At 67.0% G+C, this 57671-nt stretch carries 48 protein-coding genes (1 of these 48 running past the window's edge); 32 read left to right on the plus strand and 16 right to left on the minus strand.

Going from position 1 to position 57671, the window contains the following annotated elements:
* Positions 1–385 precede the first annotated feature (385 nt).
* The 3 genes from HNP51_RS13685 to HNP51_RS13695 are packed head-to-tail and all read right to left on the minus strand — an operon-like array spanning position 386 to position 2705.
* On the minus strand, positions 386–1717 hold the full coding sequence (locus HNP51_RS13685) for a sensor histidine kinase (RefSeq protein ID WP_184272332.1): 1332 nt from the start codon (positions 1715–1717) through the stop codon (positions 386–388).
* Positions 1717–2382 carry a response regulator transcription factor gene (locus HNP51_RS13690; RefSeq protein WP_184272408.1) on the minus strand — a complete coding sequence of 222 codons (666 nt, stop codon included), beginning with the start codon at positions 2380–2382 and terminating at the stop codon, positions 1717–1719. The genes HNP51_RS13685 and HNP51_RS13690 overlap by 1 nt, the downstream gene beginning before the upstream one ends.
* Positions 2379–2705 (minus strand): PepSY domain-containing protein, encoded by a 327-nt coding sequence (locus HNP51_RS13695; RefSeq protein ID WP_184272329.1) that lies wholly within the window; start codon positions 2703–2705, stop codon positions 2379–2381. The genes HNP51_RS13690 and HNP51_RS13695 overlap by 4 nt, the downstream gene beginning before the upstream one ends.
* A gap of 108 nt (positions 2706–2813) precedes the next feature.
* Here HNP51_RS13695 and HNP51_RS13700 point away from each other — a divergent pair, with 108 nt between their 5' ends.
* A complete protein-coding gene (locus HNP51_RS13700; protein ID WP_184272326.1) occupies positions 2814–4874 on the plus strand; it encodes a TonB-dependent siderophore receptor in 2061 nt (686 codons plus the stop codon).
* Here HNP51_RS13700 and HNP51_RS13705 read toward each other — a convergent pair.
* From HNP51_RS13705 to HNP51_RS13745, 9 genes are all read right to left on the minus strand, one after another.
* Positions 4840–6315, minus strand: coding sequence for an alkaline phosphatase (locus HNP51_RS13705; protein ID WP_184272323.1), 1476 nt, complete (start codon positions 6313–6315; stop codon positions 4840–4842). The genes HNP51_RS13700 and HNP51_RS13705 overlap by 35 nt on opposite strands.
* Before the next feature lie 3 nt (positions 6316–6318).
* Positions 6319–7122 carry an inositol monophosphatase family protein gene (locus HNP51_RS13710; protein WP_184272320.1) on the minus strand — a complete coding sequence of 268 codons (804 nt, stop codon included), beginning with the start codon at positions 7120–7122 and terminating at the stop codon, positions 6319–6321.
* Positions 7123–7131: 9 nt separating this feature from the next.
* Positions 7132–8478, minus strand: a complete 1347-nt coding sequence (locus HNP51_RS13715) for an MFS transporter (RefSeq protein ID WP_184272318.1) — start codon at positions 8476–8478, stop codon at positions 7132–7134.
* A gap of 199 nt (positions 8479–8677) precedes the next feature.
* Positions 8678–10183 carry a CoA-acylating methylmalonate-semialdehyde dehydrogenase gene (locus HNP51_RS13720; RefSeq protein WP_184272316.1) on the minus strand — a complete coding sequence of 502 codons (1506 nt, stop codon included), beginning with the start codon at positions 10181–10183 and terminating at the stop codon, positions 8678–8680.
* Between the two features lie 4 nt (positions 10184–10187).
* The gene (iolB, locus tag HNP51_RS13725; protein WP_184272406.1) at positions 10188–11018 is read right to left on the minus strand and encodes a 5-deoxy-glucuronate isomerase; all 831 of its coding nucleotides are present in this window, start codon (positions 11016–11018) and stop codon (positions 10188–10190) included.
* Complete coding sequence (iolE, locus tag HNP51_RS13730; protein WP_184272303.1) at positions 11015–11905, minus strand: myo-inosose-2 dehydratase; 891 nt, start codon at positions 11903–11905, stop codon at positions 11015–11017. Before iolE ends, iolB begins: the two co-directional genes overlap by 4 nt.
* Positions 11902–13740 carry a 3D-(3,5/4)-trihydroxycyclohexane-1,2-dione acylhydrolase (decyclizing) gene (gene iolD / locus HNP51_RS13735; RefSeq protein ID WP_184272300.1) on the minus strand — a complete coding sequence of 613 codons (1839 nt, stop codon included), beginning with the start codon at positions 13738–13740 and terminating at the stop codon, positions 11902–11904. The genes iolE and iolD overlap by 4 nt, the downstream gene beginning before the upstream one ends.
* A gap of 2 nt (positions 13741–13742) precedes the next feature.
* Entirely contained in the window at positions 13743–15689 is a 1947-nt protein-coding gene (gene iolC / locus HNP51_RS13740) for a bifunctional 5-dehydro-2-deoxygluconokinase/5-dehydro-2-deoxyphosphogluconate aldolase (RefSeq protein ID WP_184272296.1), read from the minus strand.
* A 92-nt stretch (positions 15690–15781) separates the two neighbouring features.
* On the minus strand, positions 15782–16675 hold the full coding sequence (locus tag HNP51_RS13745) for a MurR/RpiR family transcriptional regulator (protein WP_184272293.1): 894 nt from the start codon (positions 16673–16675) through the stop codon (positions 15782–15784).
* A 151-nt stretch (positions 16676–16826) separates the two neighbouring features.
* On the opposite strand from HNP51_RS13745, the gene iolG (HNP51_RS13750) reads away from it, so the two are divergent.
* Together iolG (HNP51_RS13750) and iolG (HNP51_RS13755) are read left to right on the plus strand one after the other, a co-directional pair.
* Positions 16827–17828 carry an inositol 2-dehydrogenase gene (gene iolG, locus HNP51_RS13750; protein WP_221415940.1) on the plus strand — a complete coding sequence of 334 codons (1002 nt, stop codon included), beginning with the start codon at positions 16827–16829 and terminating at the stop codon, positions 17826–17828.
* Between the two features lie 13 nt (positions 17829–17841).
* Positions 17842–18822 carry an inositol 2-dehydrogenase gene (gene iolG, locus HNP51_RS13755; RefSeq protein ID WP_184272290.1) on the plus strand — a complete coding sequence of 327 codons (981 nt, stop codon included), beginning with the start codon at positions 17842–17844 and terminating at the stop codon, positions 18820–18822.
* Between the two features lie 131 nt (positions 18823–18953).
* Here iolG (HNP51_RS13755) and HNP51_RS13760 read toward each other — a convergent pair whose 3' ends face one another.
* On the minus strand, positions 18954–21491 hold the full coding sequence (locus HNP51_RS13760) for a TonB-dependent receptor (protein WP_184272287.1): 2538 nt from the start codon (positions 21489–21491) through the stop codon (positions 18954–18956).
* A 199-nt stretch (positions 21492–21690) separates the two neighbouring features.
* Between HNP51_RS13760 and HNP51_RS13765 the strand changes: the two genes are divergently transcribed.
* From HNP51_RS13765 to HNP51_RS13805, 9 genes are all read left to right on the plus strand, one after another.
* Positions 21691–23757, plus strand: a complete 2067-nt coding sequence (locus tag HNP51_RS13765) for a phytase (protein WP_184272284.1) — start codon at positions 21691–21693, stop codon at positions 23755–23757.
* 432 nt (positions 23758–24189) lie between these two features.
* The gene (locus tag HNP51_RS13770; RefSeq protein WP_184272281.1) at positions 24190–26574 is read left to right on the plus strand and encodes a TonB-dependent receptor; all 2385 of its coding nucleotides are present in this window, start codon (positions 24190–24192) and stop codon (positions 26572–26574) included.
* A gap of 47 nt (positions 26575–26621) precedes the next feature.
* Positions 26622–28385: a hypothetical protein gene (locus tag HNP51_RS13775; RefSeq protein ID WP_184272278.1), complete on the plus strand. Its 1764-nt coding sequence runs from the start codon at positions 26622–26624 to the stop codon at positions 28383–28385.
* A 10-nt stretch (positions 28386–28395) separates the two neighbouring features.
* A complete protein-coding gene (locus HNP51_RS13780) occupies positions 28396–29316 on the plus strand; it encodes a hypothetical protein (protein ID WP_184272275.1) in 921 nt (306 codons plus the stop codon).
* A gap of 13 nt (positions 29317–29329) precedes the next feature.
* The gene (locus tag HNP51_RS13785) at positions 29330–30013 is read left to right on the plus strand and encodes a fumarylacetoacetate hydrolase family protein (protein WP_184272272.1); all 684 of its coding nucleotides are present in this window, start codon (positions 29330–29332) and stop codon (positions 30011–30013) included.
* A gap of 107 nt (positions 30014–30120) precedes the next feature.
* A complete protein-coding gene (locus HNP51_RS13790) occupies positions 30121–31749 on the plus strand; it encodes a thiamine pyrophosphate-binding protein (RefSeq protein WP_184272268.1) in 1629 nt (542 codons plus the stop codon).
* The gene (locus tag HNP51_RS13795) at positions 31746–33212 is read left to right on the plus strand and encodes an aldehyde dehydrogenase family protein (protein WP_221415939.1); all 1467 of its coding nucleotides are present in this window, start codon (positions 31746–31748) and stop codon (positions 33210–33212) included. Before HNP51_RS13790 ends, HNP51_RS13795 begins: the two co-directional genes overlap by 4 nt.
* A 1-nt stretch (position 33213) precedes the next feature.
* Positions 33214–34473 (plus strand): kynureninase, encoded by a 1260-nt coding sequence (kynU, locus tag HNP51_RS13800; protein ID WP_311769959.1) that lies wholly within the window; start codon positions 33214–33216, stop codon positions 34471–34473.
* A complete protein-coding gene (locus HNP51_RS13805) occupies positions 34470–35882 on the plus strand; it encodes an amino acid permease (RefSeq protein WP_221415938.1) in 1413 nt (470 codons plus the stop codon). The genes kynU and HNP51_RS13805 overlap by 4 nt, the downstream gene beginning before the upstream one ends.
* Here HNP51_RS13805 and HNP51_RS13810 read toward each other — a convergent pair.
* Positions 35872–36825 (minus strand): LysR family transcriptional regulator, encoded by a 954-nt coding sequence (locus HNP51_RS13810; RefSeq protein WP_184272259.1) that lies wholly within the window; start codon positions 36823–36825, stop codon positions 35872–35874. The genes HNP51_RS13805 and HNP51_RS13810 overlap by 11 nt on opposite strands.
* 187 nt (positions 36826–37012) lie before the next feature.
* Here HNP51_RS13810 and HNP51_RS13815 point away from each other — a divergent pair, with 187 nt between their 5' ends.
* Entirely contained in the window at positions 37013–38005 is a 993-nt protein-coding gene (locus tag HNP51_RS13815; RefSeq protein WP_184272256.1) for an amidohydrolase family protein, read from the plus strand.
* An 80-nt stretch (positions 38006–38085) separates the two neighbouring features.
* Here the strand turns inward: HNP51_RS13815 and HNP51_RS13820 are convergent, their stop codons facing one another.
* Positions 38086–38532 carry a VOC family protein gene (locus tag HNP51_RS13820; RefSeq protein WP_184272253.1) on the minus strand — a complete coding sequence of 149 codons (447 nt, stop codon included), beginning with the start codon at positions 38530–38532 and terminating at the stop codon, positions 38086–38088.
* A gap of 59 nt (positions 38533–38591) precedes the next feature.
* Positions 38592–39395 carry an aspartate dehydrogenase gene (locus tag HNP51_RS13825; RefSeq protein WP_184272250.1) on the minus strand — a complete coding sequence of 268 codons (804 nt, stop codon included), beginning with the start codon at positions 39393–39395 and terminating at the stop codon, positions 38592–38594.
* 188 nt (positions 39396–39583) lie between these two features.
* Here HNP51_RS13825 and HNP51_RS13830 point away from each other — a divergent pair, with 188 nt between their 5' ends.
* The 19 genes from HNP51_RS13830 to HNP51_RS13920 all read left to right on the plus strand — a co-directional run.
* Entirely contained in the window at positions 39584–40411 is an 828-nt protein-coding gene (locus HNP51_RS13830; protein ID WP_221415937.1) for a sulfite exporter TauE/SafE family protein, read from the plus strand.
* A 4-nt stretch (positions 40412–40415) separates the two neighbouring features.
* Positions 40416–41459, plus strand: coding sequence for a fumarylacetoacetate hydrolase family protein (locus HNP51_RS13835; RefSeq protein ID WP_221415936.1), 1044 nt, complete (start codon positions 40416–40418; stop codon positions 41457–41459).
* On the plus strand, positions 41459–42499 hold the full coding sequence (locus HNP51_RS13840) for an ABC transporter substrate-binding protein (protein WP_184272247.1): 1041 nt from the start codon (positions 41459–41461) through the stop codon (positions 42497–42499). Before HNP51_RS13835 ends, HNP51_RS13840 begins: the two co-directional genes overlap by 1 nt.
* Positions 42496–43053 carry a VOC family protein gene (locus tag HNP51_RS13845; RefSeq protein ID WP_184272244.1) on the plus strand — a complete coding sequence of 186 codons (558 nt, stop codon included), beginning with the start codon at positions 42496–42498 and terminating at the stop codon, positions 43051–43053. The genes HNP51_RS13840 and HNP51_RS13845 overlap by 4 nt, the downstream gene beginning before the upstream one ends.
* A complete protein-coding gene (locus tag HNP51_RS13850; protein WP_184272241.1) occupies positions 43050–43805 on the plus strand; it encodes an ABC transporter permease in 756 nt (251 codons plus the stop codon). The genes HNP51_RS13845 and HNP51_RS13850 overlap by 4 nt, the downstream gene beginning before the upstream one ends.
* Complete coding sequence (locus HNP51_RS13855; RefSeq protein ID WP_184272238.1) at positions 43802–44551, plus strand: ABC transporter ATP-binding protein; 750 nt, start codon at positions 43802–43804, stop codon at positions 44549–44551. The genes HNP51_RS13850 and HNP51_RS13855 overlap by 4 nt, the downstream gene beginning before the upstream one ends.
* Positions 44551–45378 carry an alpha/beta fold hydrolase gene (locus tag HNP51_RS13860; protein WP_184272235.1) on the plus strand — a complete coding sequence of 276 codons (828 nt, stop codon included), beginning with the start codon at positions 44551–44553 and terminating at the stop codon, positions 45376–45378. The genes HNP51_RS13855 and HNP51_RS13860 overlap by 1 nt, the downstream gene beginning before the upstream one ends.
* Complete coding sequence (locus tag HNP51_RS13865; RefSeq protein WP_184272232.1) at positions 45375–46853, plus strand: 2-hydroxymuconic semialdehyde dehydrogenase; 1479 nt, start codon at positions 45375–45377, stop codon at positions 46851–46853. The genes HNP51_RS13860 and HNP51_RS13865 overlap by 4 nt, the downstream gene beginning before the upstream one ends.
* Before the next feature lie 11 nt (positions 46854–46864).
* Positions 46865–47644: a 2-keto-4-pentenoate hydratase gene (locus HNP51_RS13870; RefSeq protein WP_184272229.1), complete on the plus strand. Its 780-nt coding sequence runs from the start codon at positions 46865–46867 to the stop codon at positions 47642–47644.
* On the plus strand, positions 47641–48081 hold the full coding sequence (locus HNP51_RS13875; protein ID WP_184272225.1) for a RidA family protein: 441 nt from the start codon (positions 47641–47643) through the stop codon (positions 48079–48081). Before HNP51_RS13870 ends, HNP51_RS13875 begins: the two co-directional genes overlap by 4 nt.
* 16 nt (positions 48082–48097) lie before the next feature.
* On the plus strand, positions 48098–48631 hold the full coding sequence (locus HNP51_RS13880) for a 3-hydroxyanthranilate 3,4-dioxygenase (protein WP_184272222.1): 534 nt from the start codon (positions 48098–48100) through the stop codon (positions 48629–48631).
* A complete protein-coding gene (locus HNP51_RS13885; RefSeq protein WP_184272220.1) occupies positions 48631–49413 on the plus strand; it encodes a 2-keto-4-pentenoate hydratase in 783 nt (260 codons plus the stop codon). Before HNP51_RS13880 ends, HNP51_RS13885 begins: the two co-directional genes overlap by 1 nt.
* Positions 49414–49417: 4 nt before the next feature.
* Positions 49418–50356, plus strand: a complete 939-nt coding sequence (locus HNP51_RS13890; RefSeq protein WP_184272209.1) for an acetaldehyde dehydrogenase (acetylating) — start codon at positions 49418–49420, stop codon at positions 50354–50356.
* Positions 50353–51399 carry a 4-hydroxy-2-oxovalerate aldolase gene (dmpG, locus tag HNP51_RS13895; protein ID WP_184272207.1) on the plus strand — a complete coding sequence of 349 codons (1047 nt, stop codon included), beginning with the start codon at positions 50353–50355 and terminating at the stop codon, positions 51397–51399. The genes HNP51_RS13890 and dmpG overlap by 4 nt, the downstream gene beginning before the upstream one ends.
* A 1-nt stretch (position 51400) precedes the next feature.
* On the plus strand, positions 51401–51940 hold the full coding sequence (locus tag HNP51_RS13900; RefSeq protein ID WP_184272204.1) for an NADPH-dependent FMN reductase: 540 nt from the start codon (positions 51401–51403) through the stop codon (positions 51938–51940).
* A 373-nt stretch (positions 51941–52313) separates the two neighbouring features.
* Entirely contained in the window at positions 52314–52829 is a 516-nt protein-coding gene (locus HNP51_RS13905; RefSeq protein WP_184272201.1) for an RNA polymerase sigma factor, read from the plus strand.
* Positions 52813–53778, plus strand: coding sequence for a FecR family protein (locus HNP51_RS13910; protein ID WP_184272198.1), 966 nt, complete (start codon positions 52813–52815; stop codon positions 53776–53778). The genes HNP51_RS13905 and HNP51_RS13910 overlap by 17 nt, the downstream gene beginning before the upstream one ends.
* Positions 53779–53874: 96 nt before the next feature.
* Positions 53875–57027 carry a TonB-dependent receptor gene (locus HNP51_RS13915; RefSeq protein WP_184272195.1) on the plus strand — a complete coding sequence of 1051 codons (3153 nt, stop codon included), beginning with the start codon at positions 53875–53877 and terminating at the stop codon, positions 57025–57027.
* A 14-nt stretch (positions 57028–57041) separates the two neighbouring features.
* On the plus strand, positions 57042–57671 hold the beginning of the coding sequence (locus tag HNP51_RS13920) for a metallophosphoesterase family protein (RefSeq protein ID WP_260398523.1). The gene runs 720 nt beyond the window's last position; only the first 630 of its 1350 coding nucleotides appear in the window; the start codon lies at positions 57042–57044; the stop codon falls past the right edge of the window.

The following is a 57671-nucleotide window of genomic DNA, read 5'->3' on the forward strand; positions in this document are numbered from 1 at the left end:
ATGGAGCAGCCCGGTAGCTCGTCAGGCTCATAACCTGAAGGTCGCAGGTTCAAATCCTGCTCCCGCACCCAAGCATTCAAGAAAACCCCGCAGCTCCAGGCTGCGGGGTTTTCTGCTTTCCGAAGCGAGATCGACCCTCGCCACTGGCGACGGCGCCCTGGCTCGCCGGGCGCCGCAGCCGCACGCATCGATCGGCCGCCACGCTATCTGGCGGAAGCCTTGGCGGGGATAGTTCGCGCGGCGTCGCCCTCATGATGTCTGGCGCTGGGCTAAGCGATCTCGGAGCGTCCGCTGCTGGGGAGGTCGCAGCCTTAGGCGCAGATGCCAGAGTTGACTCCTCTCTGCAGTTGGCAAGGTCCGCAGCAGGTGCCAGGTCTTTTTGGCTTCAGCGTAGCCAGCATATATCGACGCGAAGGCCGCCAAGGACTGAGCGGGTCAGCTCCAGCTTGCCGCCGGCGTTTTCGGTGTAGTTGCGGGCGATACACAGGCCCAGGCCCTGACCAGCGACCTGTTCGTCCAACCGGACGCCACGGCGAGATGCGGCGTCGGCGCGCTCGATTGGGATGCCAGGGCCGTCGTCCTCGACGGTGATGACGAGGCGGGCGTCGTCCTGTTGGGCGCTGACGGCGACCCGGCGGCGGGCGAAACGGACGGCGTTCTCCATCAGCGGCCCGAGAAGATCGGTCAGGTCGTCGCGGTTCAGGGGTGCGGTCAGGGTTTCGGGAATGTCCACGGAGAAGGCTAGGGCTTCGCCCGCTTCCGTCTGTTCCAGCACCTGAACCAGTTGTTCGACCACATCGAGAACGGGCGCCGAGCCTCCGCGCGACTGGCCCGCCAGGCGACTGCGGGTCAGTTCGGCCTCGACCGTGGCGCGCATGGCGTCGATGGCGCGGTCCAGTCGGTCGGCGGCCTCTGCGGCGCCGGTTTCGCGCAGGCGGTGGCTCTGGGTCTTGAGAGCGGACAGGGGGGTCTTCAGGCCGTGGGCCAGATCGGAGGCTCGTCCCCGCGCCTGGGTCAGGTCCTGTTCGCGGGCGGCGACCAGATCATTGAGCGCCTCGGTCAGCGGACGCAGCTCGTTGATCCTGGCCGAAGGCAGGCGGTGGCTGGGGCTGGCGCGCAGGTCCGCCAGATCGCGACGGATGTCGGCCAAAGGGCGCAGGCCCAACTGCACCTGAATCCAGGCGGCGGCCAGCAGGACCAGCCAGAGACCGGCGAGGAAGATGGCCAGCTCCAGATTGAACTCGCCTTGAGCGGAGACGATCTCATCCTGATCCTGAGCGATCTGGATCAGAACCGGCGTCTGTTGCTCGCCGACGCGGATTTCACGCTCCAGAACGGCGACAGGTTCGCCGAAGGGGCCGTCGGCGCGGCGCAGTCTCCATGTGGACGACGGCGCATCATTGGGGCGGGGCAGGGCGGCGTCCCACAGCGAGCGCGAGCGCACGGTCTGGGCTTCGGTCGAGACCTGCCAGTAGAAACCGCCGGCGGGCGTATCAAAGCGCGGATCAGCGGGGGGCGTGGGCACGCTCAACCGTCCGGTCGGGTCCAGTTCGGCGGCGGCGGCGATGCGGGTGGCGTCGCGGGTCAGCTCCAGCGTCAGTCGCCGTTCCAGATGTCGCGCGAACAGCAGGCTCATAAACAGCCAAGCGACGATCAGGGCGACCAGGATCGCCGCTCCGCCGCCGAGCAGCAGCCGCCAGCGCAATGAGCGCAGCATCAATCGGCGCCCTGCAACAGATAGCCGAAGCCACGCCGGGTGCTGATGACTTCGCCGCCGAACTTGCGCCGCAGCCGGGCGACGATGGCCTCGATGGCGTTGGTGTCGGAGGTTTCCGCCACGCCGTAGAGGTGCTCGGCCAGCTCGCCGGCCGAAACCGCACGACCGGGCTGATGGCCCAGATAGTCGAGCAGGCGGAACTCTAGCGGCGACAGGCGGGCCGGGGCGCCGTCGAACGAGGCGCTCATCCGGGCCGTGTCGAGCCGCAATCGGCCGATGTCGATGACGCTGGAGGTGCGCCCGGCCTGACGCCGGACCAGACCGCGCAGGCGGGCGATCAACTCGCCCATCTCGAACGGCTTGGCCAGATAGTCATCGGCCCCGGCCTCTATGCCCTCGACCTTTTCGGTCCAGGCCCCGCGCGCGGAGACGATCAGAACGGGGAAGGCGCGGCCCGCGGCCCGCCAGCGGCGCAGGGTCGACAGGCCGTCCAGACGCGGCAGGCCCAGGTCCAGCACGGCGATGGCGTAGTCCTCGACGTCGCCGGCATACCAGGCGGCCTCGCCGTCAGACACGACATCGACGATGAAGCCCGCCGCCTCGATGGCGCGCTTCAGGTCGGCTTGAATATCGGGATCGTCCTCGACGACGAGACAGCGCATCAGTCGTCCTTGACCTCCAGCACGGCGCCGGTGCGGGCGTCGATCCGCAGTTTGCGGACCCGTCCGCCGGGCGTCAGCACCTTTACCTTGTAGCGCCAACCTTCACGGTGTCGATCCAGTTCGACCTCGATGACGTCGCCGGGCTCGGCGCGCTGGGCCACCGCCAGAATGCGAGTCAGAGGCAGGATCTCGCCGCGGCGCAGGGCCTCACGGGCGGCGACGTGATCGTCGTCCTCGGCCATGGCGGTCGTGGCGGGCGCCAGGGCCATCAGACCGGCGAGCAGGGCGAGGGGCGCATGGCGCCGGGAAAGGCCGTTGGGTTTCATGGCGACCACCCTGCCGCAGCCAAGCTGACAACAGGCTGACGGTTTGCCCCGCCCGGCTGTCAGGAAGGCGGGCCTAAGGCTGTGGCTCTGACGTTGAGAGGGGCCGCCATGCGATCGAACATCCAGACCCAAGCCTTGCTGATGAGCGGCGTCGCCGCAGCGGTCTTGCTGTTCGGCGCGGCCTCGGCTTCGGGGCAGACGGCGCCTGATGGAGCGACCGGCGTCACGGCCTATCCCGCCAGCGTCTTTGCCACTTCGGCCCCGGCCAGTGCGCGCGAGATGCTGGACCGGACGCCGGGCTTTTCCCTGGTCGAGCCGGACGCTGATGTGCGCGGCTATTCCGGGGCCCAGGGCAATGTGCTGATCGACGGGGTGCGGCCCGCCAGCAAGCGCGAGGACGTGTCGGACCTGTTGCGTCGTATCTCGGCGGGAACGGTCGAGCGGATTGAACTAATCCGCGGCGGGGCGGGCGGCGTCGATATGGCGGGTTATGCTGTCCTGGCCAATGTGGTGCGCAAACACGTCGTCGACGCCGAGGGCCTGGTCGAGGTCGGCGCCCTGTCCTCGACCGACGGCTGGGTCTCGCCCAGCGGACAGGCGCAGTATGCGCGGCGCTGGGGCGCGCGGTCGCTGGAGCTGTCGGCCAAGCTGGAGCCCGACTTCGACGACGACAGCGGCGACGGCCCCGTCTGGACCGAGACGCCGGATGGAACCGTGGTCGAGCGTTTCAATGAAGACACGCGCAAGGTCCAGCACGCCGCCGAGGTCGCCGCCAACTGGGCGCAGCCTCTGGCGGGCGGCCGCTTCAACGCCACCGCCGCCGTGCGCGGCGATCAGGCGCGAGCCGATACGGTGATCCAGTCGCTGGACGACGCCGACGACCGCGAAGACGTGGCGGCGCGCGAGGACTTCGTCGAGGGCGAACTGGGCGCGCGCTATCAACGGGCGTTCGGTGCGACCACGACGCTGGAGGCCCTGGCCAGCCAGCGCCTGGGCCGCCTGACCGCCGACGAGACGTCGCAGCAGGGCCACGACAGCGAGAGTTTCAATGAGGCCACGCGGACCGGCGAGAGCATCGCGCGGATCGACCTGACGCATCGCCGCTCGGACAAGCTGTCGCTGTCGGCCGGGCTGGAGGGGGCGTTCAACTTCCTCGAAAGCGAGGCGCGGCTGCAAGAGAACGGCGCGCCGGTCTTCCTGCCCGGCTCGGATGTGCGGATTGAGGAGCGGCGGATCGAGGGTTCGCTCGGCGCGACCTGGACCCCGATCGAGGCGGTCATCGTCGAGGCGGGGCTGCGGATCGAAGGCTCGACCATCACCCAGACCGGCGACAGCCCGCTGGAACGCGACTTCACCTACGCCAAGCCGCGCCTGGCCCTGACCTGGGACATGGATGAGCAGAACCAACTGCGGCTGGCTGTGTCGCGCGAGGTGGGGCAGCTGGATTTCGGTGAGTTCGTCGCCTCGGCCTCGCTGTCCACCGGCGTCGTCGCGGTCGGCAATGCGGCGCTGGAGCCCGACAAGAGCTGGCGCTTTTCGGCGGCTTGGGAGCGCAGCTTCTGGGATGACGCCTCCCTGACCCTGACCTGGACCCATGACGAGATCAGCGACGTGGTCGACCGGGTGCTGATCGTCACCGACGACGACGTGTTCGATGCGCCGGGCAATATCGGCGACGGCCGGCGCGACACCTTGGCGGTCGATCTGAACACGCCGTTGGACCGACTGGGGATCAAGGGCGGGCAGCTTCGCGCGACGATGTTGTGGCGCACCAGCCGCGTGACCGATCCGGTCACCGGCGAGGAGCGCGGCATCTCGGAAGAGAAGCCAGTCGAGGGCGAGGTGGCCTTTACTCAGGCCCTGTCGCATTGGCGCATGAACTGGGGCCTGACGGTCGAGCACATCTCGGAGCGCAAGACGCGCTATCGCTTTGACGACGTGCGCCGTCGCTCCGAAAGTCTGGGCTGGACCGTCTTCGCCGAGCGGCGTCTGGGCGACCGCTGGCGGCTGCGGGCCGAGGCGACCGACCTGTTCGGCCGCGACTTCCACGAGACACGCGACAAGTACGACGGCCCGCGCTCGACCGGTGCACTGGAAGAGATCGAGCGACGCGAACGCCGCTCGCCGGGCTACGTCAGCCTGACTTTGCGTCGTAGTATGGGCGGCTAGGCCAGCCATCGGGGGCGTCGAAGCCGTAGTAGCCGCCCCCGGCCTTGAACCGCTCCAGACGACGAAGTTCTTCAGGATCAGCCTTCTGGTCCCAGGTCTTTACGCCGTTGGTCAGATCAGCCGGCGTCAGCACCAGTTCGTCCCAGACGGCCTCGCCCTGAACGTCGTGCAGGGTATAGGTCAGGGTCGGCGTCGGGCCGGTCAGGTCGAAGCGCATCAGGCCGACGTTGACGCTGCGGGTCCAGGTGTCGCGGATGCGGACCTCGGGCGCCTGACGCGTATTCTTGTTGGCCGGCATCTGGGCCAGGGGCGACGAACACATGTCATAGATGTCGTAGCCGCCGACCTCGGAGCGGGGGATGCAGTTCAGCTCGCCCATGTGACTGTCGCCCGAGATGCAGACCACGCCGCCGATATGCTCATCGCGGATGAAGTCGAAGATCTCGTTGCGTTCGGTCAGATAGACGCCCCAGCTGTCGCCGCCCTTTTCGTTTTCGGCGGACGAGAAGCCGCCGCCGGAGACCAGCACTTTGAACGGGGCGCGCGAGGCTTTCAGTTCGCGCTTCAGCCAGGCCTTCTGGCGGGCGCCGAGGACGGTCTTGGCCGCGTCGTCGGTCTGGGCGGTCGGGTCGCGGTGGTAGCGGCCGTCGAGGAAGAAGAAGTCCACCCCGCCGTAGGCCTGCTTGAAATAGACGCCGGGATTGTCGGCCTCGCCATAGGCGGGATTGGCCCAGACCTTCTTGAATACGTTCAGCGAGGCGGCCTTGAACGGGCTGCGGCCGTCGGAGTCGTTGTAGCCGAAGTCGTGGTCGTCCCAGATCGCCAGCTGCGGCGTCGAGCGCAGCAGGGGCAGCAGCCGCTCGACCACCCGGCCGCGGCCATAGAGGTCCATCAGGGCAGCGGGCTGATCGCTGTCGCCATAGATGTTGTCGCCCAGCCAGAAGAAGAGGTCGGGGTCCAGGCCGCGCACGGCGTTCCAGATCGGTTGGTCGGCGTCGTACTGGATACGGCAGCACGAGCCGAAGGCGACGCGGAAGGCGGCGGGGCCGTCGGGCGCCGTGCGGGTGCGGTTCGGCGCGAACTGGAAGCGGTCCTGCTGGCCGTCGTACTTCAGCCGGTACCAATAGTCGGTGTCGGGCTTCAGCCCCTCGACGCGGAAGGTCAGGCAGCAGTCGTCCTCGGCGCGCGCAGTCAGGGTCGGGCCTTGCAGCACCTGACGGAAGTCACGGTCGGTCGCGTATTCCAGCGTCACCGGAAAGGCGCCGGAGGCCCGCACCCAGACGGTGAAATGGCCCGGTCCCGGTGCGCCGACCATCGGGCCTTGCAGCGCACGGGGATAGCCGAGGGCCTCGGCCAGAGCGCGTGGGGCCGAGCCAAGCAGGGCGGCCATGGCCACGCCGCCCAGGAAGCCGCGACGACCGGCGGTCAGGATACGGGTCATGGCTTACTCCTCGAGGGCGGCGTTCAGGCGTTCGATCAGGGCGTCATGGACGCCTCCGTTGGAGACGCAGACGTGGCCGGCATGCAGGTCCAGCGGCCCGCCGTCGACGCCGGTGGCGCGACCGCCTGCCTCCTCGACCAGGATGATACCCGGCCCCATGTCCCATGCGTTGAGGCAGCGTTCCCAGTAGGCGTCCCAGCGCCCGGCGGCGACCCAGGCCATGTCCACCGCGCAGGCGCCGGTGCGGCGGATGCCCGCCACGTCGGCGGACAGCAGGGCCATCTCGCGTGCGAACACTGGATGGTCCGGTTTGCCTGAAAAGGGGATGCCGCAGGCCAGGACGGATTCGACCAGGGCGGTGCGGTTCGACACCCGCATCCGCTCGCCGTTCAGCCAGCAGCCCTTGCCGGTTTCGGCGACGTACAACTCATTCAGGACGGGGATGTAGGTGACGCCCGCCACCACCTTGCCCTCACGCGCCAGGGCGACGTTGACGCCCCACAGGGGGCTGCCGAACAGGAAGTTGGTAGTGCCGTCCAGGGGGTCGACGATCCACTGCTGGCTCTGGTCGTCGCCGCCGCCGATGCCGCCTTCTTCGCCCAGGAAGGCGTAGGAGGGCCGGGAGCGGGCCAGGACGCCGCGCGCCGTGGCCTCGGCTTCTTCGTCGGCGATGGAGACCATGTCGGCCGGGCCGGTCTTGGAGCGGACGGTCAGATGGGCCAACTGGGCGAAGTGGCGCTCCAGCCCGGCGCCGGCGGTCTTGGCGGCCTCGATCATGGCCTTGAGGTCTTCGGAGGGATCAATCATGGCGCGAACTCAGTCTCTCAGGCGGGTGCGCCACAGGCTGGCCGCCAGCAGCATGGAAATGACGGAAGAGCCGATCCAGAACCAGATGACCGGACCGAAATCATAGGTGCGGACCCCGTCCACCACGGTCATGCCACGCTCGATCATGAAGCCGGAAATCTGTTCCTGCAGCGCGGCGCCGATGTAGCTGAAGATGCCGATGACCCCCATTGCCGCCCCGGCCACGCGCTTGGGCGCGATGTCCACGGCGAACAGGCCGCCCAGCGACGTGACCAGACCCGTCAGACCCATGCCGAACAGCAGCATGGAGAAGACCATGACCGGCATGGTGTTGGGGCCCCAGAAGAACAGGGCCAGGCCGGCGATCTCCATCAGCGCGAAGATAAGGTTCACCGGCGGGCGGCGGGCGGCGAAATACTTGTCGGAGATGAAGCCGAAGCCGATGGCCCCGGCGATGCCCGCCAGGGTGCTGATCATCAGCAGGGTCCCGGCGGCGGGCAGGGAGAAACCGCGCGCCTCTTGCAGATAAAGCACGCCCCAGGAGTTGATGGCGTAGCGGGTGACATAGGTGGTGGCCGAAGCCAGGCACAGAATCCAGATGGCGGGCAGTTTCAGGATCGACAGCTGCAATCCCAGGACGGATTTGATGCCGGGCTTGGGCGCTTCGTTGTAGTTGTCCTTCTTCCAGTCGTTGACGGCGGGCAGGCCCATGGTGCGCGGCCGATCCTGGATCAGCAGGTAGCAGCCGACGGCCGTCGCCGCGCCCAGCACGCCCGGACCCCAGAAGCCCCAGCGCCAGCCGGCGGCCGCCACCAGCGAACCGACGACCAGGAAGGTCAGGCCCTCGCCGATAGAGTGGGCCGTGCTCCAGACGCCGTAGGCTCGGCCGCGTTCCTGATTGGAGAACCAACTGGTCATGGCGACCACGCCGCCCGGCGCGCCGAAGCTCTGGAACCAGCCGTTCAGCCCCCACAGCAGCGCCGCCGCCCAGACGGTGGTGGTGAAGCCCATCAGCAGGTTGCAGATCGCCGTGGCCAGGAAGGCGAAGGCCAGGAACCGCTTCATATTGGCGTGGTCGGCCAGGAAGCCGTTGGTCAGCTTGCCGATCGCATAGGTGTAAAACAGCGCCGATCCGATCAGGCCCAGTTCGGTCGGGGTGAAGACCCCGGCGTCGATCAACGGCTTCTTCACCATCCCAAGCGCCAACCGGCAGGTGTAGATCAGGCCGTAGCCCAGGGTGATGGCCAGCATCACGCGGAAGCGATGGCGATGGAACAGGGTGGAGACCGTGGCGGCGTCGCCGATCTCGGGCTTGTCCGCCCCGGTCGCAAAGAAGCGCAGCAGTCCTCGGGCCATTTGGCCGCCTCCCATGATGAGCGGACCAGCGTCAATGCGACGGTCTCGTTGAAAGCCAGACTAGGGGAGGGTGATGCGTATTGGAAGAATAATTCTATAATCCACTTCGATGAAATTTCGTGGTCGGTGTCGCGCGCCAGGCGCAGAAACGCCCCGACGGCGCTGGGCCGTCGGGGCGTTGTAATGCTGGGCGTGCGCCTCAGCGCATGGTCGGGATGACGAAGCTCTGATCCGTCACCGTGCCGCCGACCGATTGGGGCCAGCGCTGGGTCACGGTCTTGGTGCGGGTGTAGAAGCGCACGCCGTCGAGGCCATACTGGTTCAGGTCGCCAAAGCCCGAGCGTTTCCAGCCGCCGAAGCTGTGATAGGCGACCGGCACCGGGATCGGCACATTGATGCCGACCATGCCGACCTCGACCTGATCCGCGAACTCGCGCGCGGCGTCGCCGTTGCGGGTGAAGATGGAGACGCCGTTGCCGTACTGGTGATTGCTGGGGAGGGCCAGCGCCTCCTCGAAACTGGCGGCGCGGACGATCTGCAAGACGGGGCCGAAGATCTCCTCCTGATAGGTCTTCATGTCGGCCGTGACGCGGTCAAACAGGGTGGGGGCCAGGAAGAAGCCGGCCTCGTGGCCTTGCAGGGCGAAGCCGCGACCATCGACCACCAGTTCGGCGCCTTCGTCGGCGCCCATCTGGATATAGGATTCGATCCTGGCCTTGTGCGCCGCCGAGACGACCGGGCCGTAGTGGGCCTCGGCATCGGTCGAGACGCCGACGCGCAGACCCGCGATGGCGGGCAGCAGCTTGGCGCGCAGGCGTTCCGCCGTCTCCTCGCCCACCGGCACGACGACGGGCAGGGCCATGCAGCGTTCGCCGGCCGAGCCGTAGGCGGCGCCGATCAGGTCGGCCACCGTCTGATCCAGATCGGCGTCAGGCAGGACGACGCCGTGGTTCTTGGCCCCGCCCATGGCCTGGACTCGCTTGCCGTGTGCGGCGCCCAGGGCGAAGACCGACTGGGCGATGTCGGACGAGCCGACGAAGCTGACGGCCTTGATGGTCGGGTGCTTCAGGATGGCCTCGACCACATCCTTGTCGCCTTGGACCACGTTCAGGATGCCGGCGGGGGCGCCCGCCTCCATCATCAGTTCGGCCAGACGGACCGGCACCGACGGATCGCGTTCCGAGGGCTTGAGGATGAAGGCGTTGCCGCAGGCTATGGCCGGGCCGAACATCCACATCGGGATCATGGCGGGGAAGTTGAACGGGGTGATCCCGGCGACCACGCCCAGGGCCTGACGCGCCGAGAAGACGTCGATGCCCGGCCCGGCGCCTTGCGTGTATTCGCCCTTCAGCAGGTGGGGGATGCCGCATGAAAACTCGATCACCTCCAGTCCGCGCTGGATGTCGCCCTTGGAGTCGGCGATGACCTTGCCATGCTCGGATGACAGCAGGTGAGCCAGTTCGTCCATGTGCAGTTCGAGCAGGCGTTTGAACTCGAACATCACCCGCGCGCGGCGCTGCGGATTGACCTTGGCCCAGTCCTTCTGGGCGGCGGCGGCGTTCTCGACGGCGCGGTCCAGTTCGGACAGGGTGGCCAGCTGGACGCGGGCCTGAACCTGGCCGGTATTGGGATCGAAGACGTCGCCGAAGCGGCCGGAAGCGCCGACGACCGTCTGGCCGCCGATGAAATGTTCGATAGGGCGCATGGTTCTAGTCCTTGGGAGGGGGCGGTGCGGCCGCCTTGGCAATCCAGTCGTGAGCCGGGTCGTTGCGGAAGATCCAGTGGCGTTTCGGACCCGCCATGACGTTCAGATAATAGAGGTCATAGCCGTGCGGCGCGCCGACCGGGTGATAGCCTCGCGGCACCATGACCACGTCGCCGTCCTCGACCGAGACGGTCTCGTCCAGGCTGCGGTCGTCGGTATAGACGCGCTGGATGGCGAAGCCCTGGGGCGGGTTGAGCCGGTGGTAGTAGGTCTCCTCCAGCGCCGTTTCCTCGAAGGGAGAAGCCGTGTCGTGCTTGTGCGGTGGATAACTGGACCAGTGGCCGCCGGGGGTAATGACCTCGACCACCAGCAGGCCCTCGGCGGGCTGGGTCTCAGGCAGGATGTTGCGGACATGGCGGGTGTTGGTCCCGGCGCCGCGAACCTCGCGCGGCATGTCTGTCTCAGCGATCAGGCGGGGAGCGCCAAGGCCGATGCCGGGCGCGGTGCAGACGGCCAGTTCGACCGGGCCGCGCGCGGTGACGGCGTAGGCCGTTCCGGCGGGGACATAGACGGCGCCCGGCGCGCGATCCTCGAACGGCGTGGCGCGACCGCCGACGGCGTCGAAGGCGGCGTCGCCCGCTGTGATGTCGGCGGTTCCGGCGACGACGACCAGACAGGCTTCCCGCCCGGCCTCGCCGCCCGAATGCGTCTGGCCGTCGCTCAGGCGCACGACCTTGAAGCCGACATGGTCCCAGCCCGCGCTTTGCGGCGTGACCTCCAGCACCGAGCCGTCGGCGGCGGGGGCGTGGGGCCGGACGCGCAAGCCCGACATCAGACCAGCTCCGCCTCGGCGGCGCGGGCCTTCAGCGTCTTCAGTCCCAGGTCGGCATAGGTGCGGGGTTCGGCCACCGACGGGTCCTGTTCGGCCTCGATGACGATCCAGCCGGAATAGTCCATGCGCTTCAGCGCCTGCATGATCTCGGCGTAGTCGATGCCGCCGTCGCCGGGGACGGTGAACATCCCGGCCAGCACGCCGTCGAGGAAGCTGGAGCCGCGCGACTTCTGCTTGGTGAAGGTCTCCCACCGCACGTCCTTGCAGTGGACGTGGGCGACGCGGCCGGGGTGGTCGCAGATGATAGCCAGAGAGTTGACCCCGCCCAGAGCGGCGTGGCCGGTGTCGAGCGTCAGCCCAACCGAGGGGCCGGTCGCGGCGATGAAGGCGTTCACGTCGCCGGCGGTTTCGACCACGGTGCCGAGGTGGTGGTGATAGGCGAACTTCAGCCCTTCCGACTTCACATAGTCGGCCACGTCGGTCATGCGGGCGCCGAAGGTCTTCCAGTCGCGGGCGGCCAGACGCGGGGCGCCGGTCAGGGGCACGGCGCGGTCGCCATGGACGGCGTTCGAGGTCTCGGCGAAGACGAAGACCGACGAGCCCATGGCCTTGAGCAGGTGCAGATGGTCCTGCAGGGCGTCGATCTCGGCATCGGCGTTCTGAACCAGCAGGGAGCCGGAATACCAGCCGCCGATCAGGTCCAGACCATAGCTATCCAGCAGAGGCTTCAGCGTCGCCGCATCTCGCGGGAACTTGCCGCCCAGCTCGACGCCCTCGAAACCGACGTCTCGGATATCGGCCAGGATGCTGTCCAGCGGCGTGTCGCCGCCCAGTTCGGGCATGTCGTCATTGGCCCAGGCGATCGGGCTGACGCCCCAGCGTATCGTCATGACAGGTCTCTCTTCATACGGACGCCGGCGTCGTAATCGGCGCGCGCGGCGTTGACTTGCGGGCGGTCGGACACCTCGGGGACGGCGACGTCCCACCACCAGCCGCCGGCCTCGGTGGTCTTCAGCGGGTCGGTGTCGATGACCACGACATAGGAGCGGTCGGCGGCGCGGGCGCGCGCCATGGCGGCCTCGAACCCGGCCAGATCGGCTACATGCTCGGCCTCTGCGCCCAGACTGCGGGCGTGGGCGGCGAAGTCGATCTGGGGCAGGGTTTCGTGGGCGCTGTCGGCCAGAAGGTTATTGAAGCCGGGGCTGCCGGTGGCCTGCTGCAGGCGGTTGATGCACCCAAAGCCCCGGTTGTCGAGCAGGGTCACGATCAGTTTCTGGCCCATCATCACCGAGGTCGCGAGTTCGGAGTTCATCATCAGATAGCTGCCGTCGCCGACCATGACGATCACCTCGCGCTCCGGCTCGGCCATCTTGACCCCCAGCCCGCCCGCGATCTCGTAACCCATGCACGAGAAGCCGTATTCCAGGTGGTAGCCGCCTGGCCGGGTCGTGCGCCACAGCTTGTGCAACTCGCCGGGCAGGCCGCCGGCGGCGCAGACCATGATCGCGTCCTCGCCCATGGCGCGCTGCACGGCGCCGATGACTTGCGCATCAGAGGGCAGGGTCTGGCCGGGGGCGAACGTCGTGGCGGCTTCGACCGCGACGTTCCAGTCAGCCACTGCCGCCTGATGACGGTCGGCATTGGGCGCGCGCCAGCCGGCCAGGGCGTCGATCAGGGTCTCGACCACCACGCGGGCGTCGCCCACGACCGGTTCGGCGCCATGCTTGTGCGCGTCGAACGGCTGGAGGTTGATCTGGAACAGGCGGCGGTCAGGGAACAGGCTGCGCGAGCCGGTGGTGAAGTCGGCCAGGCGAGTGCCGACGCCGATGATGAGGTCCGATTCCGAGGCCGCCGCGTTGGCCGAACTCGATCCGGTCACGCCCACAGATCCCAGCGCGTTCGGGTGAGTCCAGGCGAGTGAACCCTTACCCGCCTGGGTTTCGGCAACGGGGAGGCCGACGGCCTCGGAAAGCTGCGCCAGCGCCGTTTCGGCGCGGCTGTAGAGGACGCCGCCGCCCGCCACGATCAACGGGCGCTTGGCCGCCTTGATGGCGACTATCAGCGCCTCGATCTCGCCCGCGTCGGCGGGTTGACGGCGTTCGCGCCAGACGCGGCGGTCAAAGAAGGCGGCGGGATAGTCGAAGGCCTCGGCCTGGACATCCTGGCAGAAGGCCACGGTGGCCGGGCCGCAGGCGGCGGGGTCCAGCAGGGTCGCCAGCGCCTTGGGCAGGGCGTCCATGATCTGTTCGGGCCGGGTGATCCGGTCGAAGTAACGCGACACCGGCCGGAAGCAGTCGTTGGCCGTGACCGTGCCGTCGCCGAAGGCTTCGACCTGTTGCAGCACCGGATCGGGGCGGCGGCTGGCGTAAACGTCGCCGGGCAGGAACAGCACCGGCAGCCGGTTCACATGGGCCAGGGCGGCGGCGGTGACCATGTTGGTCGCGCCGGGACCGATGGAGGTGGTGCAGATCATCGCCCGCTGGCGCCGCATCTGCTTGGCGTAGGCGACAGCGGCGTGGGCCATCCCCTGTTCGTTGTGGGCGCGCCAGGTCGGCAGGACGTCGCGATGCGCGTGCAGGGCCTCGCCCAGACCGGCGACGTTGCCGTGGCCGAAGATGGCCCAGCAGCCGGCGAAATAGGGGACTTCGGCGCCATCGACGACGACGTGTTGCGCGGCCAGCCAGCGAACGGCGGCCTGGGCGGCGGTCAGGCGAATCGTGGTCACGGTCAGACGGCTTCCTGCAAGGCGGCGGCGGGGCGGACGAGACGTTGACGCGCCGCGCGCCAGGCGTCGACCAGAACCGCAAACCGGCCCGACAGATCGGCGATGGCGGCCTCGTCGTCCATGCGGCCGGTCAGCCATTGCTCGGCGGCCTCGGCGAAGATGGTGCGGCCGACGGCGAAGCCCTTGATGATCGGGGCGGCGGCCGCCGCCTCGAACGAGGCGATCAGCGCGTCCTGCGGCGCCGACAGGCCCAGCAGCAGCACGCCCCGGCAGTGGGGATCATTGGCGCGGATGGTGGTCTCGACATGGACCCAGGCGGCGCGGTCGTCGGTCGGTTCCAGCTTCCACCAGTCGGGCTTCATGCCCAGGTCGTAGAGGCGCTGGATGGCGCGGGCGATGGTGTGGGAATCGACCGTCCCGATGCCCGAGGCGATGATCTCGACCAGCAGTTCGTGGCCGGTCTTGCGGCAGGCGTCTTGCAGCCGCAGCAACTGGCGCTCTTGCCGCTCGCGCATCTCGGCGGTGTCGTCGGGGTGATAGAAGGCCAGGCATTTGACCACATGGTTGTGCGGCCAGGTCGCCAGTTCCGTGGCTACGTCGGCCGAACTTTCAAACTCCAGCGGACGCGAGCCGGGCAGTTCGATGGGGCGGCCGATCCAGTAGGGATGGTCCGCCGCCGCCTCTAGCCCTCGTATCCCGAAGCGGCCGTCCAGCAGGACGCCGAAGCGCGGGTCGCCCTGCGCCAGCCGATCGACTGCCTTGAGCGCCAAGGCCTTGAAGGCCGGGATGCGGGCGGGATCGGCGCCGACCTTGCGGCACAGATCTTCGAACTGGCTGCGGTGGTCCATGGCCAGGACCGTCAGTTCGTCGGGAACAGCGGCGCGGGTGGTGACCCAGTGGATATGCTCCAGCTCGGCGTCCTCGCGCAGGCGGAACGGACGGTCCGCGCCGTTGAGGAACAGTTGCAGCTCTTCCCAAGTCGGCATGGCCGGGGCGCAGCCGTGGCGCGAAACGACGATGGCGCCGCAGGCGTTGCCGTATTCGCAGCAGGTCTCCAGCGGCGCGTCGCGCAGCCAGCCGCGCAGGAAGCCGGCCATGAAGGCGTCGCCGGCGCCCAGCACATTATAGACCTCGACGCGGAAGCCGCGCCCGACCACGCCGTCGTCCAGGCTGGCGGGAATGGCGGCGGGGAAGGCCGAGCAACCGTCGGGGCCGCGCTTGCACACCAGCAGGGCCGGGCTGCGCTCGCGGATGGCGCGTAGGGCGGTCAGGGTGTCGGTCGAACCGCCGAGGATGTGGATTTCTTCTTCCGTGCCGACGATCAGGTCGCACAGGGGCAGGACCTGTTGCAGGCGGGCGGTGACGGCGGCGTCGGCGACGAAGCGGTTCTCGCCCATGTCCTTGCCGGTCAGGCCCCACAGGACAGGCCGGTAGTCGATATCGAACACCACCCGGCCGCCCGCCGCCTTGACCAGTTCGCAGGCGCGGATCGAGGCATCGAATACGGCCGGCTGCGACAGGTGGGTGCCGTTGATCAGCACGGCGCCGGCCGACTGGATGAAGGCCGCGTCCACGTCGTCGCCATCCAGCGCCATGTCGGCGCAGTTCTCGCGGTAGAAGATCAGAGGGAAGGTGTCGGGATCGCGGATGCCGAGGAAGACCAGGGCCGTCAGCCGCGTCTTGTCCTCGATCACGCCGTCGACGGCGACGCCTTCGCGGGCCAGTTGTTCGCGGATGAAACGACCGAAATGATCGGCGCCGACGCGGGTCAGAAGGCCGGTGTTCAGGCCCAGTCGCGATCCGCCGACGGCCGTGTTGGTGGGGCTGCCGCCGATGTATTTGGCGAAGGAGGTCATGTCCTCCAGCCGCCCGCCGATCTGCTGGCCGTACAGGTCCACGCAGGACCGGCCCACTGTGATCAGATCAAGCCGAGGAGAGGCAACCGCCATTCGGGATCGTCTTTCGCCATGCAACACTCGCCCGCCCCGTGCGGTCGATATGTAACGTATATTCTAGCGATGGAACGTTCGCAACAGATGTTTCATTCTGTCGCGCGGTTTCGCGCCGGACGCAGGGCGGACGGGCGTTTCTCGGTCTGCGAGGCGGCGAAGGCGTAGGAAATGACCAGGGCCTGGGCCAGGCACATGGAGGCCGACAGCGAACGGAACTTGCGAATCTCGGCTTCGCGGACCTGCAGCACCAGGTCGGCGGGCTTGGCCACCGGGCTGACCAGACTGTCGCTGATCGACAGGACGGCGGCGCCGCGATCCACGGCGTCCTCGATCAGTTGCACCGCCTCTTCGGCATAGGGGTGGTAGCTGACGGCGATCAGCAGATCGCGGTCGGAAATCGCGTGGACCTGCTGGCGGGTCATTCCGCCGACGCTGTCGACGAACAGGGTCTTCTTGTCCACCTGATGCAAGGAGTAGGCGATGTAGGCGGCGACCGGGAAGGAGCGGCGGAAGCCCGCCACATAGACGGTGTCGGCCTTGTCGATCATGGCCACGGCGGCGGCCATATCCTTGGCCGAGACGATTTCCGACAGGTTCTGAAGGGCCAGGGTATTGCCCTCGATGAACTCGGCCAGGACCTGGGCCGGGTCGCCGACGGCGCTGCCGTCCACGGTTTCCGAGAACTGGCGGACCCGTTCGCTGTAGCCCAGGGCGGCCGCGCCCGACAGCAGGCCGTCGCGGAACAGCCGCTGCATCTGGGTAGCCCCGTCGTAGCCGAAGGTCTTGGCGAAGCGGACGATGGCCGAGGGCTGGACGCCGCTGCGGTCGGCCAGCACCGCCAATGTCTCCAGCGCCACGGCGTTGGGTTCGTCCAGCACATAACGGGCGATCTGCTGCAACCGCTTGCTCAGCGATTCGTAACGCTCAAGGATGGCGGCGCGCAGTTCTTCGGCCGTGGCGGGCGGCGTAGGGGTGTCGGTCATCGCAGTCCCGTCGAGGTTGTTCGGAGCCAACCTAGCGCCCGTCGCGACCGCCCTCAATGGAATGAAGTGTCGCTCCTTGAAAATTCTATTTCATAGATAGACAGAATGAACGTTCTATGGTGTTTCGAGGCTCGAACGGCGGGAGGGCGACATGGAACAGACATTCCAGAATGTGATCGACGTGGCCCTGATCGGGGCCGGGCGCATGGGCTCGATCCATGGGCCGAACGCCGCCCGCCATCCGGGGCTAAAGCTGAAATATGTCGTGGACCGTCACGGCGAGAATGCAAGCCGTCTGGCCGACGCTTTCGACGCCGAGGTCGCCGCCTTGGAGCAGGTGCTGGCCGACCCGTCGATTGGCGGGGTCCTGGTCTGCAGTTCGACCGATCAACATCTGGATCATGTCCTGGCCGCCGTGGCAGCGGGCAAGGCGGTCTTTTGCGAGAAGCCGCTGGATCTCGATTTGGAAAAGGTTCGCGCGGCGGGACCGGCGTTGAGAGACGCCCGGCTGATGCTGGCCTTCAACCGGCGCTTTGATCCGCATTTCGTAGCGCTGAAGGCGCGGGTGGACGCGGGCGCGGTCGGGCGGCTGGAGAGTCTGCACCTGACCAATCACGATCCCGCCGCCCCGCCGCCGGGCTTCATCCCGACCAGCGGCGGCCTGTTCAAGGACTTCACCATTCACGATCTCGATCTGGCGCGCTGGCTGCTGGACGAGCCGATCGTCGAGGTTTTCGCCACGGCGTCCTGTCTGGTCGATCCCGAGATCGGGCGTCAGGGCGATGTGGACACGGCCCGCACCCTGTTGAAGACGGCGTCGGGACGGCTGTGCGTCATCTCCAACACGCGCCGCAGCGGCTATGGCTATGATCAGCGGATCGAGGCCTTCGGCTCGGGCGGCATGGTCGCCGCCGGCAATCTGGCCGGCGACACGGTGCATGTGGCGACCGAAGCCGGGCTGACCGGCACGCCGATCCTGCCGGGGTTCCTGCAACGCTACGCGGGCGCCTATCGCGCCGAGATGGATCATTTCGCCGAGGTGGTTCACGGACGATGCGAACCGGCCGTGGGCTATGAGGCAGGGCTGCAGGCCCTGGCTCTGGCCGAAGCTTGCGACCTGTCCGTGCGGACGGGGCGTCCAGTCAGATTTTGAGGGAGTGGATTTCATGCACAAGGTCGCCCTGATCGGCGCCGGCCGTATCGGCCGCATTCACGGACGCAACGCCGCGCTGAACGGCCGGATCACCCTGGCCGGGGTGGTTGATCCCGTCGCGGTCGCCGCCGAGGCTCTGGCCGGAGAATGGTCTGTGCCGGTCCTGTCGCTGGACGGGGCCCTGAATGATCCCTCCATCGCCGGGGTCATCATCGCCAGTTCGACCGACACCCATCTGGACTACAGCGTCCGAGCCACCCGCGCGGGCAAGGCCATCTTCTGCGAGAAGCCGATCGACCAGGATCTGGAGCGGGCGCGCGGCGCCGCCGCCGACCTGAAGGATGCGCGGATGCTGCTGGCCTTCAACCGACGTTTTGATCCGAACTTCCAGGCGGTGAAGGCGCGGCTGGACGACGGCGGCATCGGGGTTCTGGAAAGCCTGCAGATCACCTCCAACGACCCGTCGCCGCCGCCGCCGTCCTACGTCGCCGTGTCCGGCGGCCTGTTCAAGGACATGGCCATCCATGACTTCGACATGGCGCGCTGGATTCTGGGCGAGGAGGTGGTCGAAGTCTTCGCCTTCGGCAGTTGTCTGGTTGACCCCGAGATCGGCAAGCTGGGCGACGTGGACACGGCGCGCACGGTGCTGAAGACGGCGTCGGGCCGGCTGTGCGTCATCTCCAACAGCCGTCGTTCCGGTTTCGGCTACGACCAGCGGATCGAGGCCTTCGCCTCGGGCGGCATGGTGCGGGCTGACAATGTGCTGGAGTCCACGGTCCAGGTCTGGAACGAGGCGGGCGCCTCAGCGGATCGGTTCCAGAACTTCTTCCTCGATCGCTACGCTGAGGCCTATCGCCGCGAGATGGAGCATTTCGCCGACATTCTGGACGGGGCGACGCCCTCGGTCGGATACGCCGACGGCGTCGCGGCCCTGGCCCTGGCCGAAGCGGCCGCACGGTCGGTTCAGACGGGCGAGGTGGTCAGGCTGGCGTGACGCCAGCCTGACTTCAGGTCCTGCCCGACGGCCGGTCCCTCTGAACGAAACGCCATCGTATGGTCAAAAAGAAGCGGCGGTCCCAGAAGGGACCGCCGCGAGTTGTCGCTCAGGAGATGCTAGAGCGGGTCTTAGAAGGTCAGTTGAACGCCGGCGCGCAGCGAGTAGCCGTAGCGTTCATTTTCGGCGATGCGGTTGCGGCTGCCGACGAAGAACCGTTGCGGTTCATCATTCAGGTTGGAGGCTTCCAGCGAGATCGAGGCGCGGTCGTTGATCTTGTAGGCTACGCGCGCGTCCCACTGGTTGAAGTCGTCGACGTAGAGGTCTTCGGACGCCTCGCTGCCGACGGTGTCGAGGTAGGCCGACCGATAGGTGTAGGCCACGCGTCCCGAGAAGCCGCTGCGCTCATAGCTGAGCTGGGCCGAGGCCACCTTGTCCGACTGGGTCAGCAGGGGCACCTCGTCGTCGCGGCCAGGCACGCCGCTGGCCTTGGAGTCCACCAGGGTCAGGTTGACGCCGCCGCTGAAGCCTTTGATGGGCAGGAAGTCGAGTTCCGACTGGACGTTGAACTCGATGCCGTTGACCTCGGCCTTGTCGGCATTGACAGGGGTGGTGACCTCGGCGTCCGGCAGGAAGATGCCGGCATAGGTGACGTCTGTCAGGTCCTGAGTCGAGAAGAAGATCGGGTTCTCGATCTGCTTGCGGAAGACCGACACGGACAGTACGCCTGAGCGGCCTAGGTAATATTCCGCCGCCAGGTCGAAGTTGACCGATTCCAGCGCCTGCAAGTCGGGGTTGCCGACCGCCACTTCCTCATCGCCGGTGTTGACGATCACATAGGGGGCGAGGTCCTCATAGTTGGGACGCCCGATGGCCGTGGTGATCGCGCCGCGCAGCACCAGATTGTCCGAGGCGTCGTAGCGCACGTTCAGGCCGGGGAACCAGTCGGTGTATTCGCGCTTGCCAAAGACGTCGAAGCCCTGGTCCAAGGTTGAGATGTCGGTGATGCTCTTGGCCGCGAACTCGCCCTGGGTGTGCTCGACGCGAACGCCAGGGATGAAGGTCCAGCGATCGAACTTCAGCGTCGCCATGGCGTAGCCGGCGGTGATGGTTTCGCTGATGTCGTAGTCGGCGGCCAGGCTGTCGCCGATGGTGGCCTCGTCGTCGATCTCGAAATCCGCGCGATTGGCGGCGAAGTAGGCGTCGGCCAGGTCCTGACTGACGGTTGGCCCGAACGGGTAGCGGCCGTCGTAGATGCTGTCGATCGAGCGTCCCGCGACCTGATCCAGGGTCAGGCTGTCGCCCTCGTAGTCGTAGGTGACGGCGTTGGCGTCGTTGGTCTTCTTGCGGTTGATGTACTTGGCCCCGACCTTGATCGAGGAGCCGTCGCCGAAGTTGAGCGGCATGCGATAGTCGATCCGCGCCTGATACAGGTCCTCGACCGCCTCGCGGCTTTCATAGCTGACGCTGTCGGCCTCATAGCTGGAGGCATCGTAGGCGGCGGCTTCGGGACGGAAGATATAGAGGTCTTCGCTCAGGTCGTAGGAGCCTGACAGGCCGCCCGTCTTGAACTCCCATTCGTCGCGGCGCGGGTCGCGCTTGTTGGCGCGCGAATAGGTGCCCTCGATGTTCAGTTCGCTCTCGCCAAAGGTCCAGGCCCCGCCGATGGACGAGGTGAAGGTGTCGGTGTTTTCGGCGCGCGTGCGAACCCGGCGGTTGGCGTCAGCATCGGCGAAGTCGCCGCTGGTCGGGGTGGTGTTGGAGAAGATGGTGTCGTCTTCGTTCAGTTCGACCGAGAAGTTGTCGCGGGTCTCGGCGTCCTCGTATTTCGAATAGAGGAAGCGCAGGAACATCTTGGCGTCGTCGTTCGGCCGCCAGTCGAAATTGGCCACCGCGCCGGTGCGTTTGCGGTTGGTGGTATAGGGCCGGATCGTGAACTCTTCCGGCACTTCGTTGCCGTCGACTTCGATGCGCTTTTCACCGCCCTGCAGATTCTCGGCGGCGATGAAGCGCTCCGAGAAGTTGGCGGCCAGCACCATGCCGAATTGGCGGTTCTGCCCGAAGACCGTGCCGTAGCTGGCGTCGAATTCATAGGGATTGTCGTCGGCCAGCTCGTTGTACCCATAGGCCGCGCGGAGGGTGCCGAAGGTCTTGTTCCGGTCAAACGCCGTCAGGGTGATGATGTTGGCCTGACCGGCGATGGCGTTCGCGTCCAGGTCCGGGGTAAGGGTCTTGACCACGGTGACCGAGCCGATCAGGGCCGAGGGAATGTCGTCCAGCTTGACCTGACGACCGTCCGGCTCGGGGGCCGGGGCCGTCTGGCCGTTCAGGGTGACGTTGAGCAGGTCGGGCGAAACGCCGCGAACCGTCAGATAGCGGCTTTCACCCATGTCGTTCGAGGTGGAAAGGCCGGGCAGGCGGCGCAGGGCCTCGGCGACGTTTTGATCGGGCAGGCGGCCCACGTCGTCGGCCCGCACGGCGTCGACCTGGTTGTCAGAGCGGCGCTTGTTTTCAAGCGCGGCGCGGTCGGCGGCGCGGCGGCCGGTGACGACCACCTCGTCGACGATGGTGGCCGACTGGTCGGCGCTCTGCGCCCACGCCGCGACGGGCGTCAGCAGACAGGTTGAAAGCAAGGCGGCTTTGAAGACCGTTCCACGATAGGCGCGCATATTTCCCTCTCCCCGCGCCGTCCATTTTCATCCAGCAACGGATGCAGGGCGGCATATGAGAATGAGGTTACGAACAAACATTCCATCTTGCAAGTCGATTGGAAAATCTCTTGCAAGGCGGTCGTCGTCGCGTATCTTTCGCAAAACGCCACTACTGCGCCCCCTGGCGTACGCGCGGCGAGAAATGTGGGAGGCGACCATGACCAACAGGCTGACGGGCAAACTTTTTGGGGCCAGCGCCATGGTGCTGGCGATGGCGATCGGCGGGACTGCAATGGCTCAGGACGCGGCCGTTCCGGTCGTGACCGCAGCGATTGACACGACCTCGACTGGTGAGGCGAGCAGCGGCGTGATCGTTCTGGACGCCGACGCCCGTCACCATCGTCTGGTCTCGGCGGCGGGCCTGGGGGGTCTGGAGGTCTTTGATCTGACGGGCGCGCGCGTGGGTGCGATTCCGGCGGGTGAGGCCGGCGGTCTGGACGTGCGCTACGGCTTCCCGATCAAGGGTCAGGCCGAGACCCTGCTGGTCTCCACCGACAAGACCGACAACTCCCTTCGCTTCTTCGCCATGCGCAACGGCCTGCCGGTCGAGGTGGGCGCGCGGTCCGTGCCTCTGGGGTTCGCGGTCGAGGATGTCTGCCTGTTGCGCAACGCTAGCGACGGCGGTCTCTATGCCGTGGCCGTGGGCGACGGCGGTGAGATCGAACAACTGCTGCTCTACGCCAACGCTGCCGGCCAGGTGGACGCCCGCTCGACGCGTCGCATCAACCTGCCGTCCAAGATCAAGTATTGCGTCGCTGACGATGCGACGGGCCAGCTCTACGCCTCGCAGCAGGCGGTCGGCGTCTGGCGCTTCAACGGCGACCCGGAAGCGGACGCGGCTCCGGCCCTGGTCGACGCGGCGCGGCTGGGTCGGATCAGCGAGGAAAGCGGCTCTCTGGCCCTTTATGACGGCGGCCAGGGCGCGCGCTATCTGATCGCGACCGACGCCTCCAGCGGGCGGCTGTTCGTCTATGACCACAGCGCCGACGATGCCTATCTGGGCGCCGCCAGCCTGACGGGACGCGGCGGCGCGGCGATCAAGGAGCCGGGGGCGCTTCAGGCCGTCGGCACGCCTCTGGCCGGTCTGCCCGCGGGCGCGCTGCTGGTGACGGACGAGGACGCCGCCGAAGGGGCCAACTACAAGCTGGTGTCGATCGCCGCTGTGACCGGGGCGCTGAACCTGTCGGCTGGCGCGCCGCAGGACCCGCGCGCGGTCGCCGCGCCGCGCTTCCCTGCCGTCGTCGCCTTGGCGGAAACTGCGCCGGTCGGCAGCCCCGGCGATGCTGCGGACGACCCGGCTATCTGGGCCGATCCCGCGAACCCGGCGAACAGCCTGGTCATCGGCACGGACAAGAAGGCCGGGCTGAACCTCTACGACATGCAGGGCCGCGTCATTCAGCACCTGCCCGACGGCAAGATGAACAACGTCGACTTGCGCGAGGGCTTCATGCTGGGCGGTCAGCCCATCGTGCTGGTCACGGCCAGCGACCGGACCAGCAAGGCGGTCGCCATCTATCGCCTCGACACCGAGGCGCGGCGCCTGATCAACATCGCCGACGGCGTTCAGCCGACGGGGCAGGGCGATCCCTACGGCCAGTGCATGTATCGCTCGGCCCGCAGCGGCAAGACCTATGTTTTCATCAACGACTCCAACGGCGAGAAGCGGCAGTGGGAACTGGTCGACGCCGGAAACGGCAAGGTTCGCGCGGTTCGCGTGCGCGACTTCGCCTTCGCCAGCCAGGTCGAGGGCTGCGTCGCCGACGACGCCAGCGGCCTGTTGTTCGTGGCCGAGGAAGACGTCGGCCTGTGGCGTCTGTCGGCCGAACCGGACGGCGGCTCGGCCATGACCATGGTGGCGCGCATCACCGAGAACCCGGCGCTGAAGGACGATATGGAGGGCGTCGGCCTCTATGATCTGGGCGACGGGCGCGGCTATCTGGTGGCTTCCAGCCAGGGCAATGACAGCTACGCCGTGTTCCGCCGCGAAGGCGATCAGGCCTATCTGGGCTCCTTCATCGTCGTCGCCGACGGTCAGCGCGGCATCGACGGCGTGTCCGAGACCGACGGCCTGGACGTCACCAGCCGCAATCTCGGCCCTGGCTTCGAGCACGGCGCCATGATCGCCCAGGACGGCCGCAACGTCTTGCCCGGCGAGAACCAGAACTTCAAATACGTGCCGTGGAAGTCGATCGCCGACGCCCTGGGGCTGGAGGTGCTTCGCTAGAGCATAGTGTGCCGAGCCAGTAGCGTATCGCGGCGCTACAATAGCCTGTAACCTTCCTTCGACTGCCGAACGCACTGATCGCCCCTCAGGTCGCTCTTTGCCAGACGACTTCGGGACGGTCCTGGATGATCGCGCCCAAGCATTCAAGAAAACCCCGCAGCTCCAGGCTGCGGGGTTTTTTCTGTCTTGGCCGAGCGCAGCCACAGCATCCGCGATGCGCCCGGACCCTGGCCGGCGGCGCCGGGCGCGGTCGGTGTCGCGCCCCACCAGGACGAGAGCTCTAAAGACATATCCAAATGACTATATCTGGTGGTTCATAATATATTATAACGATATACGAATTTCGGTAACGTCGGTCTGGGAGTTCAATCAGACTGGCATGGCCCTTCCGTACAAGGATCAAGGCGCGTCCGGTCACTGGGGGGATGGGTAATGAAGTCGAATAGGAATCTTCGCTGGGCGCTGCTGGCCACCGTGGCGGCCTGTGCCGCGCCAGGCGCGGCGTGGGCGCAGGCGGCGCAGGACGGCTCCGTCGTATCCACGACCTCGGTGGACGACATCGTCGTCACGGCGCGCAAGCGCGAGGAGCGTCTGCAGGACGTGCCGATCTCGGTCCAGGTCTTCGGTGCCGCCGCGCTGGAGCAGGCGGGCATCAAGGACTTTTCGGAAATCGCCTATCGCATTCCTGGGCTCAAGCTCAGCGCCGAGCGGGCGGTGGACACGGAACTCTTCATCCGCGGCATCGGGTCGGACATCCAGGGCGCCGGCGCCGACGGCGCGGTCGGCCTCTTCCTTGACGGCGTCTACATGTCGCGCGGCACCGGCGCGCAGCTTGACCTCTATGATCTGGAGCGGGTCGAGGTGCTCAAGGGGCCGCAGTCGCTGCGGTTCGGCAAGAGCGTGGTCGGCGGCCTGATCAACTATGTGACCAAGAAGCCCGGCGACGAGTTCGAGGGGCGCGGCGAGGTCACCGTCGGCAACTATGCCAAGTTCGATGTGGCGACTTCGGTCAGCGGTCCCTTGTCGGATACGGTCGGCTTTGGCGTGACGGTCAGCTCGCGCACCCATGACGGCTATGCGATCAATACGCGCGGCGGCGACGAAGAGGATCAGAACGCGCAGTCGGGCCGCGCCCAGCTCCGCTGGCGGCCCAACGATCGGCTGGATATCAATCTGGCGGCGGATTACACGCGCCATCGCGACGGCGCGCGCTGGGTGGACATCGTCGTCCCCGGCGACAGCAAAGAGGTCACCTACAACAGCTTCTTCGCCCCGCCGATCGCCAGCCTGCCGGGCTTTGTCCTGCCGGATCGCAATGCGCCCTTCCGCAGCGACAAGCGCCGTGAAGGCGCGCACAACTTCACCGGCTATCAGAACTCCGACATGTACGGGCTCAGCGCCACGGTGGACTGGGAGGCGAGCGACAGCCTCAGCGTCGCTCTGCAGACCGCCTATCGCGACTCCGAGCTGGCGGCCCGCGAGGACGGGTCGGGCATGTACTTCGACTTCCCGATCGATCCGGCCACCAACGCCCCTGACGTGACCTCGGCCATGCTGGCGGGTCTGGACACCTATCTCAAGACCGTGCCCGACAGCTATTTCGACAGCGGCAAGGCGGAAGACGTGAAGCAGTTCTCGCAGGAAGCACGCCTGCGCTGGGACAAGGGCGGCGCCCTGCGGCTGGAAGGCGGGGCCTATTATCTGCATGAGAACATCCGGCGCGCCGAGGACGTGAACTTCCTGTTCGCCGATTTCCAGGCGATCACCGAGTTCGCCTTTGCGATGGCGTATGGCGGCACGCCCGCCTCGCTCTTCCCGGGCTCCAACCATACGGTGACGACATCGAAGAACGACAACATCGGCGTCTTTGGCGAGTTCAGCTACAGCCTGTCCGATCAACTGACCTTCGATGCGGGCCTGCGCTACGCCTATGACCGCAAGGACTATACGAACACCCGCTCGGGCGAGTCGTTCGAAGGTGCGCCGGTCAACTTCACCGTTGGTGAGAAGCGGTCCTGGGACGCCTGGCTGCCCAGCGCCACGCTGCGGTATGAGCCGAGCGACGATGTCTCGCTCTATGCCCGCTACGCCAGAGGCTACAAGCCGGGCGGCTGGACCGGCGAAGACGCCAATACGCCGGCGGAAGCCCTGGTGTCGTTCGACCCTGAAACCGCCGACAGCTTCGAGCTGGGGTCGAAGATGGCCTTCGCCGAGCGGCGTATCTTCGTCAACGCGGCGGCCTACTACACCCTGTACGAAAATCTTCAGACCAATCAGTTCGTGTCGCCGGGACCGGGCATGCCGCCCGACAACTTCGTCTTCAACGCCGCCAATGGCACCCGCGCCTATGGTCTGGAGCTGGATGCCTACGCGCGTCTGACCGATGAACTGACCGTGTCGGGCAACTATGCCTATTCGCGCTGCAACTTCACCGGCGAGCTGATCATCGACGACGACGGCACCGACCTTGACGGCAATACCTGTCGTCGGACGCCGGAACACGCCTTCGGGATTTCGGCCAACTATGACCGACCGATCGGCAATGACCTGGTCCTGACCGCCGGCGGCGACTTCCAGTACACGGGCGAGTCCTTCTTCGACAATCCGAACACCGAACTGCTGAAGATCGACGCCGAGACCCTTTCCAACGCCCGGATCGGCATCCGCCATGCGGACCGGAAGTGGGAGGTGACGGCCTGGGTGAAGAACCTGACCGATGAGCTCAACTACACCAGCAAGCTCAATCTGTTCGGCACCATTTACGGCACCTACATCCCGCCGCGCACCTATGGCGTGACCGCCCGGTTCAGCTTCTAAAAGCCGAGCGGCCGGGGTCGGGACAGTTGATTATGAGGGGATCGTCCATGAAGCGGAGTTTCGGGATCAAGGCAGTCGGCGTCGCCATGGCGGCCCTGCTCAACGCCACGGTGCTGACACCGGCCAACGCCCAGCATGGGCAGGACCTGGGGCCGATCAACGTCGTCGATCCCTGGCTCAAAGCCTGGCAGGACGCTACCCCTGAAAATCCGCCGACCCCGCCGACTCCGGGCGTGGACTATGGGATGGATCCCGAGACGGGGGCTTTCCGCCACCCCGTCGCCACGCCTCTGACCACCAGCGCGCCGTCCTTTCCCGGACAGCTCGATCACTGGGATCAGAAGAGCTACGCCAAGAACGTCCATGTCGTCGGCTTCTACCCGGCGGTGACCTCGCCCTGGCACGCCTGGGCCAGCGTCGTCGACTTCGAGGGCAAACGTTTCCTCTACACGCATGACCGCGACTATCTGCGGATCATGGACGTCACCGACCCGCGCCAGGCCAAGATCGTCTGGTCGCAGGGCGGCGTCTGGAGCGCCGAAGGCTCTAGCGAGGACTTCGATTCCTCGGCCGTCACCGACTACTTCGGCGGCGTCACCATCGCCTGGAGCCCGTCGCTTCAGCGTAATGTTCTGGTGGCCTCCTACGAGATCGGCCGCTTCGGCCTGATGGACGACAAGCGGCGCCAGCCCGACAAGGTCGAGGCCCAGCGGCATTACAACTCGCTGAAGGGCTTCAAGGTCTACGCCATGAACGGCCCGACCCCCGACCAGTGGGAGCTGATCGCCACGCGGACGACGGACTACCGGCATCCCGACGCGCCGATCGGCGAACAACAGGGATCGGGCGCGCTGGACGGCGTCACCTGGTGGGGCGGCAAATACATGCTGCTCTCGGCGGCGCCCGACGACAGCTATGGGCTGACCGAGTATCCCGACTACCTCTATTCGCCCGGCTATCAGGTCTGGGACATGGCGGATCCCGCCGATCCCAAGTTCATCACCCAGGTCACCGTGCCGGGGCAGGTGCTGGGCGACCCGGAAAGCATGGCCGCCTACCTGGCCAATCCGCGCGCCGGCAACCGCACCAGCTGGATGGGGTCGCGCACGCCCATCGTCCTGTCCCAGCCGCTCGAGGATGGCGGCAAGATCGGCTTCGGCGGCATGGGCGGACTGGGCTTCTACAGCTTCGATCTCAGCGATCCGGCGCAGCCCAAGACCCTGGGCCATATCAGCGTGCCGCCCAGCTATGCCGGGACCGAGTTCGATAATGTCGATGTCAGCCAGTATGACCGGACCGGCTTCGTCTTCTCGAACGGCTATCCGATGAACGAGAACTGCTACGAGCCCTACAAGGACATCTTCTCGATCGACGCCCGCGATCCGGCGAACCTGCGCGTCGCCGCCAAGTTCCCGCGCCCGACGCCGCCGCCGGGCGCCGAGTTCACCGACTTCTGCCAAAGGCGCGGCAGTTTCGGGCCCAAGCGGTCCGGCGGTCTGGGGCAGCCCGAGTACGGGCGTCAGGGCATCGTCACCTATGCCTTCTACAACGCCGGCATCCAGTTGTTCGACGTGAGCAATCCCGAGCAGCCGACGATCGCGGGCTATTTCGTGCCGCGCTTCGCCAACGAGACGGAAGTGCCCGAATACACCTTCGGCAACTCCACCTTCGCGGTCTTCACCGAGTATGACCGCAACATCATCTGGGCCTTCTCGGTCAACGGGGTCTACGCCCTGTCATCGCCGCTGCTGGGCGAGCCGAAATTCACCGCCCCGGACAAGCCCTGGCCCGAACGCCGCCAGGCCCAATAGGGACCAAACCATGCGCCACTGGAAAGCCGCCGCGGCGGGAGCCTTGCTCCTCGCCGGATGTTCGAACGCGTCTGTAGATCAGCCGACCGCACCGGCGTCGGTCGAGGCTCCGGGCGACAACATCCTGCACATCACCTGGGGCGGGATCGCCGAGGCCGATGAGGGCGAGGCCAAGCGGCACTGGTCGACCTGGGCGATCAACCTGGTCGACGGCGGTCCGGCCTATGGCTGGCTGTCCGAGACGGACGCCGCCTTCCCGCACACTCTGAAGTTCGAGCTGGCGGGGACCGGCAAGGTGCGCGCGGTCGCGCTGGACAACCGGTTCGAGCCGGTGGTGCGCGAAGACGGGTCGATGTCCCAGACGGCCGAAGGCTCGCCCGTGCGTCGCTTCGCCCTGCTGGGGTCGACCGTCGGGCCGGACGGACCGTTTGAAACCCTGGTCACGGGCGAGGCAAAGGCCGACGCCCAGACCCTGATCACTCTGCCCAAGGAAAGCGCCGCGCGCTGGCTGCGCCTGCGCATCGACAGCAATTGGAAGGGCGGCGGCGCCACCCGCCTGTCCGACCTGGCGGTCTATGGCGAGCTGGATCATCGAGGCGCGGCGGGCGAGGCCGACGTCAGCGGCGTCTATGCCCACGAGTATGGCCCGATCGCCCTGCGACAGTCGGGGCAGGACATCCGGGGCTGCTACAACAACGGCCTGGGCACGCTGCGCGGCACGGCCTTTGGTCGCATCATGCGGCTGGCCTGGTTCTCCAAGGAAGAAGGCAGCATCGGCTCGGCGACCCTGGTGGCAGCCAACGGCAAGCTCTACGGCTTCTGGTATCGTCCCGAAGACAGGATGGGCAGCCCGTGGAACGCGGTCAAAGAACAGAGCCTGGATAGCGCCGACCTGAGGGCCTGTCGCGACGCCCTCTATCCCCCCGCCTAAAGAGCCGCCTGACATGCACCTCATCTTCCCGGTGGCGCAGCCGAGCGCCGAAATCGCCGGCGACGCCCGGCGTTTTCCGATCCGTCGCATCTTCTGCGTGGGCAAGAACTACGCCGACCATGCCCGCGAAATGGGCGGCGATCCCACGCGCGAGCCGCCCTTCTTCTTTTCCAAACCCGCTGATGCGGCGGTGGCCGGGACGGCGGACATCGCCATGCCATCGCGCACCGCTGACCTGCATCACGAGATCGAGCTGGTCATCGCCATGGGGCAGGGCGGGGCTGATATCGCGCCCGTTGACGCCCTGGCGAAGGTGTTCGGCTATGCCGTGGGCAATGACCTGACCCGCCGCGATCTCCAGGCGGACGCTAAGGCGGGCGCGCGGCCGTGGGACATGGCCAAGGGCTTTGACCACAGCGCGGTGCTGTCGCCGATCCGGCCCGTCGCCGAGATCGGCCATCCCACGGCGGCGCGCATCTGGCTGTCGGTGAACGGGGCGATGCGGCAGGACGGCGACATCGCCGACATGATCTGGCCGGTCGCGGACATCATCGCCGAGCTGTCGACCTATGTGGAGCTGCAACCCGGGGATTTGATCTACACCGGCACCCCGGCGGGCGTCGGTCGCATCAGCCCCGGCGATCTCGTCGAAGGCGGTATCGACGGCATCGGGGCGATCGCCAACCGCCTCGCCTGATTATCTATAGCGTTACGGGCATATCAAGTCCGTCATTTGGTATTATTTGTTTATGGCGTGCGGGCCTAGGCCGGATAGGGCTGATGGCTCTTGTTCAAGGATCGCGCATGAAATCGACCAACGTAGCCCGCAACGTGGTTGCGGCCCTTCGCGACATGGGGGTGCGCCATGTGTTCGGCGTGCCGAGCGGCGGCTGGGTCGACTACATGGAGGCGATCCGAACCACCGACGGCATCGATTTCGTGCTGACCAGCCATGAGGGCGGGGCGGGGTTCATGGCCGATGTCTGCGGGCGGCTGACTGGGGTTCCCGGCGTCTGCTTCGGCACCTTTGGGCCCGGCGCCACCAACCTGGCGACGGGGGTCGGCGGGGCGACGCTGGATCGCTCGCCGATGATCGCCTTGACCGATGAAATGCCCGCCGCCTTGCGCGGTCGGACGGTTCAGATGGGCATCGACCACCAGGCCCTGTTCGCGCCGCTGACCAAAGCGACCATGCGGATCGAGGCCGAAAGCGCCGTCGACACCCTGGCCGAGGCCGCGCGGATCGCCCTGTCGGGCCGTCCCGGCGCGGTCCATGTCGGACTGCCCCAGGGCATGAGCGCCGTCGCGGTCGACGAGGTGCGGATTGCGCCGCCCGCCGCTGACCCGGCCCCCGCGCCCGATGCGGCGGCGGTCGAGGCCCTGATCGCCGCCTTCGTCGCCGCTGAAAAGCCGGTGCTGGCCATCGGCCTCGGCGCTGTCCATGCGGGGGTTCAGGATCGCGTCGTGGCGCTGGCCGAGCGCTTCGGCCTGCCGGTGCTGCTGACGCCGATGGCCAAGGGCATGGTGGCGGAAACCCACCCCAACTACGCCGGCGTCCTGTTCCACGCCCTGTCCGATCTGGTCGGCCAGACCCACGCCGAGGCCGATCTGGTGGTGGCGGTCGGCTATGACCCCATCGAGTTCAACTACGAAGGCTGGATGCGCGACGGCCTGGCCCTGGCCAGCCTTGACGTGGCCCCGGCTGATATCGACCGTGACGTTCATCCGGTCGTCGCCGATGTCGTCGGCGCCATCGCGCCCGTGCTCGACGTGCTGCTGGCGCTTCCGGCGACCGTGAAGGGTTGGGATCTGGCCGCGCTGGCGGCGCGCAAGGCTGAGATCTTCGCCCGCCTGGCCGGTCGTGAAGGGGCCTTCGCGCCGCGCGCCGCGCTGGATGTGCTGCGCGACATCCTGCCCGCCGACGGCATCATGACCTGCGACGTCGGCGCCCATACCCATCTGATCGGTCAGCACTGGCGCACGCCCGCGCCAGGCACGCAGATCATGACCAACGGCTGGTCGGCCATGGGCTTCGGATTGCCCGCCGCCATCGCCGCCAAGCTGTGCCGTCCCGACACGTCGGTCTGCTGTGTTCTGGGCGACGGCGGCTTCCTGATGACGGCGGGCGAGCTGGCGACGGCGGTGCGCGAAAAGCTGGCGATGGTCATCGTCATCTTTACCGACAACGACCTGGCGCTGATCCGCATCAAGCAGGAGAAGAAGTCGAACCCCATCTATGGCACGCCGGTGCGTGCTGAGGGGACCATCGGCGGGCCCTCGCTGTTCGGCGTGCCGGTGACGGTGGCCCGCGATCCGGCCGAGTTCCGCGCCGCCCTGGAAGCGGGCTTCGCCGCCAACGGTCCGGTGATCGTCGAGGCCCTGCTGGACAGTCGCGAGTATGACAATCTGGTCCTGCGTAAGGACAAGCCGTGAGCCTGGCCTTGCGACAGGTCGTGAATCCGGTTGTGGACGAGGCGGGCCGGACGCTGTTGATCGGCGGCGGCTGGGAGACGGCCTCCGAGACCATGACGGTGCGCAACCCCTTCACCGGCGACGTGCTGGGCGAGGCCGCCTGCGCCACTGTCGAGCACGTCGACCGGGCGGTGGCGAGCGCGGTGGTCGGGGCGGAGGCCATGCGCGACCTGTCGACCGGCGCCCGCGCCCGCATCCTGCACGACGCGGCGACGGCGCTGGAGGCCGACGCCGCCCGCTTCGCCGCCGCCATCACGGCGGAAACCGGCAAGCCGGTGCGTTCGGCGACGCGCGAGGTCGCCCGCGCGGTCAACACCCTGCGGCTGTCGGCGGAAGAAGCCACGCGGCTGGCCGGCGAGACCATCGCTTTTGACAGCTTCCCGGGCGGTGAGGCGCGCTCGGGCCACTATGTGCATGAACCCCTGGGCGTCATCGTCGCCATCACGCCTTTCAATGATCCGCTGAACCTCATCTGTCACAAGGTCGGCCCCGCTCTGGCGGCGGGCAACGCCGTGGTGCTGAAGCCCGCGGAGCAGGCGCCCCTGGTCGCCGTCATGCTGGCCCGGCTGCTGGTCGCGGTGGGGCTGCCCGACGGGGCGCTCAACCTGCTGACTGGACGCGGCTGTGATTTCGGCGACGCCCTGACCGGTCACGACGACGTCGCCATGGTCAGTTTCACCGGCGGGGCCGGTGTCGGCCGGGCCATCTGCCGGTCGGCCGGCATGAAGCGCTTGGCGATGGAGCTGGGCGGCAACGGCCCGGTGATCGTGATGGACGACGCCGATATCGACCGGGCGGCGAAGGCTTGCGCCTCGGGCGCCTTTGGCGCGGCGGGCCAGAACTGCATCGGGGTCCAGCGCATCTATGTCCATGCAGCCGTCCATGAGGCCTTCAGCATCGCCATGGTGGCGGCGACGAACGCCCTGACCGTCGGCGACCCGATGGACCCAGCCACCGAGATCGGGCCGATGATCTCATTGGAGCAGGCGGAACGCATTCTGACCTGGACGCAGGAGGCCGTGGCTCAGGGCGCGGCCCTGCTGACCGGTGGCGAACGCGTCGGCGCCCTGGTTCGTCCGATCCTGCTGGCGGACGTGCCGGAGGAGGCGCGGGTGTCCTGCCAGGAAGCCTTCGGCCCGGTGGTCAGCCTGTTCCGCTTCAGCGATCTGGACGCCGCCATCGCCGCCGCCAATCGCGCCGACTACGCCATACACGCCGCGATATTCACAGAATCCCTGCGCCACGCGCGTCACGCCGCTCGCAGACTGCGGGTCGCCGGTGTGATGATCAATGATTCGACCGATTACCGCCTCGACGCCATGCCGTTCGGCGGCGCCGGGCGGGGCAATATGGGCCGAGAAGGCGTGCGGTTCGCGGTGCGAGAGATGTCCCAGACCAAGGTAGTGTGTTTCCATGACGCGTGATGTGACCCGGATTGAGATCCCCGAAGCGCCTGACCGCGCGTGGTGCGAGGCGATGGATCGGGCCGATCCTCTGGCGCCGCTGCGCGACCGGTTCGACCTGCCCGAAGGGATGATCTACCTCGACGGCAATTCGCTGGGGGCCATGCCCAAGGACGCGAGCGCCAAGGCCCAGGACGTCGTGACCCGCGAGTGGGGCACGGACCTGATCAAGAGCTGGAACAGCGCCGGCTGGTTCGACCTGCCGGTGCGGCTGGGCGACAAGCTGGCGCCCCTGATCGGCGCCGGGGCGGGCGAGGTCATCGTCTGCGACTCGACCAGCCAGAACCTGTTCAAGGTGCTGTCGGCGGCGGTCGCGATGCGGCCCGACCGCAATGTCCTGATCCTGGAAGGCAGCAACTTCCCGACCAACAACTATATCGCCGAGGGCGTCGCCGCGGCGACCGGCGGCCGGTTCTCGGTGCGCCTGTGCGAAAAGGACGAGATCGCGGGAGCGATCGACGCGGACACCATCGCCGTCGCCATCACCCATGTTCACTACAAGACCGGCCACGTCCACGACATGGCGGCGATCACCGCGCGGGCCCAAGCCGCCGGGGCGCTGGCGATCTGGGACCTGTGCCACAGCGCGGGCGCGATGCCGGTCGATCTGAACGGCTGCAACGCGGACTTCGCCGTCGGCTGCACCTATAAATATCTGAATGGGGGCCCCGGATCGCCCGCCTTCCTGTTTGTCGCGAAGCGGCATCAGGGTCAGGCGCATCAGCCGGTGACCGGCTGGTGGGGCCATGCCGCGCCCTTCGCCTTTGAACCCGGCTATCGCCCGCAGACGGGGTTGCGCCAGTTCCTGATCGGCACCCAGCCGATCCTATCGATGACGCTGGTCGAGACGGGGTTGGATATCCACCTGTCGGCCGACATGGCGGAGATCCGCAGCAAGTCGATGGCCCTGACCGACCTCTTCATCCGCCTGGTCGAGCAGCGCTGCGCCGGCCACGGGTTCACGCTGGCGTCGCCGCGCGACGCCGCGGCGCGCGGCAGCCAGGTCTCGTTCGCCCATGCCGATGGCTATCCGATCATGCGCGCCCTGATCGCGGCCGGCGTGATCGGCGACTTCCGCGCGCCGGACACGGTGCGCTTCGGCTTCGCCCCCCTCTATGTCGGCTATGTCGATGTCTGGGAGGCGGTGGAGCGACTGGCGGCGATCATGAACGGCGGGGTCTGGCGACAGCCCGAGCATCAGGCGCGCGAAGCCGTCACATGAGCAAGGCACGAGGGGGAAGTGCGATGAAAGAGCAGGCCTATATCGACCGCGAGGCCGGGCTGGAACGCGGGCTGACCAAGGCGCAGATCGTCATGATCGGCCTGGGCGGGGCGATCGGCACCGGCCTGTTCATGGGCTCAGGCATCGCCATCGGCTACGCCGGTCCCGGCGTGCTGGTCAGCTATGTCATCGCCGCGCTGATCGCAGTGATCATGGTGTTCAGCCTGTCGGAAATGGCCGTGGTCCATCCGACCGCGGGATCGTTCGGCACCTATGCCGAAATCTACCTCGGGCCGCTGATGGGCTTCATCGTGCGCTACACCTACTGGATCCAGCAGGTGCTGCTGATCGGCAGTGAGGCGATCGCCGTCGGCATCTATATGCGTTGGTGGTTTCCCGGCACCCCGGTATGGATGTGGGCCATCGGTAGCGCCGGCGTCGTTGTCTGGGTGAACACCCGCGCGGTGCATAATTTCGGCTCGGTCGAATATTGGCTGACCACGATCAAGGTGGCGGCCATCGTCGGCTTCATCCTGGTCGGCCTCAGTCAGATCTTTGGCGTCTTCGGCGATCCCGTCGGGCTGCACAATGTCACCGGCCTGCCAGGCGGCTTCCTGCCCAACGGCTTCTCCGGCGTGTGGATGGCCGTGCTGATGGCGCTGTTTTCCTTCATGGGGCTGGAGTTCGTCGTTGGCACCGCCAGCGAGGCCAAGGATCCCAAGACGGCCATCCCGGCGGCGCTGCGCACGATGGCGGGGCGGCTGTTCCTCTTCTACATCCTGGCCCTGTTCATCATTGTCGCCTTCATCCCGTGGACCGAGTCCGGAGCCAAGGTGGTGACCGAAAGCCCGTTCGTGAAAATGTTCGCCAGCGCGGGCATCCCTTATGCGGCGGGCATCATGAACTTCGTCGTCGCCTCGGCGGCCCTGTCGGCGATGAACACCAGCATCTACCTGGGTTCGCGGATGCTGTTTTCGCTGGCGCGGGGCGGCTATGCGCCGCGCGCGCTGGGTCAGCTCAATGCACAGAAGGTGCCGATGCGGGCGACGCTGGTCACCGGCGTAGGCATCCTGGCCGCGGCGTCGATCTCGGCCCTGACGCCGCTGGCCTACAACTATCTGTTCGGGATCGTCCTGTTCGGCGGGTTGCTGGTGTGGAGCACGATCTTGGCCAGCCATCTGCGCTTCCGTCACCGCCACAAGGGCGTCGATCTGCCGGTGCGGATGCCCTTCTTCCCCTATGCCCAGATCCTGGGGCTGGTGCTGCTGGCCGCAATCACGGTGACGATGGCGCTGGATACCGACTTCTGGCAGACGGCGGTGATCGCCGGGGCGCCGTGGGTGGTCTTCCTGACCGCGGCCTATTTCATCTGGAAGCGCGTGTCGCGGGGTTCGGCCCCTAGGGTCTAGCCTGGCCCAATTCGTCGCGGATCTCGCCCGCTACCTCGTGAATGATATCCATGAAGTAGCGGGCGGCGGCGGACAGCTCGACGTGGGCGTGGGTGGTCGCCCCGATCCGTGAACTCGCGCCCTCCAGTGAAACCGGCAGGATCGCCAGCCCGGCCTGACCGGCGCCGACCAGGTGGGGCATGGCGGCGATCATGTCGGTGTTCATCAACAGTCCGTGGTTGGTCAGGATCGACACGGATTCGATCACATCGTGCGGCGGCTCCAACCCTTCGTGTCGGAAGGCGACGTCGATCTGGCGGCGCAACGAGGTCTGCGGCGGCGGCATCACCCAGGCCTGATCGACCAGGTCGGCGAGCGTCAGCGACGCGCGCTGGGTCAGGGGATGACCCTCGCGGACCATGATCGACACCGTGTCCAGATAGAGGACGTCCTGCTTCAGCCCTTCGCGCTCGCGATACTCCGGCAGGCGGCCCAGAACGACGTCGAGGTCGCCGGTCCGCAGGCTGGGCATCAGCCGGTCGTTCGTGCCTTCAGCCACCGTGACGGCGATCCCCGGTCGCTGCTCGCGCAGCCGCGCCAGGGCGCGCGGCAGCAGGGCGGTCGAGGCAGCCAACAGGGTGCCGACATGGACGCGGCCCGAAAGCCCCTCGTCAAGAGACTGCAGTTCTTCGCCGGCATGTCGAAGCTGGGTCAGGATCAGCTTGGCGTGCTTGATCATCACCTTGCCGAAGTCGGTCGGGGTCACGCCACGTGAAGATCGATCGAAAAGCTGCACGCCCAGGGCGTCCTCCAGCTCCTTGATGCTTTTTGTCGCGGCGGGCTGGGCGATGTTCAACGCCTGCGAACCCTTGAGTACGGTGCCCTCGTCGGCGATCGCCGTCAGGAGGCGAAGTTGGCGCAGCTTGAGCCGGCCCAAGAGGAAGTTGTCGTGGAATTTGGGCATGGTGCTCCCCGGCGCCGCTTCAGGCATATTATATCTGTTTTGTAATAGCTGGGGCAAGTCTCGGGATTATTGTTGATAGCCAGCCCCCGGTACTGACCCTGATGGCCCCCTGCGCCGGAAGCGGCGGCGGGGAGGATGGATGGACAGAGGCGCGGCGAAAGTCATGACGATTGAGGCTTCAAAAAACATGGCTGTCATCGACATGCACAGCCACTTTTTCCCCGCCATGGACGCGGCCTATTGCGCGCGGGCCGAGGCCGAAGGTCTACCCTGGCTCCGTGACGCGGGCGGCGGCAAGGGTTTCATCATGCAGGGCGCCAGCGAGTTTCGCCCGGTCGACGACGTCCTCTGGGATCCGGCGCGGCGGGTCGAGGCGTTGGACGCCCAGGGCATCGACCTGCAGATCCTCTGCGCCACGCCGATCATGTTCGGCTACAGCCTCCCGGCGACCGATGCGCGCGATCTGGCGCAGCGCTTCAATGATGAGGCGATCGCCTTTTGCGGCCATGCGCCCGACCGGATGAAGGCCCTGGCCCAGGTGCCGCTGCAGGACATCGACATGGCCTGCGCCGAGGTCAGCCGCGCCATGGCGACGGGGCACCTGGGCGTCCAGATCGGCAACCATATGGGGATGCGCAATCTCGACGACGAAGGCCTTCTGACCTTCCTCACCCACTGCGCCGAGGTCGGGGCGGCGGTGCTGATCCATCCCTGGGACATGATGGCGCGCGAGCGCATGCCCAAGTACATGCTGCCCTGGCTGGTGGCCATGCCGGCGGAGACGCAGCTGTCGATCCTGTCGCTGATCCTGTCGGGGGCCTTCGAGCGCCTGCCCAGATCCTTGCGCATCTGTTTCGGCCACGGCGGCGGCAGCTTCGCCTTCCTGCTTGGACGGGTCGAAAACGCCTGGAAGTATCGCGACATCGTTCGCGCCGACTGCCCGCAGCCGCCGTCGACCTATGTCGATCGCTTCTTCGTCGACTCGGCGGTGTTCGACACCCGCGCCCTCAGCCTGCTGATCGATGTCATGGGCGAGGACCGCGTCCTGCTCGGCTCCGATCATCCCTTCCCGCTGGGTGAACAGGACATCGGCTCGCTGGTGCGCGGCCACGACGGCCTGTCGGGCGAGCAGAAGGCCAAGATCCTCAGCGGCAACGCTAAGGCCTTCCTGAACCTCTAGGGCGGCCCAACACAGGCATCAGAAAACCCGCCGGAGAGACGCTCCGGCGGGTTTTTCATGTCGAAAGCCGGAGGAGTTTATCACACCGGGGCAGGGGCGCCCTTGTAGCTCTCGGTGCCGGCCCAGCCGCGCTCGGACACGTCGACCATGACGTTTTCCGGCCCGGTCATCTTGTACTCGGCGTTGTCCTTGGCCGGGTTCTTGCCGAGGCCCTGGGCCAGGTTGACGTCGTGGCGCGGCGCGAAGCCCGAGTTTTCGAAGCGTTCGACGATGGCGTTGATGTCGTCGCATTGAAAGCCGATGTGATGCAGGCCGGTATAGCCTTCGGGGAACTCCATGCCGGCGGCGGGGCGGTTCTTGAAGCAGAGCAGGGCGATGTTGATGTGGCCATCGGTGACGTAATAGCCGCGCGCATTGCGGCTATCGATCTTGCCGGCCAGGGTCCAGCCAAGGACCTCGGTGAAGAAGCCGACCGAGGTGTCCGGGTCAGCGGACGCGATCGCGACGTGGCGCAGGCGGGTGGTCATGGGACGGGCCTTTCAAGGATTGGGATGGCCGCCAGCAGTCGGCGACCCGGTTACGGAAATCAGGTGCCGATACGGATCGGGCTGACCAGATCCTGAAGCGCGGCGACAAGGCTGAGCGCGGTGATCCGGCCGGTGCCGGGGTTCTCGTCGGTCGGCACGTTCTCGATGGCCAGCTCCAGCCGCGCGCTGTCGGCGTCGACCACGATCCGGTGCGTATTGCGTTCCAAGGCCGGGTCGGCCCAGATCTCCAGCCGCGTCCGGTCGGGACCGACGCCGGCCATGCCCAGCGCGGCCGCGACGTTCACATTGGCCGGAAAGGCGACGGCGCCCTCGCGCGCGGTGCCCTCGAAGATCTTGAGGGGGGCTGTCAGGCTGGACAGGTCGATCTGGTTGCGCACGACGTGCTCGGCCTTGATCAGGGACTTGACCGGCTTGCGCGTCACCATGGTCACCGAATGGATGGTCCCGATGGCGGCGGCGCGCACGGCGTCGAGGCCGAGCAGGGCGCCGGTGGCCAGGATGATGCGTCCGTCGTGCGCGCGCGCCAGATCGACCGCCTCGGGCCATTGCATCAGCGCCGCGCCGCTCACGGTCACCAGGGTCTTGCCGGCCCGCAGCGTCGTTTCGGCGATGTCGCGGAAGGCCGCCGTCGGGGCGCTGTCGACGATGACGTCGCAACGGGCGACCAGTTCGGCGGTGTCGAGGATCGGGACGGGCGCTTGCAGCTGGGCCATCGCGGCCTCGGCGCGCGTGCGGTCGCCGGCGGACACCGCCGCCAGCGTCAGCGGCAGGTCGCTGGCTTCGATATGGCGCGCGACGACGCGGCCGATGGTGCCGAACCCGGCTATGCCTACCTTGATCATGCCAGTCAGGCTAAAGGGCGATGACTATATCCGAATATACCCTTTGAGGGCCGGGTTATCCCGGAACGTATATAAATACCGCCGACCGCTTTGATATATATTTCCGATTATATATCAGCTGGTTTTCTATCTTTGACTGCATATCCACGAACCCGCACAAGTCATGGCTCACTTTCGGGGGGAGCCGGGTGCACGACATCATCAACCAGGACCTGCTGACGCTGACGGCCATGATGCTGCTGACCGGCGCGGTGGGAGGCCTTCTGGCCGGGCTGCTCGGGGTCGGCGGCGGCATCGTCATCGTCCCGGTGCTCGACCTGGTGCTGGCGTCGATGGGCGTTGATCCCTCGGTGCGGATGCATGTCGCGGTGGCGACCTCGCTGGCGACCATCATCCCCACCGCCATTTCCTCGTCCCGCGCACACCACGCCAAGGGCGCGGTGGACATGGCTCAGCTGAAGCGCTGGAGCATCGCCATCTTCCTGGGCGCTATCGCTGGTGTGCTGATCGCCTCGCGGGTGACGGGGGATGTCCTGTCTGCGGTGTTCGGCGTCATCGCCCTGCTGGTGGCGGTCAAGATGCTGCTGCCGCTGGAAGGCAAGCATATCGCCGAGGCCATTCCCGGCGGGCCGGGCGGGCAGTTGCTGCCGTTCGCCATCGGCGGCTTCTCCAGCATGATGGGCATTGGCGGCGGCACGCTGAGCGTCCCCACCATGACCCTGTTCAACTTCCCCATCCATCGCGCGGTCGGCACGGCGGCCCTGTTCGGCCTGTTGATCAGCGTGCCGGCCACCATCGCCTTCATCATCACCGGCTGGAATGTGCCCGGTTTGCCGACGGGCAGCCTCGGCTACGTCAACCTGATCGGTCTGGCGATTATTGCGCCGGTTTCCTACCTCGCCGCGCCCTGGGGCGCGCGCCTCGCCCATTCGCTTTCGAAGCGGCATCTGAGCATCCTGTTCGGCCTGTTCCTCGCGGTGGTGTCGGCGCGGATGCTGATCCGGGCCTTCGGCTGATGCCATGTCTGAGTCTCCCGCCATGCTGGATCGTCGCGCCGCGATCGCCCGGATCGGCGCCAGCGTGGCGCTGGCCTCGACCGCGCCTGGGCGCGCCTTCTCCTTTCAAGAGGTTGATCGACCAATGACCTGGTTTGCCCTGGCCACCCGCGCCAGCCCCGATGGCCCGAGACCGACGATCAAGGTGGGCGACGCCTTCCACGACCTGCACGCCGCCGCCGCCGCGCACGGGTTTGCTGCGGTCGCCGGCGATGTCACGGCGATCATCCGCGACTGGGAGGCGCGCCGCGAGGGTCTGTTCGGCCTGGCCCGCGCGCTCGCCGGAGTTTCGGGGTCTGCGCTTGCGACGCCCCGGCTGCTGACGCCGTTCGAGCCGCGTCGCATCTTCGGCGCGGCGTCCAACTTCATCGAACACGCCGCCGAAATGCAGACCAAGCTGGCGGCCAAGGCCGACAGCGAACCCTATATCTTCCTCAAGACGGTCGAGAGCGTGGTCGGCCCCGACGAGACCGTCGTCGTGCCGCCGCAGGTGTCGCGCCCCGACTGGGAGGTCGAGCTGGGGGTGGTGCTGGGCCGCGCGGGCAAGAACGTCGCCGTGGGAGAGGCGCACGACCTGATCGCGGGCTACACCATCGTCAACGACGTCTCGGCGCGCGACCGCACCCGGCGGACCGACTTCCCGTTCTCGCACGACTGGTTCCGCGGCAAGAGCTTCGACACCTTCACTCCGCTGGGTCCGGTCTTCGTGCCGCGCGATTGTCTGGGCGATCCACACGACATCCGCCTGGGGCTCTCGGTCAATGAGGCCTCGATGCAGGACGGCAATACGTCCGAGATGATCTTCAACATCTACGAACAGATCGCCTATCTCTCGACGATCCTGGAACTGCGCGCCGGCGACGTGATCGCCTCTGGGACCCCGGCTGGTGTCGGCATGGGGCGCGGCGTCTTCCTCAAGGACGGCGACGTGATGCGCGCCTGGGTCGAGGGGATCGGCGAGCTGACCAATCCGGTCTCGGCCCCCCACCTGCCGCAGGGAGCCGCCTGATGGCCGCCCTCGGTAAACGCGCGCTGGTCGTACCGGCGGTGATCGCGGCGGCGATTGCAGGGGTGACGCTGTGGAGCGCATTCGGCGGCGACGCCCTGAAGACGACGCCGCGCGAGGACGTCCGCACCGTCCGTTTCAACATGGCCTGGCTGCCGCAGGGCAGCATGGCGGGCGTCTTTGTCGCGATGGACAAGGGCTACTTCGCCGACGCCGGTCTGAACGTCGAACCCGTGCGCGGCTTCGGCGGCATTCGCACCGCCAACGAACTCGATCAGGGCATGTTCGAGTTCGCCTATCTCGACCCCCTGTCGGTCGCGCTCAACCGGTCGAAGGGCGGGGCTGCGCGGATGATCGGCGGCATCAATATGAAGCTTCCGGCCGGCGCCTGCTTCGTCAAGGAACGGCACACGATTACGGCTCCGGCCGACCTGGCGGGGTTGCGCTTTGGCGCCGGTCAGTCGTCGGCGATCCAGACGTTGATGCCGGCCTGGCTTCAGGACAATGGCGTCGATCCGGCCCGCGTCGAACAGATCCAGCTCGACCCGGCCATCGTCGTCTCCTCTCTGGTCGAGGGACGGATCGACGCCGCCGAATGCTGGCTCGGCAATTCGATGGCCCTGTTCGACAAGGCGGCCAAGGCCAAGGGCGTCAGCATCGGCCGGATCGCCTACGCAGACTTCGGCCTCGATGTTTACGGCAGCGGCCTGGCCACGCGCGACGCCCTGATCGACAGCGACCCTGAGCTGGTGCGGGCCTTCACCCAGGCCGCCTATCGCGGCTACGCCGAGGCGGCGCGCGATCCCCAGGCGGCGCTGGCGATCATTCGCCGCCACTATCCGCTGCTCGACGAGGCCGTGACCGAACGGCAGATCCGCGAGACCGCCGAACTGATGGCCGCCGAGGGCGGATCCTACCGACTGAAGCCCGAAAAGATCGAACGCACCGTCACGACCTTGCAGGCCAACGGTCAGCTCAAGGATTTCGACGCGACCGAGACGCTCTTCACCAACGCCTTCGTACCCACAGGGAAACAGCCGTGACCGATCCCGCATCCTATCGCCCGCGCCCGACGCGGCTGGGGCATCTGGTCCTGAAGGTGCGCGACATCGACCGTTCGCTGGCCTTCTACACCGAGGTCATGGGCCTGGAAGTCTCGGACTGGATCGACCATCAGATGGTCTTCCTGCGCGCCGGCCACGACCACCATGACCTGGCCCTGCTCCAGCTGCCGCCCGGTCATTCGGACGCGCCCGAAGGCCATTATCCGGCGGTCGAGCACTTCTCGTATCGCCTCGAAACCCTCGAAGAGCTGGAAAAGGTCGCAGCCATGCTGACCGCGCGCGGCGTGCCCATCGACCGGGGCATCGGCAAGCATGGCCCCGGCGCCAACAGCTTCCTGGTCTTCCGCGATCCCGACGGCAACAATGTCGAATTCTACACCGACATGACCCAGATCGACGCCGACCATCCCTATGCCCCCTCGGTGTGGGACGGAAAGCAGATGGCGACCTTCGATCGCTGGAATCTGGAACGCTTCCTGGTGCCGCCGCCGGCCCGCATCCAGGCCCTGTTGGACAAGGAGGGCGAGGCATGACCCGCGCCCTGTTCAACCGCGACACGGCGATCAGCGTCGGCTTCTTCCTGCTGCTGGGGCTGGCCTGGGAGTACGGCGTCCGCTGGTCGGGGGTGCAGGCCTATCTGCTGCCGCCCCCCAGCGCGATCCTGGCCGAGCTGTGGCGGTCGCGCGGGCCGATCCTGGCGCAAAGCCTGGTGACGATGACCGAGGTCTTCTGGGGCTTCATCATCGCCGTGGTGCTGGGCGTGCCGATCGCGGCCCTGATCTATTTTTCGCGCACGGCCAAGCGCACCGTCTATCCGCTGTTCGTCGCCCTGCAGAGCATTCCCAAGATCGGCCTGGCGCCCCTGATCGTCGTCTGGTTCGGCTATGGCCTGACCTCGAAGCTGATCATGGCCTTCCTGTTCGCCTTCTTCCCGATCATCATTTCGACGCTCGGCGGGCTGGCCAGCACCCCGGCGCATCTCGAGGAACATTTCCGGGCCCTGCGCGCCACGCCGCTGCAGACCTTCTGGCGCTTACGCCTGCCCGCAGCCCTGCCCAGCTTCCTCGACGGCTGCAAGGTGGCGATGCCGCTGGCGGTCATCGGTGCCGTGGTCGGCGAGTTTGTCGGCTCGAAAGACGGCCTGGGCAACCTGATCCTGACGGCCTCGGGGTCGGGCCATACGACCCTGACCTTTGCGGCCCTGTTCGCGGTGACGGTCCTGTCGCTGCTGCTCTTCTACGGCGTGGCCTATTGGGAACGCTTCATCTGGTGGCGTGCGGCATGAGCGCGGAAATCTCCATCACCGGCGTCGGCAAGGCGTTCGACGGCCGCAAGGTGCTCGAGGGCGTCACCGCCGACATTCACGCCGCCGAGTTCGTCTCGGTTCTCGGCCCGTCGGGCTGCGGCAAGAGCACCCTGCTGCGCCTGATCGCCGGGCTGATCCCGTTCGAGGAGGGCGCCATCCTGGTCAACGGAGAGGTCGTGACCGCGCCCTCGGCGGCGATGGGTTTTGTCTTCCAGACGTCGAACCTGCTGCCCTGGCTCAATGTCCGCGACAATCTGCTGCTTGGGATCAATCTCGACGCCGGGGCGCAGCGGCTGGACGAGGCGGCGCTCGCCGAACTGGTCGAGACCCTCGGCCTGACCGGCTTCGAGGCCAGCTATCCGCACCAGTTGTCGGGCGGGATGCGGCACCGCGTGGCCATTGGCCAGGCGTTGGCGCGCAATCCGCAAATCCTGCTGATGGACGAGCCCTTCGGCGCCCTGGACGCCCTGACGCGCGACCGGCTCAACATGGAGCTGCTGCGTCTGTGGCAGCGCGACCGCAAGACGGTTGTCCTGGTCACGCACAGCATTTCCGAGGCCGTGCTGCTGTCGGACCGCGTGCTGGTGATGTCAGAGCGGCCGGGCACGATCATCGAGGATGTGCGTATCGACCTGCCGCGCCCGCGCGACCCCAGCGTCACGCGCGAGGACCCGGCCTTTGGCGACTACGTCGTTCGGCTCAGCAAATTGATGGGAGTAGCGTGATGGAATACGGGGTTCTGAAGACCGCCGGCGCCGAGATCTATTACCAGACGCAGGGCGCGGGGCCGGCGGTGGTGCTGGCGCACGGCATCGGCGGTAACCACGCCCTCTGGTACGGCCAGATTGATGCGTTGGCGCGGTCGAACCGCGTCATCCTGTTCGATCATCGCGGCTTCGGCCTGTCGCGCGATCTGGATGGACGCGGGCGCGACGCCTTTGTCGAGGATCTGGTCGCCCTGCTGGATCATCTGGGTGAGGAGAGGGTGGCGCTGATCGGCCAGTCGATGGGGGCGGGGACCTGCATCGGCTTCGCCCATCAGGCGCCCGAACGCGTCGCGGCGCTGGCGATCTGCGACAGCCTGCACGGTATCGTCGAAAGCGCGGCGGTAAAGGCGATCATGGACGAGGCTCGCACGAGGACCGCCGTGATGGATCAGGTCGACCGCGTCCTGGGCACCCAGGCGCCGCGCGACCTGGCCATGGTCTATCGCCAGATCTCCAGCTTCAACGCCGTGGATCGCCACAACCTGACGGGTCGTTTCGAGGCGCGCCCGGCGGCTGATCTGGCGGGCAAGGGCTATCCCATTCTGTTCCTGTGCGGCGTCGAGGACGTGATCTTCCCGATCGAGGCGGTGCGTCTGGTTCAGGCGGAGGTCGCGGGGTCCTTCCTGGTCGAGGTCAACGATGTCGGCCATTCGGTCTTCCTCGAGGCGCCGGTTCAGTTCAACGACACCCTCCTGTCTCTGCTCCAGATGGCCGGCCACGTCGGCAAGGGCGGCGCGGCGCACAGCAACACCGCCGGCTATGTGCGGGTCGGAGGCCAGGCATGACCAATACGGCCTATCCCTTCGCCCAGCGCGACATCCTGAACTACGTCGACGGCGCCTTCGTCGCTGGCGATGTCCATTTCGACAATGTGAACCCTGTGACTGGCGCCGTCGCGGCGCGCGTGTCCCAGGCCGATCAGGCCCTGGTCGACCGGGCCGTGGCGGCGGGCCGCCGGGCGCTCAAGGGGCCGTGGGGAAAGATGTCCCAGGCCGAGCGCTGCAAGCTCCTGGTCCGTGTCGCCGAGGGCATCGAGGCGCGCTTCGACGACTTCGCGGCGGCCGAGATCGCCGATACCGGCAAGTCGCTGCATCAGGCGCGCACCATCGACATCCCGCGCGGGGCCGCCAACTTCCGCGCCTTCGCCGCTATGGCCGAGGCCCGGGCCATGCCCAGCTTCCGCACTGATCTTCCAGATGGACGTAGCGCCATCAACTATGCCGTCGCCCGCCCTCTAGGGGTGGTGGCGATCATCTCGCCGTGGAACTTGCCGTTGCTGCTGATGACGTGGAAGGTCGCGCCGGCCCTGGCCTGCGGCAATGTGGTGGTGGTCAAGCCGAGCGAGGAAACCCCCTCGACCGCGACCCTGCTGGCCGAGGTGATGGACGCCGCGGGCGTGCCGCCGGGCGTGTTCAACCTCGTCCACGGTTTCGGCGCGGCCTCGACTGGCGAATGGCTGACCGCCAACCCCGACATCGACGCCATCACCTTCACAGGCGAGTCGGCCACGGGCGGCGCCATCATGCGGGTGGCGGCGGCGGGGGTGAAGCCGGTCTCGTTCGAGCTGGGCGGCAAGAACGCCGCCCTGGTCTTTGCCGACTGCGATTTCGACGAAGCCATCGCGGGGACGGTGCGCTCGGTCTTTTCCAACTGCGGCCAGGTCTGCCTGTGCACCGAGCGCATCTATGTCGAACGGCCGATTTTCGAGCGCTTCGTCAAGGCCCTGGCCGAGCGCGCCGAGGCCCTGACCATCGGCGATCCCTGGTCCGGGGCCGACATGGGGCCGCTGATCTCGCGCGGCCATCGCGACAAGGTGCTGGGCTATTATGATCTGGCGCGCGAAGAGGGCGCCACGGTGGTCACCGGCGGGGGCGTGCCTTCGTTCGACAGCGCGCTGGACCAGGGCGCCTTTGTCCAGCCCACCATCCTAACCGGCCTGGGTCACGACGCTCGCTGTGTGCGCGAAGAGATTTTCGGCCCCGTCTGCCACATCGCGCCCTTCGACACCGAAGCCGAAGCGATCGAGCTGGCCAACGACAGCGACTATGGTCTGGCGGCGGCGATCTGGACGCGCGACGTGGGCCGCGCCCATCGGGTCGCGGGGCAGATGGAAACCGGCATCGTCTGGGTCAATGAATGGTTTCTGCGCGACCTGCGCACGCCCTTTGGCGGCATGAAGCTGTCGGGCATCGGGCGCGAAGGCGGCGAGGCGTCTCTGAGCTTCTACTCGGAGCCCACCAATATCTGCGTCAAACTCTAGGGGGGGACGACATGACGGACATCGCGACAATCGCCGCAAGACTGGACGCCGCCGCGCGCGACGCGCGGGCGATCCAGCAGATCACCGGACAGGAAGGCGAGCTGGCGCTGAGCGACGCCTATGACATCCAGCGCGCCGTGATCGATCATCGCTTGGCGCGCGGCGCCGCCCTGGTCGGGGTCAAGATGGGCTTCACCAGTGAAGCCAAGATGGTCCAGATGGGCCTGAAGGATCAGATCTGGGGCCGACTGACGTCCGATATGGTGGTTCAGAACGGCGGCGTTCTCGACCGCGCCCGCTTCATCCATCCGCGCGTCGAGCCCGAGGTCGCGGTGCGGCTCAAGGCCCCGCTGACGGGCGAGGTCACCTATGAGGAGGCCCTGGCTGCGGTCGAGGCCGTGGCGCCGGCGCTGGAGATCATCGACAGCCGCTACGAGAACTTCCGCTTCGCCCTGGGTGATGTGGTCGCCGACAACGCCTCGTCTTCGGCCTTTGTCGTGGGGGCGTGGCTGCCCGCCGATACCGACGTGGCCGACGTGCCGATGGTGATGAGCGTCGACGGCGCCGTCGTCGAGACCGGGACGAGCGCGGCCATCCTCGGCGATCCGATCCGCTCTCTGGTCGCGGCGGCGCGGCTGGCCGGGGCGGCGGGGCTGACGCTTCAGCCCAGCTGGACCGTGATGCTGGGCGGCGCGACGGCGGCGGCGGCTATCGGCTTGGCACGTGCGGTTTCGCTCGACGCCGGTCATCTGGGCCGCGTCGGCTTCACTGTCGCAGGCTCTGCGGCATGAGCGGGGCCAAGAACGGGAAAGGACGCGTCATCCCCGGCAAGGCGCGCCCGCGCGGCCGCTTTCCCCACTATCGCCGGGCCGGCGATTTCGTCTTTGTCTCGGGGGCCAGTTCGCGTCGCCCCGACAACAGCTTCGCCGGCGCGTCGGCGGACGAATTCGGCGTCGTCAGCCTCGATGTCGCCGAGCAGACCCGCGCGGTGATCGACAACATCGGCGCCATCCTGGCCGACGCCGGCGGGTCGCTCGCCGATGTCGTCGATGTCACCAGCTTCCTCGTGAACATGAATGACTTCGGCGGCTACAACACTGTTTACGCAGAGTATTTCGATGAATCTGGACCGGCGCGCACGACCGTCGCCGTCCACCAGCTTCCCCACCCGCATCTGCTGATCGAGATCAAGGCGACCGCCTTCATCCCGCGCGCCGACCGCCCCTGATCCCTGGATAAAGCCCATGCTGACCTATGGCCCGCCCTTCAACTTCCGTCAGTGGATCGCTGATCATCGCGAGCAGCTGAAGCCGCCAGTCGGCAACGCCCAGATCTGGGAGGACGCCGACTTCATCGTCACCGTCGTCGGCGGGCCGAACCAGCGCACCGACTACCACGTCGATCCGCTGGAGGAGTTCTTCTACCAGTTGGAAGGCGACATGAACCTGCGCCTGTGGACCGAGGACGGTCCCAAGGACATGGCGATCCGCGAAGGCGACATCTTCCTGTTGCCGCCGAACGTCCCGCACTCGCCGCAGCGTCCGGTCGAGGGCAGCGTCGGTCTGGTGATCGAACGCAAACGGCCCGAGGGCGTGACCGACGCCTTCCAGTGGTACTGCGACGACTGCGGGTCGATCGTCCACCGCGTCGAGGTGCAGCTGAAGAGCATCGTGCGCGACCTGCCGCCCCTGTTCGCGGCCTTCTACGCCAGCGAGGACCTGCGCACCTGCGGCCAGTGCGGCACGGTCCATCCCGGCAAGCATAGGGCTCCGGCCTGATGTCAGACGCCTATGAAACCGCCGCGCGCCGGCTGCGCGACGCCTATTCGGGGGAGGGGGTCGCCCCCTTGCGCGACCTTCTGGAGCCGACCGATGCGGACGGCGCCTATGCGGTGCAGACCATCAATACGCGCTTTTGGGAAGCTGAGGGGCGAAGGATCGTTGGTCGTAAGGCCGGGCTGACGGCGAAGGCAGTGCAGACCCAGCTCGGGGTCGATCAGCCTGACTTCGGCGTCCTGTTCGACGACATGCGGATCGCCGACGGCGGTCGCCTTGATCCTGCGCGGACGATCCAGCCCAAGGCCGAGGCGGAGATCGCCTTCGTCCTCGGCGCCGACCTGTCTGACCCTGAAACGACCGTGGAACAGGTGATGGCGGCGGTCGCCAGCGTTCACGCGGCCATCGAGATCGTAGACAGCCGGATCGCCGACTGGAAGATCACCTTCGCCGACACCGTCGCCGACAACGGGTCCTCGGCCTTCTTTGTGCTCGCCGATGCGGGGACGCCGCTGGCCGGGCTCGACCTCGAAGGAGCCGCGATGGCGATGAGCGTCAATGGCGCGGTCGTCTCGACCGGCGTCGGCGCGGCGGCCCTGGGCAACCCGCTCAACGCGGCGGCCTGGCTGGCGCGCACGCTGGCCGAGCGCGGCGAGCCGCTGAAGGCGGGCGATGTGCTGCTGGCCGGGGCGCTGGGTCCCATGGTGGCGTTGAACCCGGGCGACCACGTGGTTGCTGCGATCGACGGCCTCGGCGACGTCCGCTTCACCTATGGCGAGGGCTGAGGTCATGACTCCTAAGCACAAGACCAAGGTCGCCATCATCGGCTCGGGCAATATCGGCACCGACCTGATGATCAAGATCATGCGCCTGTCCGACACGCTGGAGATGGCGGCCTTCGTCGGCATCGACCCGGAATCGGATGGCTTGAAGCGCGCCGAACGCCTGGGCGTGCCGGTCACCGCCGAGGGACTGGATGGCCTGATAGCCCTGCCGGGATTTGCCGACATCGCCATTGTCTTCGACGCGACATCGGCGGGCGCGCACAGGCGGCACAGCGAGGCGCTGACGGCGCACGGCAAGCGGGTCATCGACCTGACCCCGGCGGCGATCGGGCCCTATGTGATCCCGCCGGTCAACGGCGAGGCGCATCTGGATGCGCCCAACGTCAACATGGTGACCTGCGGCGGGCAGGCGACCATCCCCATCGTCGCGGCGGTGAACCGGGTCGCCAAGGTGCACTATGGTGAGATCGTCGCCTCCATCGCCTCGAAGAGCGCCGGCCCCGGCACGCGCGCCAACATCGACGAGTTCACCGAGACGACCAGCCAGGCCATTGCCCAAGTGGGCGGCGCGACGCGCGGCAAGGCCATCATCGTTCTCAACCCCGCCGAACCGCCGCTGATCATGCGCGACACCGTCTATTGCCTGTGCGACGACGGCGACCGCGAGGCCATCCGCCGCTCTGTCGAGGCCATGGTAGCCGAGGTCCAGACCTATGTGCCGGGCTATCGCCTCAAGCAGGCGGTGCAGTTCGAAAGCGTCGGCGGCAACGCGCCCTTGCGCATCCCCGAAATGGGCGGCGAGTTCACGGGCCTGAAGGTCAGCGTCTTCCTCGAGGTCGAAGGGGCGGCGCACTACCTGCCGGCCTATGCCGGCAATCTCGACATCATGACTTCGGCGGCGCTTAAGACCGCCGAGAAGATCGCCGAAAGGATCGCCGCGTGACCTTCGATCCCACCGCCACCAAGCTTTATATTCAGGACGTCACCCTGCGTGACGGGATGCACGCCATCCGCCACCAGTATGGCCTCGAGCATGTCCAGGCCATCGCCCGCGCGCTCGACCGCGCCAAGGTCGACGCCATCGAGGTCGCCCACGGCGACGGCCTGAACGGCTCCAGCTTCAACTACGGCTTCGGCGCCCACACCGATTGGGACTGGATCGGCGCGGTGGCTGACGTTCTCGAACACAGCGTGCTCACCACCTTGCTCCTTCCGGGCATCGGGACCGCGCATGACCTGAAGCGCGCCTATGATCTGGGCGTGCGCTCGGTGCGCATCGCCACCCATTGCACCGAGGCCGATGTGGCCCAGCAGCATATCGAGGCCGCCCGCACCCTGGGCATGGACGTGTCCGGCTTCCTGATGATGAGCCACATGTCCGAGCCCGACGCCCTGGCCCAGCAGGCCAAGCTGATGGAGACCTATGGCGCGCACTGCGTCTATGTCACCGACAGCGGCGGCGCCATGACGATGGACCAATATGCCGCGCGTCTGGCGGCCTATGACCGGGTGCTGAAGCCCGAGACCCAGCGCGGCGTCCATGCCCACCACAATCTGTCGCTGGGCGTGGCCAACAGCATCGTCGCGGTCCAGGGCGGCGCCATCCGTGTCGACGCCTCTCTGGCCGGCATGGGCGCCGGCGCGGGCAACGCCCCGCTCGAGGTCTTCATCGCCGCCGCCGAGGTGCAGGGCTGGAACCACGGCTGCGATCTCTACGCCCTGATGGACGCCGCCGAGGATTTGGTCCGACCGCTTCAGGACCGCCCCGTGCGCGTCGATCGCGAAACCCTCACGCTCGGCTATGCGGGGGTCTACTCTAGCTTCCTGCGCCATGCCGAGAAGGCCGCCGCCGAGCATGGGCTCGACACGCGAGCCATCCTTGTCGAGCTGGGCCGACGCAAGATGGTTGGCGGTCAGGAAGACATGATCATGGACGTGGCGCTGGACATGGCGCGGGCGTCAGCTGGCGGCGCGATCGCCCACTGACATGACGCTGTCCCTGATCGGCCTGTCCGGCAGCCTGCGCCGCCGGTCCTACAGCACCGCCGTCCTGCTAACGCTCCGCGACGTCTTGCCGGATGACGTGCGGCTGGACGTGCGGTCTCTTGAAGACATCCCGCTCTTCAACGACGATCTCGACGGCGAGGACGCCCCCGTGTCAGTCGTCGCCCTGCGCCGCGCCGTCGCCGCAGCGGACGGTCTCGTGGTGATCTCGCCGGAGTACAACCACGGCATGAGCGGGGTGATGAAAAACGCGCTGGACTGGCTTTCTCGGCCCGGCATGAACAGTTGCCTGCGAGACAAGCCGGCGTTGACCATGACTGCCTCGCCGTCGGCGCTCGGCGGCGTCCGCGCCCAGCAGCAACTCAACGAGACCTTCATCGCCACCTGTTCTCGGCTGGTGATCCGCCGCCAGATCGTGATCGGCATGGTGGCCGAGAAGGTCATGGATGGTCGGCTGGTTCACCCGCCGACCCTGGACTTCGTTCTGGAGGGCTTTCGCGATTTGCGTGACGTCTGTGGTTGAAGCTCGTCAGTTCAGTTCGCGGCAAAAAGCCGATGAACGCTGCGGGTAGGGAATGATCTAGGCGCAAATATCCACCGTACTCCAAATGCTATGGCGGACGGTGCGGGCTCCCGCAGCCAAAGCATTCAAGAAAACCCCGAAGCTCCAGGCTGCGGGGTTTTCTGCTTTCCGCAGCGAGATCGACGCTCACGACGGGCGATGCCACGTCCGTTGTCGCAGGCAGCCGTGCCGCGCTGCCCTCGCCAGGAGCAGACGCATCTCTGCTCCGATCCGCTATGAAGGTGGTAGCGTTCTGACGTTAAACCGACACCAAACTTCATCCTCGCTGTCATGATCGGTCCCTATAGCCACGCTCCGTCAGGGGGCGTCGCGTGTGATCAGTCACGAACAGGAGGTGGGGCGGATGCTGGCGGCGCAGAATCGGGTCCTGCTGGCCTATGTGCGGCGACGGCTGACGATAGCGGGCGACGCCGAGGACGTGGCGCAAGAGGCGATCATGCGCGTCCTGGCGCGGGCGCGCGAGACGCTGATCAACGACCCTCTGTCCTACGCCATGCGGGCGGCGCGCAACATTCTGATCGATCGCGGTCGCCGTGTCGCCAACGTGCAGATCGAGGATCTGGAAGAGGCGGGTCATCTCATCGACAGCGGGGCGACGCCGCTGGAGGCGCTGGACATGAGTGAACGACTGCAACTATGTCAGCGGGCGCTGGAGGCCATGCCGGCCTTGCGGCGTGAGGTCTTTGTGCGACGTCGTGCGGGCGAGGAGTCTTATGAAGCGATCGCTCGTGATCTGAGATTGTCGGTCGAGGCCGTGCAGAAACATTACAGCCGCGCAGCTCAGACGCTGCGCCGAACGGCGGAGGGCCGCCATGCCGATCAGATTTAACCGATCGAAAGATGATCGGCAGGCTGCGCTTTGGGCTGACGCCAGACGGGCGGCGACATGGTCGCCACAGCAACAGGCGGCGCTTGATCAGTGGCTGGAGGGGCGTCCGGAACGGGCGGAGTTGCTGAGGCGGCATGACGCCCTGATTTCCGACGCCGCCGTGATCTGGGCGTCGCAGCGGGTGGCGCGGGCGCGGCCGGCGCCGCGGGGCCGGCAGTCGGCGCCGCGCGCCCTTGTCATCGGGGGCGGCCTGGCGGCGGTTTGCGGGGCGCTGGCGCTTGTGGCGGTCCTCATGCCGCGAGGGGACCTGATCGTCGGCTCCAGGGGCGTCCCGCAGCCTGTCGCGCTGGCGGACGGTTCCGCCGTTCTGCTGAACGGGTTGAGCGAAGTTCGCGTCGAACTGGACGACAAGGAACGTCGGTTGCGTCTCAAGGGCGAGGGCTTCTTTGAAGTCGCGCCTGACAAGGAACGACCTTTCTCGGTCGAAGTGGACGGCGTGCGCGTCACGGCCCTGGGGACCCGGTTCAACGTGGATCAACGCCAGACCCCTGACGGCAAGGTGGTTGAGGTGGTGGTGTTCGAGGGCGTCGTGAAGGTGATGTCGAACCGGGGCATGTGGATGAAGGTGCGCGCGGGTGAACGCGCGACAGTCCTGGGCGGCGTGGTGGAACGCGAGACAATGTTCAGGCCGGAAGCCGAGACCGATGTTCCGTCCTGGGCCAAGGGGTGGCTGGAGTTCAATGAAGCGACCCTGGCCAGTGTGGTCGAGGACCTGGAACGCGCCACAGGCGTCCAGGTCAAGCTGGCGGACCCGGGCGTGGGGCGGGCCCTGGTCAGCGGGCGTTTCGCCTATGACCGACCGGAAGACGCCCTGGCCGCCATGGCTGGAATTCACGGCTTCAAACTGACCCGTCAGGGGGCGGATCATTTTGAGATTTCCAAAGGTTAGGCGACCTTCAGGGCAAGTTTTCATGACAGCTGTCAGGACCTCTGCAGTCGCCGTCTAACCCCATAACGATCCGTATGATCGCAGGGGATTTATCGAATGCCTATTCACAAGACCGGCCTGCTTACAGCGGCCGCCATCGCTGTTCTGGCGTCCGCTGCCGCGCCTGCCTACGCCTGGCAGGCGACATCCGGGGCCGAGACGCGCGCCGTCATCTCCATTCCGGCCCAGGACCTGGGCCGGGCGTTACAGGCCCTGTCGCGCGACACGGGCCTTCAGATCGTCTTTGATCCGAGCCTCACGCGGGGGCGGACCTCCAACGCCGTCGTCGGGGCGATGACGCCGCGTGAAGCGTTGGGTCGCATGATCGCCGGCTCGGGCGTCGAGGCGCGTGAGGTGCGCGGGGTTCTGACCCTGGTGCGTCAATCTGCTGAAGCCAGCCTCGTCTCGCCGGACGCTTTCGAGGTCGCCGAGGTCGAGGTGGTCGGGTATGCGGCGGGCCTGCGCCGGTCGCTGGACGCCAAGCGCAAGGCCGACTTCATCTCGGACGTCATCAGCGCCGACGATATGGGCGACCTGCCGGCCAACAACGTGGCCGAGTCCCTGTCGCGTCTGCCGGGCGTCAACGCGGTGCGCAACCACACGACGGGCGAGGGCGACCGCATCACCATTCGCGGTCTGTCGACCGAGTTGAACAACTACACCATGAACGGCGTGCGCATGGGCGGCGCCGGTTCGCCGGGCGACAACTTCTATCGCGGCGTGCGCCTCAGCTTTCTGCCGCCGGAAGGGATCGACTCGATCACCGTCATCAAGAGCCTGACCCCGGACCGCGATGGCGACGCCCTGGGCGGCACCATCGACATCCGCACACCGACGGCCTTTGACCACGACCCGGTCTATGGCGTCCTGTCAGTCTCGGCCGGGATGCTGGACAAGTTCGATGACGAGAAGTCGGGCGAGATTTCCGGCTCTTTCGGGCGCCAGTTCAACGACAACTGGGGCCTGTTCGTCACCGGCAGCTGGTCGCGGCGCAAGTCGCAGTTCGAGCAGAACGGGGTGGACGGCGATAACCAGCCGCCGGTCTGGTACGCCGACAGCGAGACCATGGGCTGGGACACCGCCAGTTTCGTCATGCGCGGCATGAACCTGGGCTTCGGCGAGACCGAGGTGGAACGTCACGGCCTGAACGCCAGCCTCGATTATCGCGGCGCGGACCACGACTTTCACCTGCGGGGTCAGTTCAACGAATACACCCAGGACGAGTTCGGCAACCGCCTGAACTTCCGCAACGACACGGGCAAGAACTCGACCCGCCTGAGCCAGGTCGACAAGACGGTGACGGGTCTGCTGCGGCCCGAGGACGCGGTGATCGGCACGGACGCCAAGCTGGGCCGGATCTACAGCTACACCACGGCCCAGATCGTCGACCGCGACAAGGACGGTCGGATCACCGACGCCGACCGTTCGGCGCGGTCCTATTACACTTTGGACGGCGCCTCAGGGACCTGGGACCCGCAGGGCTTCCGCCTGCGTCGCTTCTGGGAGGGCTCGCGCGAGACTGGCACGGTGATGTCGCTGAACCTCGGCGGCGTCAGCCGCCTGGGCGACTTCACGGTCGATTATGACCTCTCCTACGCCAAGTCGGAGGACAATACCGACGACTCCTATGAGATGGAGTTCCGCAGCGACAAGTACGGCTGGCTGGGCAACAAGGGCGTCAATGTCGTCAACTTCGGCGACAGCCGTTTCCCCAAATGGGTGCTGAACGACGCCGGCATGGCGGCGATCCACGACAACAGCCAATACGGCTTCGCCGGACTGTCGGGCGAGATCGGCGGGGCCGAGGAAGAGCTGTGGCAGGGCCAGTTCAACGTCGAATGGCGTCCGGTCTCGACCTGGCTGGAAGCGGTGAAGACGGGCGGTAAATTCTATAGCTCCAAGCGCTCGACCTATAGCGGCGAGTTTCTGGATCTGGACGCCTCGGGCACCCTGGCCGACTTCTCCCGCTTCTACGGCAAGGCGGTCACCAGCCTGTTCGACGGCGAGTACTCGGGCCTCTATCGCCTGGGCACGGTCATCGACAATGACGCCATGCTGGCCGAGTTGCAGCGCGCCATGGAGGGGAACAGCGACTTCTTCGACGGCTTCGCCACCGATCCCGGCAACGCCGAACTGAGCGGCGAGGACAGCTTCACCTTCCAGGAGGACATCTTCGCCGGCTACCTGATGGCCACGGCCCGTTTCGGTCAGGCGCAGATCCTGGGCGGCGTCCGCGTCGAGAGCACCAACAACACGATCGACGCCTATATTCTCGACGAGGTTCAGGGCGCGCACTACGCGACGGACAAGAGCGACTTCATCAACGTCCTGCCGTCGATCCACCTCAACTATGACCTGGACGACCGGACCAAGGTGCGGGCCGCCATCTGGACCAGCTTCGCCCGTCCCGACATCGCCCGCATGTCCTCGGCGCGCGAGTACGGCTACGACAGCGACCCGGACGGCGACGGCAAGATCAATCCGAAGAACGAGTGGCTGCTGGTCGCCATCGAGCAGGGCAACCCGGACCTGAAGCCGATGAAGGCGATCAACTACGACCTGTCGGTCGAGCGCTATAACGGCGATACGGGAGCCTATTCGCTGGGTCTGTTCTACAAGGACATCGAGAACTTCCTGTACCGCTCCTCGTCGTCGAATATCCGCGACGGGACGTCGGGCGTGAACGTGGGCCCGGACGGCGTGACCGTCTCCAAGCCCAACAACGGCAAGTGGGCGCGGGTTTACGGCGTCGAAATGAGCGCCCAGCAGGTCTTCCACTGGCTGCCGGGGCCGCTATCGGCGCTCGGCGCCAGCGTGAACCTGACGCTGCAGAAGTCGGAGGCCGAGACGGGCATTTCCTGGCACCCGCAGGGTTATACCCTGCCGCTGATGGAGACGCCCGAGGCGGTCGCCAACGTCCAGATCTTCTGGGCGCGCGACGGCTGGGAGGCCTATGCCGCCTACAGCTATCAGTCGGAATTCCTCGAAGGCATCCAGGACTTCGGCAACAATCCCTATGAGCAGGACTACGAGTTCGTGGACCTGAACGTGCGGCGCAAGCTGTGGGATGGGGCGACCGCGTCGCTGCAGGTGCAGAACCTCTTCGACAACCACACCTACTGGTACACCGCCGGCGCCAGCACCAGCTCCAGCCGCGCCTACATCAAGAACGGGCGGTCGATCTCGGTCGGCCTGACCTACGTCTTCTGATCGGGGTGGGCAGCATGAAAACGACCCACGCCCTGATGCTCGGGGCCGCGCTTGCGGCCCTGGGCGGAGCATCGCTGGCCCAGGATCGACCCGCGCGGCCCGAACCCGCGCCGGTTCAGGCTTCGGACCGGCCGGTGGTCCCTCCGACCGAGCAGCCGGAACGGATCATCCTGAACCTGACCGCCGATCCGGCGCACGAGATGGCGGTGACCTGGCGCACCGCGCCCGGCGCCGTCGGCTTGGTCGAATACGCCGAGGCTCAGGACGGACCGGACTTCATCCAGCAGGCGGTCCGCGTGAGCGCCGTCACCGACGACGCGACCATCGCCGTGCGCGAGGCCGCCGAGTTCCGGGCGGCCTATCATTCGACGGTGCTGAAGGGGCTGAAGCCGGAGACGGTCTATGCCTACCGCGTCGGCGACGGTGCGCGGTGGTCGGAATGGCTGCAGTTCCGCACGGCGGCGACGACGGCGGAGCCCTTCACCTTCCTCTATATGGGGGACATGCAGAACAACATTCTCAGCGAGGCGTCGCGCACCATGAGGATGGCCTTCCGCAAGGCCGGGGACGCCGCCTTCGTCATCCACGCCGGGGACCTGATCAACCGCCACGACAGCGACAACGAATGGGGCGAATGGTTTGCC

Origin of the sequence: Brevundimonas bullata (assembly GCF_014207965.1) — a bacterium.
GTDB classification, from domain to species: domain Bacteria; phylum Pseudomonadota; class Alphaproteobacteria; order Caulobacterales; family Caulobacteraceae; genus Brevundimonas; species Brevundimonas bullata_A.

What these genes read in the sequence shown, in the direction of transcription:
- HNP51_RS13685 (WP_184272332.1), bottom strand. Translation starts at nt 1,717, where the DNA reads ATGCTGCGCTCATTGCGCTGGCGGCTGCTGCTCGGCGGCGGAGCGGCG.
- HNP51_RS13695 (WP_184272329.1), bottom strand. Translation starts at nt 2,705, where the DNA reads ATGAAACCCAACGGCCTTTCCCGGCGCCATGCGCCCCTCGCCCTGCTC.
- HNP51_RS13700 (WP_184272326.1), top strand. Translation starts at nt 2,814, where the DNA reads ATGCGATCGAACATCCAGACCCAAGCCTTGCTGATGAGCGGCGTCGCC.
- HNP51_RS13705 (WP_184272323.1), bottom strand. Translation starts at nt 6,315, where the DNA reads ATGACCCGTATCCTGACCGCCGGTCGTCGCGGCTTCCTGGGCGGCGTG.
- HNP51_RS13710 (WP_184272320.1), bottom strand. Translation starts at nt 7,122, where the DNA reads ATGATTGATCCCTCCGAAGACCTCAAGGCCATGATCGAGGCCGCCAAG.
- HNP51_RS13715 (WP_184272318.1), bottom strand. Translation starts at nt 8,478, where the DNA reads ATGGCCCGAGGACTGCTGCGCTTCTTTGCGACCGGGGCGGACAAGCCC.
- HNP51_RS13720 (WP_184272316.1), bottom strand. Translation starts at nt 10,183, where the DNA reads ATGCGCCCTATCGAACATTTCATCGGCGGCCAGACGGTCGTCGGCGCT.
- iolE (WP_184272303.1), bottom strand. Translation starts at nt 11,905, where the DNA reads ATGACGATACGCTGGGGCGTCAGCCCGATCGCCTGGGCCAATGACGAC.
- iolC (WP_184272296.1), bottom strand. Translation starts at nt 15,689, where the DNA reads ATGGCGGTTGCCTCTCCTCGGCTTGATCTGATCACAGTGGGCCGGTCC.
- HNP51_RS13745 (WP_184272293.1), bottom strand. Translation starts at nt 16,675, where the DNA reads ATGACCGACACCCCTACGCCGCCCGCCACGGCCGAAGAACTGCGCGCC.
- iolG (WP_221415940.1), top strand. Translation starts at nt 16,827, where the DNA reads ATGGAACAGACATTCCAGAATGTGATCGACGTGGCCCTGATCGGGGCC.
- iolG (WP_184272290.1), top strand. Translation starts at nt 17,842, where the DNA reads ATGCACAAGGTCGCCCTGATCGGCGCCGGCCGTATCGGCCGCATTCAC.
- HNP51_RS13760 (WP_184272287.1), bottom strand. Translation starts at nt 21,491, where the DNA reads ATGCGCGCCTATCGTGGAACGGTCTTCAAAGCCGCCTTGCTTTCAACC.
- HNP51_RS13765 (WP_184272284.1), top strand. Translation starts at nt 21,691, where the DNA reads ATGACCAACAGGCTGACGGGCAAACTTTTTGGGGCCAGCGCCATGGTG.
- HNP51_RS13770 (WP_184272281.1), top strand. Translation starts at nt 24,190, where the DNA reads ATGAAGTCGAATAGGAATCTTCGCTGGGCGCTGCTGGCCACCGTGGCG.
- HNP51_RS13775 (WP_184272278.1), top strand. Translation starts at nt 26,622, where the DNA reads ATGAAGCGGAGTTTCGGGATCAAGGCAGTCGGCGTCGCCATGGCGGCC.
- HNP51_RS13780 (WP_184272275.1), top strand. Translation starts at nt 28,396, where the DNA reads ATGCGCCACTGGAAAGCCGCCGCGGCGGGAGCCTTGCTCCTCGCCGGA.
- HNP51_RS13785 (WP_184272272.1), top strand. Translation starts at nt 29,330, where the DNA reads ATGCACCTCATCTTCCCGGTGGCGCAGCCGAGCGCCGAAATCGCCGGC.
- HNP51_RS13790 (WP_184272268.1), top strand. Translation starts at nt 30,121, where the DNA reads ATGAAATCGACCAACGTAGCCCGCAACGTGGTTGCGGCCCTTCGCGAC.
- HNP51_RS13805 (WP_221415938.1), top strand. Translation starts at nt 34,470, where the DNA reads ATGAGCAAGGCACGAGGGGGAAGTGCGATGAAAGAGCAGGCCTATATC.
- HNP51_RS13810 (WP_184272259.1), bottom strand. Translation starts at nt 36,825, where the DNA reads ATGCCCAAATTCCACGACAACTTCCTCTTGGGCCGGCTCAAGCTGCGC.
- HNP51_RS13815 (WP_184272256.1), top strand. Translation starts at nt 37,013, where the DNA reads ATGGCTGTCATCGACATGCACAGCCACTTTTTCCCCGCCATGGACGCG.
- HNP51_RS13820 (WP_184272253.1), bottom strand. Translation starts at nt 38,532, where the DNA reads ATGACCACCCGCCTGCGCCACGTCGCGATCGCGTCCGCTGACCCGGAC.
- HNP51_RS13825 (WP_184272250.1), bottom strand. Translation starts at nt 39,395, where the DNA reads ATGATCAAGGTAGGCATAGCCGGGTTCGGCACCATCGGCCGCGTCGTC.
- HNP51_RS13835 (WP_221415936.1), top strand. Translation starts at nt 40,416, where the DNA reads ATGTCTGAGTCTCCCGCCATGCTGGATCGTCGCGCCGCGATCGCCCGG.
- HNP51_RS13840 (WP_184272247.1), top strand. Translation starts at nt 41,459, where the DNA reads ATGGCCGCCCTCGGTAAACGCGCGCTGGTCGTACCGGCGGTGATCGCG.
- HNP51_RS13850 (WP_184272241.1), top strand. Translation starts at nt 43,050, where the DNA reads ATGACCCGCGCCCTGTTCAACCGCGACACGGCGATCAGCGTCGGCTTC.
- HNP51_RS13855 (WP_184272238.1), top strand. Translation starts at nt 43,802, where the DNA reads ATGAGCGCGGAAATCTCCATCACCGGCGTCGGCAAGGCGTTCGACGGC.
- HNP51_RS13860 (WP_184272235.1), top strand. Translation starts at nt 44,551, where the DNA reads ATGGAATACGGGGTTCTGAAGACCGCCGGCGCCGAGATCTATTACCAG.
- HNP51_RS13865 (WP_184272232.1), top strand. Translation starts at nt 45,375, where the DNA reads ATGACCAATACGGCCTATCCCTTCGCCCAGCGCGACATCCTGAACTAC.
- HNP51_RS13870 (WP_184272229.1), top strand. Translation starts at nt 46,865, where the DNA reads ATGACGGACATCGCGACAATCGCCGCAAGACTGGACGCCGCCGCGCGC.
- HNP51_RS13875 (WP_184272225.1), top strand. Translation starts at nt 47,641, where the DNA reads ATGAGCGGGGCCAAGAACGGGAAAGGACGCGTCATCCCCGGCAAGGCG.
- HNP51_RS13880 (WP_184272222.1), top strand. Translation starts at nt 48,098, where the DNA reads ATGCTGACCTATGGCCCGCCCTTCAACTTCCGTCAGTGGATCGCTGAT.
- HNP51_RS13885 (WP_184272220.1), top strand. Translation starts at nt 48,631, where the DNA reads ATGTCAGACGCCTATGAAACCGCCGCGCGCCGGCTGCGCGACGCCTAT.
- HNP51_RS13890 (WP_184272209.1), top strand. Translation starts at nt 49,418, where the DNA reads ATGACTCCTAAGCACAAGACCAAGGTCGCCATCATCGGCTCGGGCAAT.
- HNP51_RS13900 (WP_184272204.1), top strand. Translation starts at nt 51,401, where the DNA reads ATGACGCTGTCCCTGATCGGCCTGTCCGGCAGCCTGCGCCGCCGGTCC.
- HNP51_RS13910 (WP_184272198.1), top strand. Translation starts at nt 52,813, where the DNA reads ATGCCGATCAGATTTAACCGATCGAAAGATGATCGGCAGGCTGCGCTT.
- HNP51_RS13915 (WP_184272195.1), top strand. Translation starts at nt 53,875, where the DNA reads ATGCCTATTCACAAGACCGGCCTGCTTACAGCGGCCGCCATCGCTGTT.